Raw genomic sequence first — 57671 nt, forward strand, 5'->3', positions numbered from 1 at the left:
TGCTCAATGGCGTACTCGATGACAGCAAATTCAACGGTTGGGTCGACTCGATTGCGGACATTCGGCACTCGACGATCCTTGTAAAGCAGGGCCTCCACACCGCCCTCGTTAGCCGCTTCTTTGTACCGGTAGAAGGTGTCTCGCGAGACGCCCATCATCTTGCAGGCCTTGGAGACGTTACCCAGCTCCTCCGCCAAATTCAGCAATCCGACCTTGTGTTTAATGATACGTTCGTTACTATTGAGCATGAGGGTTACCTCTAATGTGTTTTGATTTCAGGTTTCGTCACCATCAATCAAAACCGGTAACCCTCCCTTTTTCAAGAGGCAGTGTCAGATTTGGTCTGAACTAATACACATCAGAGTATATTGCAATGGCATTATCCAAAGCCAAAAACTCTACGGTCATCGGCTGTCAGACCGCCGGCGCCGATGGCAATGTCACATTTCTTCCATTACCAGGCGGTATCACCATCCGCTTCACTGGTATAGAGGTGCGGTACCCTGATGGCACGCCCACCCAAAAAGTCGGTGTTGCCGTCGATGTTGAGGTTTGTGACAGCCAGAAATCTGTAGAGGCCGGAAAAGATATTATTCTTGATAGGGCGCTCGAAATGGTCGAACGCCCTCGATAGCGTCAAGCGCAAGCTTCCGACTTTTACGGCCGCTCCGGCGGTAGGCCAGTGGGTATGTGCCCCCTGGAACCACAGCGTTGGCTAATGGTCGAGCACTGACGTTCAGAAAATCAATAAAGTTGATCTATAAGATTATTATTTTTAATAGTTTATGGCTGCTGCTCTGCAGAAATAGCCCAAGATCGCATTCTGGGCTAAGCTATTGCGATAGAGCAAAAGGGGCGTCAGAGCCCATCAGGACCAGTCTGGAGGCAGCATGGCAGCAATTATCCCGAGCCTGAGTACCATTAGGAGTATGACAACGGGCGAGCGGCGTTTCGGACGTCGCCTGGAGGCGCTTCTCGAGGATGATTACACCGTATGGTATGACATACCTGTCGGCCGCCAGAGACGGTATCCGGATTTCATTATTCTCCACCCATCCCGTGGGCTGCTGTTTCTGGAAGTCAAAGATTGGAAGTTGGCGACCCTGAAGAAAATCAGCAAAGATCGGGTAACGCTGCAGACTCACAACGGTCTGGATGTTGTCAGTAACCCCCTGGAGCAGGCCAGGCAGTATGCCCAGACGACCGTTAATGTACTGAAGGCTGACCCTCAGCTCCGACAGTCAGAGGGCCGCTATCAGGGCCGACTTTGCTGCCCTTATGGTTATGGCGTGGTGCTCACCAATATCACGCGACAGCAATGGAACAAGGCGCTTCCGGAGGATCATCAGGACCTGGTCTTGCCTTCCCACAGAGTGATCTGTAAAGACGAAATGACGGAGTCCGTTGAGGCGGAAGCGTTTCAAAGTCGCCTCTGGGGAATGTTTGAGTACAGCTTTGGCGAGAAGCTCTCCCTGCCTCAGATCGATCGTGTTCGCTGGCACCTGTTCCCCGAAGTTCGTATCAACGCGCCGCAACAGGATTTGTTCGGAGAGCGTGAAGACGATAGGGATGACTCGCAGGATAATGCGTCGAACGTGAATCAGGCTCTCGTTCCGGAAATTGTCCGGGTGATGGACATTCAGCAGGAGCAGTTGGCGAAAAGCCTCGGGGACGGGCATCGCGTTATCCATGGCGTGGCGGGTTCAGGGAAAACCCTCATTCTTGGCTATCGCTGTCTGCATCTCTCCCAGGCGACCCGCAAGCCCATTCTTGTGCTCTGCTTTAATATCGCGCTGGCAGCCCGGCTAAGAGCTTTTATGGTGGAGCGGGGCGTTGATGAGCAGGTTCAGGTGTATCATTTTCATGAGTGGTGTAGTCTTCAACTAAAAACGTACCACGTGGATATCGAAGAAGGTGACAGGCCTCATTGGGAGCGGCAGGTAACCAGCGTGATTTCCGGGGTGGAGAGGGGAGACATTCCGCGTGCGCAGTACGGTGCCCTGATGATTGACGAAGGTCATGACTTTGAACCGGAGTGGTTAAAGCTTGTGGTTCAAATGATAGACCCGGATACCAATTCATTGCTCCTGCTGTACGACGACGCGCAGTCTATTTACAGCCGTCAACAGTTGGGGTTTCCTCTCTCCAGCGCGGGCATCCAGGCGCGTGGTCGAACCACCATTCTCAAGCTCAACTACCGTAATACGCGCGAGATACTGACCTTTGCCTATGACTTTGCCAAAGAGCATCTGCAGGCCCAGGACGCTGATGACGATCATGTCCCCCTGATACAACCGGAGATTGCGGGGGCCAGTGGACCCATGCCGGTGTATCGACCTTTCGCGAATGCCAAAGACGAATATCACTACATCGTCCGATGTATCGAGAAATGGCGTAGCGGAGGGAAACCACTGAACAGTATTGCCATTATCTATGCGCATCACTACCAGGGTGAGCAGTTAAAGGCAGCGCTGGAACGGGCCGAGATTCCCGCCGCCTGGTTAAAATCATCCGCCCATAAGAAAGCCTACAATCCGACCGAAGAAACGGTGACCTTGCTGACGCGTCAGAGTAGCAAAGGACTAGAGTTCGATACGGTCGTTTTGAGCGGAATAGGCGGCTTAAAAGACGGCGAAGAGGATAGGGCCAGAGAGACCCGTCTTCTATATGTGGGGATGACTCGCGCCAAACATCAGCTTTTGGTAACCAGTGGAGGAGCCAATCAGTTCACTGAGCGGTTTACGCAACTGACTCGGGATGCCGCGTGATAGAGAATATTTCTGAGGCGCCAGATGGGTTTCTCGAGGGGTACCAGAGCACCCTTTTGTGAATGGGTGCAAGCGATGTCAAAAGGGCAGACGATGATGGTAATAGGCTCTTTGTCTTTCCACCAGCTGTATCGAGCGCTTCGCCCACTACGTTTCACCAGCCCCGGTATTCGGCTGGCAAGTAATAATTTATCCCGCGCGGAGATGACGGCCGAAGGGAGTATACGTTATTGACCAATCGGTAGCACTACGCCTTCTTTCTCTATGATGTCCCGGAAGGTGTCATTGACGAGAGACCAGTCGACAAGGTCAACCTTCCAGGGGAGATCGGACTCGGAAAAGGCTTCCGCCAACTGGGCCACGGAGTCGATTGAAAGCGGTTGGTCGGTGATGATCGCCAGATCGAGATCCGAGTAGGGCTTTGCGGTTCCCCTCACGCGGGAGCCGAATGCTTTTACCTGTTTGTCCGGCATGAAGGTTTTGAGAATGCGCTCAATGATGAGCCATTGAGCGTGGGTGATGTCTAGATTGGGCGGGACGCGACTCATGAATTGCGCTTTTGTAGCTCATTGTGTAGGTGCTCGGCTTCCCGCAAGAAATCGGGAATCTCTGCCACCACCAAAACTGCCACGTCTTCGCTATAGGTGTGGCTGGTTTTGGCTCTGAGTTCACGATAACGGCGCCACACAGGCCAATCGCTGCGCAGAAGACCGGTTTCGTTTCCCGAGCGGATCAAGTCTTGAAACGGCATCGCGTCAAATTGCTCTGGTGTGGCGGAAGTCATTTCCAGGTACCGTTTCAGCATTTTGTGACTGATCTCGTAGGTGAATTCGAAGCGCTGAATCAATCCATCCCGAATCTGCGTGTCTGTAGTGTCCCGCTGATAGCGGGCAAGCCCCTCCTTAAGCCGGGCTACGGCGTTGGTTAACGTCGTGAGGTCAAGTTGCTGCTCCAGTGTCATTCCGTCACCGTGCTTATGTTGTCAGGTCATTGCCCAACCTGAGTTGGGCTGTCAGTGATCAATAAAGTTTGAGACTAAACGCGTAGGCATTCCGCGACTTCCAAAGAACCGATAATACAATAAAGTTTGAGACAAGTCTTTATTGTACGAAAGATTCCAATAATTGAAAACAATAGAGTTTGAGACTGATTCGTGATTTTGCGTTTTAGCAGATTTCTGGCGTGATATTTAGCTAATATCAACCCATTTTAAAGCGGTCGGATAGATTCCGATTAGTTGGACGATATTTAGCCAGTTGGCTGGATGGTGGGGTGTTCAGGGGAAGGAATCAGGTCATGTAGACTGGGACTTCGACCTGCGGAGCTGTCGCGGAATTTCCGCTGGGATTAAGGAATACAGAAAATGGGAATTGTTCTTATATAGCCAAAGATAGGCAGATCCGAGCGCTGTTCTAATGTCATTCCTGCTGCAATTCGGATGCTCTTTCATGTAATCGATAATCATTTTCTTGTGGTGGCATAGTTTCTTGTAGAATCTGATCTTCTTCCTCAGTGGAATCAAATATTGATGAGCCGTGAGCTCTTGTTCTACGAGACCAAGAGATACACTGCAAGAAGTGGATATAGCATCAGTGCTTTCTCCGATGTGTAACTTTCTCCAGATCGCTCTTCGCTTATCTTCAAACAGCAGTTGAGGTCGAAGTTTTACGTTAACCCCCATACCAGTTGCCAATGCCTTCGTTTTCACGAAGGACAAACCTGAAAGCTTTGATGCTTTTCGAATGCTATTCCCTTTCTTAAGTAAGGGGATAGCCTTATCGATAACCGACTGTTCGTCATCGTCTGTGTGTTGATTGTCGGGATTTGAACCAAGTTGGTCTGCTCTACAACCATCAGCTCTAAAGTTTATGTAAGAAACCATAAAGTCGCTCCACTCGTTAAATAGGAAACCTATAATGAGAAGGTGTTTTATTGGAAGGTAGTGAGATGGTCGACGGTAGAATATTGAAGACGGATAAGAAAGATCATTGCTTGAGTTTATCATTCTCTCTACGGTTCCATATACGGTAAGGCTTTCCCAGAATCTAAGGAGTTTTGATTTTAGCTCTCTCTGTCGTACTTGGCCGCACTTCGTAATCAGATCTTTTCTGATAAGCTTTGATCTGTAAATATCGGCGGCAATAGCTGCGTTAATAGAGCCCCCACATTGGAGTCTCATCATATCGCTGCTCAGTCGAGCTAATTGAACGTCTCTATGCGAAGCGTAACGAGCTGAATAAGAGGGGTGTCCAGTAGGTGGAATTTCCATTGCGGACCTTCTAGGAGCGATTGATTCTAGCTGAACGTGATGTAGTTCGCATGCCCAGACCCCCGGAGCCTGATGATCAACATGCCAGAACGTTGTACCATATATGTCATAATCTTCGAGTGCGCATAGAGGACAATATCGCAGTGGACGGTCAAGGGAAATGCGTGATGCGGAGATTCCGGCCATAGCATGCGGGATCCGCTTGGTCCCCAGTAACATTGATTGCTTTATCAATTGAGACCTTTCATTTGATAGCCACGGCTCATAATATGAAAACAATGTGGTGTCTATTGCTTTGTCCCTTTCCAGTCCAAAGACATCGGTGGCAGTAGAACAAACACTTGGTAGATCGGCGTGTAGTTGATGGCTTCTATCGCCTACTATTCTAGTAATGGCTTTTGCGTCAGTCGGGTATCCAAGGTAATGAGAGGCTCGTGCGACAATGCTATAAAAGGTCTCCCTAGGAAAGGGCATCATGAAAAACGAAATCAACTGTTTAATACGCATTCTTGAAGTCCTATATATCGGGCGAAGTTGGTATCGAGTCAACCCAAATGAACTCGTATTAGATCTGTTAAAAAAATATTGAAAGGAACGCCGCAGGGCGCATAGAAAATCTTTTTCCAGGACCCTGAAGAATATATATGGTGTTCCTGGTTTCGAATATGCAGTTCTCCCTGAAGTCGACAAGAGCCGTAGATCTTATGCATTCCCCTGGGTTTGCTCGATGCAGCTCGTCATGAATCACGTGATTCGAATACACTCCATGAGGTTGATTTCCTTGGCGCTCGAAGAAAATTCGGTCATTTTCTGTGACCCTAAAATCAACCCATGTCCAATCAGCGATAACGCAAATTGGCTTTCTTCGCTGTTCAGCCTTTAATCTATCTATGATTTCTTTAACTAATCCCTCGCTGGCTCCAATATCAAAGGGAGACCCAGCTCCTGCGGTAAGGTCGGAAATTTCATCGATTGGTGTAATTTTATTTACCTTTTTGTCTTCGGCCATACTGTTGTCCTCTGCTTTTGTTAGAAAAAGGTGCGATTGGCATTTCAAAGATTCGCTCTGTAATATCTTAAAGTTCACCCATCCCAGATTCGATCATTGATTGGAATATCCTGTTCTTTCATAAGAAATCGCAGTGCTGCTATGTAGCTTATTGCACTTTGACCCGATGTACTTTCAGCTATGTGAAGTAGGGAGTCCTTAGTTCGATGTTTCGAAACATAATCTTTATCTCCTTGTCGTGAGAAAATTCTATCTATCTGTGAATCGTTACTGATAAAATATCGAAACTCTTTGTTAACCTGGATTCGAGCGTTCTTATTGGAAATTTTTAAATCGGACATTCTTTGATGAACTAGATCGCTTAGTAAATTTCTCATTTTATTGATTGTCCGTTCGAGGTTGGAATTATTGTTGTTGAGAAGTGCTGAAACACTCATTATTTCTATATCCGAAACCGCTTCTGACAGTGGTGAATTTGAACTGGCATCTGACATGGGTTGGCGGCAGAATCGGCACACTCCGTCCGGCGAAGGGAGTGGTAGATCATAGATATCCCATATAGACTGATCGCAGTGAGGGCATTGCCTATTCAGTGTCCGTCTATGGTGACGGCAGTGAAGCACGCTGGGGAGTTGATGTTCTCGATGCCAGTAGGTTATCCCGTAGTGGTCGTAGTCAGAAGAGGCGCACTCTTTACACCATCTCCAACTCTTGCAGAGTTCTGAGTGATTCTGGACCGTCGAAGTCAGTGTAAAGCGCTTCTTTGCGTCTGGAGCCCACTTCATTCCGATGACGTTGGACTGAACTTCAGTGTTTAAGAATGGCCTGAAAAACGGCCACAACGTATATCGGTTGGCGAACTCTTCGACAGATAATGTGTCTTTAAATACGCTGTAGATATCAGTGTACGCGACGCGCCATGGAGTGGTTGAATCCAAGCTCCGATAATCGCGAGTTATGATGTTACGTCCGGACGAAAGGTTGCACTTCCCTGACAATCGGAGAAACCTAGTGAAAGTACTGACGATATGCTCATCAGGCAACGGTGTTGGAAAGAAGGAAGTTTTTCTGTTCATTGGCTGGTTGAATTCCTATATAGATCAGTTTTCAGAAACCGAAGGGGGGTTCTTAGGGTTGAGGAACGGCAGCTGATTTGGATCGGGTTTGGGTAACCTCGATTTCGAAGCGCGTTTAACCTTCGGTTTTGTTCCACGATGTTTAGCGTTAACCAGTTCTCTCATGGCGGGGAGGAAGGACTCGTGTGACGCCCCCTGTGACTGATGAACATGCCTCAGGAGGTCGATCGCAGGAACTGGCTTGGTAAGCGCCTGGTTGTACTCGTGAAAAAGATGCGCGACCTTGGCGATGAGCGCCGGTATCCCGGCTGTGCAATAGTGGAAAAGCTGCTTGAAATCCTGATCTATAACAAGACCATGTGTTAGCGACGTTGGAAAGAACGCCTCGAATAGTTCTAAAAACGCTTCATCGTTGATATAGTGGCCCTGAAATTTGTATTCATGATCTGATAGCATACGTCGAGCCGTGGTGAAGTCTGGAGGTTTTCTAGAATTTGTATGGCCACTGGCCTGAAATATTTCCATCCCATTGGATTCGCAGCTTAGTAGACACGGTATCCCAATCTTGTTGAACAATGCCTCGATGGTAATTAGGTTTGGGCAATTGGATTTTGTACCGTATGTTTTAATCCACTGGATTTCGTCAATGTGAACAAGCCCTATGTAGTGCACGGCGGCAACCCTCTGAACACCGCTCAAAAAATCATCGACGGATTTGTATTTTGCGTTTGACCAATGCTGGCGGTAATCTGTACCTAGAGCGTTGTCAACAGCCTCGAAAAAATTCAGTGCTAAGGACTTGAATGAGGGTGTGGATGGAAAATCCAGAGAAATCCACGTAATCTGCTTTTGAATAAACGGGGATCCTCCGTACTCTGAGTGATTTATAACCTGAGGTATCAGGTTTAAAACATTTCGAATGGTCGTGGTTTTTCCAGTGCCAGAGGGGCCATGTGCCACGCAGGAGTCTGCTGTCGTTCTCCCGGTGACTTTATTTCCGTTGAACTCGGACGGTTTTGTCCACCCCTGTTCTGCGATGTCATGTAGACGACGCTGTGCATTTGCAGTGAACGGATTTTTGTCTCTGTATCCACACAGGATTTTCTCTAGGATTTTGTAGTAGAGTGAAACGCTCAATGGATGAGGAATGTGTTGATTTCTCAACTGTTCGAGAATCGTACTTCTGAATAATCTCGGAATTTCATTGAAGTTACTGGGTACCTCCACCCGTCTCGTAAGTCGATGAGCTATTGTGTCGGGATCCATGATTACGGAGACTGCTTCGATTAGCGGATTTCCGTTCAGAGAAGTATCGGGCTTTTCATGGTATTGTGCGTCGATTACCCACGTGGATTTACTGTTCATAGTTGTTATAGGCCTCTTCAATAGAATTTATGTTCATTTCCGTTGTAGGATCCAGTGCGATACCTCCGTCAGATAACTGTTTTACTGTTTCTGCATCATTGACACGCTGATTGATCTCAGCATGCAAGGACTTTTGATCCTTGACGTCGCGTGGTATGCCTTTGGTGCGGTCAGGACTTTTCCTCATAGAGGCTTTCGCACGCCTTATAGTGTCAGCGTCTTCAGCCATGTTTTTGGCTCTGACGTTTGCTTTTTTAATTTTGTTCTCATGTATAGTTTGTTTTTCATTTTCCAGTTGGTCGATAACAATATCCCAATGTTGATTCATGTATTGCTCATCAATGTCCTGAAGTACAAAAGATAAAATCTGGCCCTCATCGGTACGATAAAATATACAATCGGTTGATGATTGAGTTACCCTCACCATAATGTCAAACCGTCCATTTCGGCTAGCCGTTGTATACCAGTTTTGTTCCTCAGCGTACGGATGGTGATAACGAAGTCCTCGAAATAGGACGCAGTTCTCTGTTACCCGAGCTCGCTCCTCCGGTAGAACGGACCAACGTACCTGCTTCATTTGTTCCTCAGTCTCAATTGGGTACCCACCATTCATCCTCCGTTCGAGCCCAAATATGAATTGGTCATTGGGATTCGAGCCAGTGCCATGTGCCGCCATGTCGAAATCCCTCGATTTTATTCGGTTTTTGGTACTGTTTGCTCCCAGCATCTCACGTATTAGAGAGCGATAGAGGTCATCGAGAGTGAACATGGCACCATTCGCAGGGTGTTCCGCTTCTTTTGCTGTATCCGGGGTCACGCTGCCAGGTAGTCTGTTGACATTTGGTGTCAGTGATCCTAGCGCCCGCTCCACGATGGATTTGCAGTCTCCTCGGTAGGCGGGTGTCCACGATCCAGTCTCAATGTTAGAACCCGCCCTCAGAACGCTCTCAGTAAACTTCGGACTGTTCTCGGTACCATTGTCCATAACTAACTGGAGAGGGCGATGATGCGCTGGCCACTGATGATCCTCAATCTCGATCCCAAATCGTGCGGCAAAAGGAACTTTTGGCATCATTGCGTTGTATAGGGCTTCGGCGAATGCCGATTGTTTCGTTCCAGTCAAAGAAATGTAGACCCCCGCATATAGCGTGGTCCATACATCGACAACGATGTAGACGGTTGGTCTTCCAATCGAAAGAAGGGTTTCGCCAGTGTACGGACTGATGACATAGACATTGATGGTTGTGGAGTCAATTTCGTATCGGTGGGTCGGCCCAACAACTCCATCTCGTGCGCTCCCAGGTTTTTGTGAGTAATCTTTCGCATAGGTAATTTCTCCGACTCGACGTCTGAGGACTGTTTCAACGCCAATAATTTTTCGAATGTGGTATTCGATCTGCCTTTCAGAAAGTCGTTCTTCCTCAGGTAATGGCTCTCTGTAAACACTGGGTTTACTGGGGTCGGATGATTGGATTTCTACCATTTGATAGCAGGCATTATAATAATCCACTAGAGAGCGAATCGTTGGCCTGCCGAAGATTCTCATATACTCGTTCAATAAGGTACTAATGCGGTCTTTGTCAAGCAGTGTTATCCCGCGACTCTTTGATAACGAGTTCTCATTGTTGTTGCCGCCCCGTCCTCGTTTGCTTACAGGGCTGTCTGTGTCCGAGAAAACTTTGTAATTATTTCCACAGTGTCGAAGTTTGAATGGGAGTAAGGCATTTCTCGTTTGTCCCATTGTGATAAAACGGTTTAGCGCACTGTAGTAAGCTGATCGGACGATTAAGGTTTTCTCGCACAGTTCTTTAATCTCTGGCGCTATTCCATATCCATAAAGGTACTTTCTTATAATCTCATCCGACGTTAGACTTGAGATAAGGTCCATTTTTTGGTCGCGCTTATCCAGCCATTTTGCGCGACCTTTCATACGCAATTGATCATCGCTCATTGTTATTTCTATTGGAAGCTCTATAGATTCATCGTGAATCATCTGCTCTCTATGGATGTGGTCCAGGAACTCTTCGATTTTCCATGCTCGTGGCTTAGATATATGAGTGGCATTAAGCGATTTTGTCATATCGGCTACAGCGCACCAGGAACCTTCCAGCCAAACATGACAGACTCGATAGACGATGGATTTGTTCTTGTTTCGGTAATGCATGCCCTTAGGTATCATATGTTCATCTCCACGGCTCTGTAGAACTCAATTCGATTGTCGAGATTGATGGGAAGTACTCTGTAAAGAATCGCGTTTTTAAAAATCGTGATGGCGCGCTTTGATGTAATTCCCATAGATTTAGAGGTCGATTCGATGATCGTTCGTAGATCCACGAATCGGTTTTCACACCATGTGGCGCTAAATGATTTCGAGAACTGGCCTAGGACATCAAGTTGAGCGTCAGGGTCATACTCAAACCGACATAAATCAAGGTTGTATGCGATGGGTTTAGTGGCGTCACGTTCCGTTATGACCCGGTACTCAACGTTACGGCGTCTCCAGAACTCTTTCTCAATATCCAGTTTTTGCCAGGTCCGCCGAACGCTCCGGTTCAACTCCAGGGGATAAATGGAGTTGTGGTATTTGAATGTATAGGCCGTTGAGATTGTCTCGCCTGTCCTGCAGTCTAGGTGGTTGACCAAGAAATCGGTGGACATAACGTGTGCGTAGCGGATACGAGATTTTCTGTCCCATCCGTTTGGGTGAATGACTCCCAATTCGTCAGAAATATCAATCGTTTCCTCGATATCGAGTGGGAATTGCTCATAGATTGCCGTTGCGTTCGATCGCCAGAGCAGCATCTGGTAGGCTCGATACTCTCCGTCGGACAGCAATGTGATGGGTCGATTTTGACGCGGGCACAGATGTAGATGGCGGCGGCCGACAAATTTTGTTTGGGATACACGCACGAACGAGCGATACTCGCCTATGGAGGCGCAGAGCGTCCTCCATTTGCCAAGCTCTTTAATGGCTTGGTCCGTGTTTAAAGCGTAGTTTTTAGTCATCGGTTAATCGGTCTCTAGTAGGTTGCTTTTTTAGAAATACCATAAATTCAGCGATTGTCGAGACCGGGTTTTATGCTGTAAGTCATTGATTTATATACTGTAATATATAAATCGTTGATCGATAGACTCGCGTAGGATGGGACCAATGAAAATGGATCAAGGATTTTTTCGAAGGTTTTCAATGACGTAGATAAAGTAGAGCGAATCATCTACAGGCATGTAGAATAGGAATATTAAAAGTAATATATACAACTTGTAGTTATTAAATTTATTGGGGTTAATCCAACATGGTCTTACCAGCGGGAAGAAATTTATATGGTGGTCCTAATAAACGGTGAGTTTACCGAGATTTAGGTTTCGAAAAGGACTTTACAGTAGCATTGACGACAAGGTTGCTGCTGGATACCTCGACCGAAGATCATGAGTTTTCATCACAGGATATCCAGCAGAGCTGGGTGTCAATGGCCATCTATTTTGACCCCAGGGACGGTGGGTTAGTTTATATGGCCATTAGCAGGCATAGGACTGGAGAGCGCAGAGTTCTGAAGAATTTATAGGCGCTGTAGTCTAGCTCCTCAATTATACATTCACGTCATCTTGGCACATTGGGCAAGTGACCGTGCTTGGTCTCCCGGAACTTATGTCCACCTCCCAGCAATGACGACATGGGCGGCAGTATGCCCAGAGAGTGGTTCTTGCCTCTGGCGGAGGGGTATTCGATGGACGGGGAAGTGGTTTGGGTTGGCGTACAGGGTGCTGTCGGTTACTTTTCATTCCGGGAGTTCGGTGCCGTTCTCGCAGCTTACGCTTCTCCCGGAGCTTACGCTCCTCCCCTAGAACCTCTGACGTCAATGCGTCCTTGAGCGCTGTTTCGATTGCCGGCGCATCCCGGTGATAGATCCAGGTACGCTTTATCTTACTGTCGTAGAGTAGCTCTCGGATGTCATTCTCCGTAGGGAGCCAGTTCTCTTTTGGCCTTGCAATCTCGGAAAAATCGATTTCGATACAGCTGACGCTCAGTCTGGCGTATGCCTGCTTGGCTTTAGGCCGTGGGAGGCCAGTCATATTGAGCTCAATGGCGAGCGGTCCGAATCCGTCGAGGGTGCAAAGCAGACTTGGTTGGGCGTCTGGAGAAAGAGTCGGGTTGTAAAGAATTTGGGTGATAGCTAGGGTGGCGCCCGCTGCGACCACTTCCTGGTGCTTTCGGCGTAAACCTACAAATCGGCCATGATGCTCTGCATGGATGGTCAACGGTGGCAGGTTGAGCTTTTTCCCGTCTGAAAGCAGTTGACCGGCCATTTTCTGCAGGGCGACGCGGTATCCCAGCGTACAGGGTGATCTCCCACCGGGCCCAGTCTGATGGCCATCATGAGCGAAGTGGTGGACCAGCACCTGGCCTTTACGTGCCACCAATGGTCCCAAGCAGCTAGGGCAAAGCGCCTCGCAAGCCCGGCCGGCCTGTACTTCATTGATTGAAACCAGACGCCCCTGAATCAGGCCAAATGGCAGTTTCATAGTGTCAGACACTCCCGGCGATCGTTAAACACATCGGTCACCTGATATTGACAACGTGCTTGGCGGTTGCCTGAACTTCTCCAGCTTTCACGATCCTGCAGATCAGCTCGTGACGCCCTCGGTATGACGTATGCTCCCAATGCATTAGATCGTTGGATGTCGCTTGGTGGCCCATGTCATTAGCCGCCTCAGCTTCGTCTCCAGAGTTTATGGCTTCCCACATCACGGTATACGGAGGAGGGGCATTCGTTTGGGCTTTAAATCGAAGATGAACTCGCTTGGGAAGAAATCGACCACTACGAACGTTCCCACTCTTAATAAAGCCACCTTTTGATCCGGCAATAGCCATGGTGAGCTCGAGGTCATAGGGGTAATGGTTTGCTTGGCTCTGGGATGCGTTGGCGCTCGCTTGCGGCGTCCAGTATGTGTGCTGAAACATGTAATGCCAAGCCTTGTTCGCCTTCCCATTGTTGCAGTTGTCATCAAATAGTACATCCAGCTTGGATAGTACTGATCCAAGGCGTCGCCTAAGGTTTTTCACCTGCTTTAAGAACTTAGGCTTATCGGTAAGCTCTTGCGAACTGTCTACGGGGTTGAAGACTCTACAGTCCAGTTTTAAGCGGGACTCAATAGCCTCTAGTGTATTGTATAGCGCAATGTCATCTCGATCATTGTGGGGTCGATAGCATTCGCAGACGAGTGCAGAGATGATGAACCCGCCGGGTAAGTTCCAGCCCTCCCGGCCCTTGGTAAAGGCTTTTATCCAGCGGACAATCCGCCGCATCTGCTTAGGGGCAACCTGGGGGGTCACAAAGAGCCCCTTTTCGGGGCTTTGAGTGGATACTTCCCCAATAAACCAGTCGGTCACGGTCTTGGGATCCCTCGGTGTCCAGTCGGCTCCGGCATGTTCAATAGTCTCTTGGCCGAGCCAGTTCTCACGTCGGCGATAGACCGCGATATCAACGTGATATCCTAGTGAATACCAGATGGTGACCGCGTTGGTCCTGGCCTCCGGGTCCCGAGAAAAGCCGTTCGCCTTTCGTTTGATGGCTTCCGCCACCCGTTTTCGAGCTTCCAGCGGTGAGGCCGGAAGGTCACCTTCCTCAAATATGACGGCGATATCAATATCGTAGTCGTTGTTGGTGGATTTGTTCGCGGTATGCATCGCAATACTCCCTTGCAGCAAACTCTTGGCGAAGGTCGGTCGACCCATTTCCTGTAGGCCGTCGGTCAACCGTTTCAGGTTTGTATCGCGGAGGAATCGTAAACGGTCGAACTCGTCTTTTAGCCGAACATGATTCTCGTAGAAGGTGTTCAGCTCACTATGCATATTGTACTGAGGCATTGTCGGCTCCTTGTGGTACGTGAGAGGAGAAGGTAGCTGACAGGGCCTCGGGGCTATTTAACGTCAACGACCAGGCGTAGCGGGGGCGGCTCTTTGCTGAGAAGTTGTAAACCATGATCTCCGGGTCGATTCTCTCGCTGATGCGCTGTCCCAGCGCGAAGCAGAGCGATACTGGTCCGGCATAAAACAGGTGGATGCGCTGGCGGTTTGGAAACCGGTTTTTCGTCTCTTCCAAGGCGCGTCGGAACTCGGTGCAGATCTTCTCGACTTGGTCCAGGTTAGTGACCACTTCCCTTTGAGGGTGGCGAGCGTTGATTTCTACTTTTGCCAGAATGTCCGGTATATCTAGCTCATCAATCTCGGCTTGATGGATGGGGTAGCTAATACCAAAAGCAATAATTATGTCCCCGCTGGCATCTGATGGCGTAATCTGGTCTAACGTAGAATCGACCTCCAGAGACTCCTTTCCCGCTGTCAGGCGGTTCCAGCGATGGGTCTGATTGCCAAGTTCATAGAGATCTACATTGAACTTGTTATCTGAAAGCAAATAACCGAGGTAAAAGGCAAGGGGAACATGGGGTAATCCGTAGTAAGCGATCAAGGAGCCGGACGCGGAGCCCAGTAGCCCTCCGAGTTCTTGGGGGACCTTATCCAGTCGTCGGATGACTGAGCGATGGTCGTTTAGGAGGCCATTGGCGTAGGAGTCGCTGTGGTCGACGTCGATTTCCCGGTAAGTTTCGAATCGTTGAGCCAGGGGTAAGTCCTTCTTGAGATCATATTTTGGGAAGGTCCCCAGAGAGTTATGACGGACGCCAATAACCTCCTTACGCTTTGGAGCCCAAAGGTGGTTGATGACGACCAAAGCTACCCCTGGGAATATAAGGAGCACACTGAGTATCGGCATAGGTTCTTGCGTCGGCAGTCGTCCTAAGTCAATTTCCTCGAGGAGTAAGTTAAGTAAATCAACATAAAATGGTGGGGATATTAGGTAGATTCCCGCGACAACAAGGATATAGCCAACCCAGCCGGTGGCGCGTCGAAAGTGGAGTCTCAAAAGCAGTTCTAGGAAATCAGTAAAAATTTTCAAAGTTTTCACCCGGTCAAGATATTAAAGATAAGGTATCATCATCAAAATGATGATGTCAATAGATCATATTGACGGATATTGGTTCAATCGGGTATCCTCTCTAACTTATTCTCATAACGAAGAAGATATATCCGTGGAAGACTTAGCCCAGGCACAGAAAGAGCGTTTGGCCCACATCGATTTCAGGCTCTACTTTCTGGGATCGGTGGGACGAAATGATTTGGTCAAGCGGTTTGGTATCAAGGAGGCCGCTGCTACTAGGGACTTGGCTCAATACCGGGAATTAAAGCCCGGCAATATCGAGTACGACACGAAGGCCAAGCTTTATAAGGTGACGGAGGGATTCCAACCGCTATTTGACTATCAGTCGGAGCGGGTGCTGTCCGCGCTGTCGAAAGGTGTGGGTGACGATACCGTGTCTGCCCAGAAGCCGTTTATACCCTGTGAGACGCCTTCTCAGCTCAGTAAACCAGACCTGGATGTCCTCTCCGTACTAACTCGAGCGATCTATAAGAAACAAGTCGCTCAAATCGAGTATCGTTCAGTATCGAGCGGCTTCACTACTCGAGAGGTTGTCCCTTTCTACTTGGTTGATAACGGGCTGCGCTGGCATATCCGAGCCTATGATCGCAGGCGCAATCGCTTTACAGACTTTGTGCTGACTCGGATTACTCGGCCAAAGCTACTCCCGGATAGCCCAATCGAAGATCACGAGCTGTCATCGGAGGACATTCAGTGGAATCGGATTGTGGAGCTGGAGATCGTTGCGCACCCGCAACTGGACCATAAAGAGACGATAGAAGCGGACTATGGGATGGAAAATGGGGTGCTGCCGCTAAAGATCCGAGCAGCGGTAGCCGGCTACTTGCTTCGGCGATGGAATGTGGACTGCACCTCCAAAGGATCGCTTAGAGGAGCAGAATACCATTTGTGGCTAAAAAATAGGCAAGCATTGTACGGTGTTGATAACCTGAAAATCGCCCCTGGCATTGAGCAAGACCCGGTGCAGTAACTGAATAAACCTGCAGATTTAACGGTATATACTATTGGGGCCGCAATTTGTCTACACGCCTATCACCAGACGCTCGTTTCAACACCCTTTCGAGTGAAGGCGTCTCACGGTGAAAAGGCCGGCGCTATTTAGTCTTCTCGCCGCAATACAGGTGTTCTGTAGCCGTTAAGCGTTTAAGTAAAAGCTTTTGTATGTAATTTGAGAGATAGCCATGCTTGTTGATTCGTCAGAAAAATTTCATTGGTATGTAACGTTGGGAATTTTTTCATCGGTAACGGCCATATTGCTTGTAGTTGGACAAATTCATGCACGAATGGAAGCCTCTTCGGTGTTTGATAGGGCTTATTTGCCAGTGTTGTCTTTTACGGAGCCGGTATTCGCACCAATGGTGGGGTTCCTTGTGATTGTTAAAACCTGTGTTTTCGCATATCAGAAAACAGGTGATGATCGCTGGATTCTTTCCAAATCTTTCTGGGGGAAACAACTAATTGTGGCTGCTACGATTTTCCTTACTTTTCTTTTTGCCATGACTTTACCAAGCGTTTTTCCTGGTTGAAAGCGTGCTTAGTTCCGAATTTTAGGGGTTAGTGAATGAACAATCTAGTTGAGATAGTACTGTTTCCCATACTAGATTTCCTTGGTTGTTTTAGGAACCTTAATTCCCCGGATTTGGATAAATCGATTAACTTTATCTAGGTTTAGGTCGAGGGGGGGGAATTGAAGATTGATTCAGCTTTTCTAGATACGGAAACCTTAATTCGTGCTGCGGAATCGGAGGACGAAGTGGGAACAGTCCTTCGTATGCATTTGGTGCTTGATAATATACTGGATGCTTTCCTTCGTGAGAAAATAACGGAGGCTATGAGACCATATATAAAAATTCCAAAGTACTTCGGACAGAAGATTCCCTTGGTTACGGCATTTGGTATGCCTATCCCCTTTGTCAGAGCGTTGCGGGTAGTCAATACCATTCGAAATGAATTGGCACATAACACCAAGGTTCTCTCGATGGACCACCTGAGCAAACTTGCGCAGCAGGTTAACCTACTAAGTGAGATCGATCCGTCGGTCAAGCCACTTAATAAACGATATATAGAGCTACCCGTTGCTCGGCCTGGTGAACGTATAACGTATGGCTGCGGAGATTTAAGGCTCGATTTCGTAATCGCAGCCATGGCTATTATTCATGCAATGGTACCGTGGTTAGCCAAGCAGTAATAAGGCGCGCACTCATAGTGAGTGTGTGAGGATCCTTAACTAAGAATAAAAAATCTCTGTTTATTCAAAAATGTGATAATTCTAATGTTGTGACGTGGTTCACATTCTCGGGTCGACATGATTAAATCTCCAGCGGAGCAGCTGGGAGACATCGATCGTATGGTGAGTGTTCGCATTACACCCTTCTCTTGAGTTAGTCCTAGCCGTTATTCCCCTGAATCTCGGGGTGTTTAAATAGTAGTATCTACCTCATACGTCTTAATTCTGCGAGGATAGTGTTTTATGGCTCGTTATTATGTGAATCGGAACGCTCAAGCGAACGGTGATCACGAGGTGCATGTCACCGGATGTAATTGGATGCCTGATCCGGGTAATCGTAGCTACCTGGGTGAGTTCAGTAGCTGTGCGCCTGCCGTCAGAGAAGCAAAGAAAACCTATGCTCGATCAAACGGCTGTTTCTACTGCTGTAAACCCTGTCACACGTCTTAAGTTAGTTTGTTTCCAGATATCCTTTTTTAAATTTTGATTTTAATCTCTTTTAGGATTATTGAAATGATCGGAAAAGATCAACACGTCATCCCACATGAAGCTGGTTGGTCCGTCAAGGGTGCAGGCAATGATCGAGTGACATCAGTGCACAACACACAAAGCAAGCAATAGATGTCGCGCGAGAGATTGCGCGTAACCAGCAGTCGGAGCTTGTTATTCATCGAGCTAATTGTCCGATCCGCGACAAGGACAGTCATGGAAACAATTTCTTCCCGTCAAAGAGGTGAGCTATGAGTTATTGGGAGCCGGGCTAATTTTCTATCTGGGAGTAGAAATTATGGATTGGAGTGTGATGTTGTCCTTAGCGGAATTCTTTAAGGGTACCCCGCTGCAAACCGCTGTATATGCTTCTATGGCAGCGCTGTTTTTTCTCTTGTCGGCCAGGCGAGCCTTGTTTCTTATCAGACCGCTTGCCAGGCTTTTAGAATCTGTAGTCATGCAAGTTCAGGAAAGTGTTCGAGAACTGCTATCGTTGCCTGCTGATGTTGCACGGAGGCTGGCTTCTATTGAACCGTACTTTGCCATCGTTTCTTCTGTGGCGATGATGGTAGCCGGTGTTTCTATCGGGGGTATTGCAGTTTTGGCTTTGAGAACCTCTGGCGAAACGGTTTCAGAAATGACTCAGCTGTTGGCCCTGGGTACATTGCCGTTTTCTGCCCTTTATTGTCGAATCAGCTTCTGCGAGCTTTGCAGGGCGGTGGGCAGGGTTCGTTATTGAAGTCAGGGGATTGAGGTTTAACAATTGCTTTTAAAGGTGGCAATGGCCATCTATTTAGACCCACTTGAGGGTGCGGCAATTAATCTTGACCCACCGTACGTCGTTTAGTTAGTTGCCCTATGTGTCAACCTGAGTCCATACGCTGGCTCGATGAGCTAAACTCCTTTCGGGAATTCGAGATCCAAAAGCATTAGCACGCCCAAGCCAGCTCGAGCTGCCCGAAAGCCAAGTGACTTTTATGCCTAGCCTGGAAAGATACAACCGGGCGATAGTTCAACACCGAGTATAAGCCGAAATTTTCGGCTTAAGCCGATGAGTCCTTTCCCTGAGCGGCTCTTCATCAGCCGCTAGCAGGTGATCGCCCAGCACATACAATAAGCGCTTGATGCGCAGTTCTCTGCATATCCCGAGTGCTGTGTAAGATGAGCACGGCGGAAAACTCACCTTACCCTCGCCGAAGCACACAGCCATTGAATCGACATTAGCTGATTAATTCACTGTCCAAGTCAGGTTGCGTTCGCGATCAGTAAGCCCACAACTCCCCCGTAATGGCGAGAAATGGCCTCGCTGCAACCCGGTCATTTTGGCCGTCCGGGGTGATTCGTTCTAATCTAAATTGATTGTCTCCGATGGATTATATCTCGGGATATGCCCTAATTCAGACGGGTAGCCGAGTTGATTGCTAACCAACCTAGTAACCCCATTTCTGATATCCTTACTGCAATGGTTGTGGCCATAGATCCACAGCGCGGGTTGGTATTCATTAATGATATAATCGACGTTCGCCTGAAAATACGCGGCCATATTGTCGAGAGGGTATTTTTTATTATGGGTCTTAAGGCCCGGAGGGAAATGCGTTATCACAACCGCCTGTTCTGGCTCGCTATTTGACAGCTCCTTTTTTAGGTATGCTGTGCTCTCTTTGAACTTCTCCGCTGCGTCCTCCGGCGTAAAGCGGTCATCCTTTCTGGTTCTGATCAAGCGGAAGTCATTGATCCCTCTGTTGGCTACATACATCGCCCGATCGCTCTCACCCAGGACCGAAAAATCTGTCCACAGCGTGCAGCCCACGAACTTTACAGAGTCGATCACGATTGAGTCATTTTCCAGAAAATGTACCCGCTTGTTCCCCTCACAGGCGGATCGGTACTCTTCAATTTGGTGGTCTATATTGTGGTTATAAAACTCGTGGTTTCCCGCAATCCATACGATGTGAGATGAAGGAAACTGAACCGATAAGTCTAAGGCGATTTGCACGGACTGTTTGCCCACTCCTATGTCTCCGGCGAGTACAATTACGTCCGTATCGGTGGGAAATGCCAAAGCGTTGGACCGGTTGGCTTGGGAAAACTCTAGATGTAGATCTGATGCTGCAGCCAGTTTCATAAGGGGTTCCAGTTGCTAAAAATTCGATTCTTCTAATCCGTTGATGCCTGAGCTAATAACGTTGTTGTATAGACTGCATTCACTGTTGGTTAGGATTTCATAGAAACCTTGTCCGGCGCCTCGCAACGCCAATCTATGACCCGTCGTGCTTTTGTACGTATCCGGTGTGCTCATGCCCCGGGATAAAAAATTTGGCCCACTCATCGGGGGAAAATTCTGCTTGAGTCCAGTGAATCCAACACCCCATCGCTGTAGGCTGGTTTCGTCCCCCAGGTGAGTCTGGCGGCGTTCTGCCAACATCGTAGTCTGGATTAATTTCCCCTGAGAAGACGATCGCTCCGTTTTTATCGCGAATCTCCACCCAGTCCTATTTTTCAAGTATTACGAGCCCCTCCAAAGAATCGTCATCTGTCGGTTTGAGTGCCCATACCAACTCCTCAAGGCCGGTTTCGAACCAACCAAAAAATGTTCCATGGTGAATGCCGGTTTGCTCGGTATCGGATGCCATTTATATTCCCCCTAATACGATTTCTGGAAAGGCTACCGTCCATCTTCACGATTTACCTCTCATAACTTAGCTTCGGGACTGATGAAGATCCGCTTCCCAGACTTACGTATGGATTCGTCGAATTCGGCGGGTGAAACACTATTCCGGTGGCAGGCTCAATTTAGGTCGAACGCAATCTCTTTGCAAGCGCTAAATTCCGTAACCTATTGATTTTACAGTATATTTATGTTCGCGGATAATATGTCCGGCAAACGACAAGTGGTTGAACTCAAAGGATATTTCAGAAGAGGAATTCTGATGTACATTTCACGGGTGTGAGTTCTTATAGTAAGTGTGTCTTTCTGGAGCCTATTTAATAATAAAATGATCTATAACTGGGGGCTCTAGTACAGCATTGGTGAAGGAGCATCTGATGACAGACTCACCCTGATCTGGTGCATCGGTGTTGAGCACACTAAGGCAAATTGCCGAGAGTCCTATACCAAATGTAACTGGTTGTATATACAACACCCAGTGGTTATGATCGCTGCTTTCCACCTTTCTGGAGGGTTCATTATGTGCGGTCGAATGGATGTAGGCGCCGATATGATAAACCGTTGGGTTCCAGAAACCTTGGGGTTAGCGTTCAGGGCTGTGGCGAACCATGACCTGCGGCCAACCCAGTCTGTTGCCACTGTGGCGGCAGTCGGTAGTTGGTTAGGCCAGCTAGATACGACTTGGGGGATAAAGCCTGAATGGGCGACCTCACAACTCGTTAACGCCAAGTGCGAGACCGTTCGGACCAAGCAAGCGCTCGTGGAGGCTTATGTTGAACGCCGGTGCCTGGTCCCATGCAGCGGTTTTTACGAGTGGCGAGCGGAGCTGAATGGGAAAAAGAAGCACCGGTTCTCAGCGATCAATCAGCGGCCCCTCTATATGGCGGCGTTCTGGTACCCAGGAGAGACACCGCAGATTGTTACCCTTACACGAGACGCGCCTTCGTTGGGGACTAGAGCTATTCATACCCGGTCTCCGGTATTCATCAGGGCTCAGGATGCTGAGCAATACGTTCTGGGGTCTGCTGATGAGGCAGACGAGGTCTTGGGTGCTGTGGGAGATTCAGGAATTGAAGTGACGCCGGCGCAACCCGACTAAGGCGAGCGCATCGATAATCAGAAATGCTCTCGGCTAAAATGAGATAGCTCGGTGGGGTGATCAGCGCGACAAGCTGATCATCAATACTCGCTATACACGATTAAGGGCGGGGCTTACCCTGCTGAGCCGCAAGAATCGATGCGGGATGGTCCTCAGGCAGGTGAAGGCCTAGCCGCTTCCTCATCCGAGAGACCGGATGCTCGGCGAGCTGTCGGGAGAGGGAAAAACTCCCCTCAGCCTGCTGCCTGAGGATATCTGCTCGTTCTTCTGCCGGAGACATGTGCTGTTTTGGTTCTTTCATGGGTTGTTGCTCGGTCAGGATTCGAAAGGAACGCATACTTCGGATCATACCAACTGGTTAAAATTTAGTCATCCAGTTGGTGCCCAATAAGAAGCGCGTGTATTCCGCCTCGGCCCTTTCCCTATTCGTGTGGCATCATTGGTCCATTAATCTTCCGCCATAGGCGGCTGATTATATCCGATGGCTATTGCCGTCGTAGTTGTAATGGTAAAAGACTATATTACAGTCAGATTGACTTAAGGATCGTTCGGATGAGGCCTTCCAACGCCTTACATCAGCATCGCGAAGCCGTTCTGCAAATTGTCGAGCTTCACCGTGCAACAAACCCTCGCGTTTTCGGCTCGGTTCTTCACGGTCTCGATACTGACCACAGTGACCTAGATATCCAGGTGGCGGTCACCACCCAGACAACAATGCTAGATATCGGGGCAATTCGTGCAGAGCTTACGGACCTGCTTGGAGTGGAGGTTGAAGTATTGACAGAGGAGGCTCTACCGGACGAATGGAAGGACAAGATCTTGAGGGAGGCTCGGCCGATATAGCTATATGGGACTATTCAGCGCTCAATGGTCAGCTCAGACAGAGGCTTTGATCTACACTGGGGAAAGCTTGTTGGGGGTATATCCAATTGTGTTTCCCTGGAGAACGGCTTGTGAAATAAGCCCCTGGCCGTGTTCTTACCGATAAGCCAAGAGATCCCATCATGTGCGGCTGGTATTGCGGACGACTCCAATTCCAACTTGGGAAAACAGTCATTGGTTTCAGTCACGTTGTCGTTCGCTTGTCACCGGCATTAGCTGTACTCCTGCTAGCTCAATGTCCGAATTAAATCGACCACTACAGATTAATAGAGTGAGGCTCTTTTCTTCATAGGGAACTAGACCTGCCTTACCCTTTTAAGGAGAGCGTGAGATCGTCTTCGCCCTCTGCACGAACTCACCCTGATCATTCACCAAGCTGAACTAAACGAATCAAATTGCCATTCCACTGCCAGGTTGCACTGCCGGCGCTCTGAATCCTGACGGTGTGGGTGCCAGCGGTGAGCGTTACGGGGGTGTCGAGGCTGAACGTTTCGTACGTCTCCCAGCCTCCTGTTGTGGTGATGGCGATTTGCCCGACGTCGGTTTCGTCGATCATGACATTGGCTGCCAGACCGGATTGAGTGGGGGAGGCCACATTGACCTCTACCCGGTAATCGCCATCCTCCGGTACGGTAAGGCTGTAGTCGCCCCAATCACCCAAGGTGTTGTAGTTGATCTTGCCATCGGCGGCGGGGTTGAATCCCTCGACGCTGTCGTCGGCGACGGGTTCACCGTCTTTGCCCGTGGCGAAGAAGGCGTCGAAGTCGGTGGTGACCGTTGCGCCCGTGTTCGAGGCGGTGTCGTCGTCGCTGGCGTCGGGGGTCATGGACGCTGGCTTGTAAACCCGAATCCAGTCTACATAGAACCGGTTTTTATCGGGGTCCGACAGCTCTTCATCGGTGGCCATGATGCCGTTGTCGGAGCGCCAGTCCTGATCCTCTGCGTCAACGATGATCTGCATCTGCTTGCTAAGACCTGTGCCGTTTGTGTAGCCCTCCGGGTCGATGATTTCCTCGCCGGAGACGGTGCGAACCAGCTCGCCGTCGATGTAGTACTCCAGGTGCCATGGGTCGCGCCAGTAAACGCCGACTCGGCTAAATTGTTCGCGCCACAGGCGACCATCCGTGTACCAGGAGCCCTCATCTTTGGGCTGATAGTCCTGAAACGGGTCGCGAATAAAGACGTGGTGCGACAGGTGCATGCGCTCTGCGAACCAGGTCTGATCCGGGCGGCTGCTACCGTAGGCTTCCACAATGTCAATTTCTTCGGTGGAGTCGGCGCTCAGCATCCAGACGGCGTTGGCGAGGACCTGGTCCATGATTTTAACACGGGCTTCGACGTAGACCGGGTATTGAACGCTGGTTTTGGAATGAATGGCGCCGGTGTATACCTCGTCGGTGTCGGGTTTGCGGGTGGCTTCGATAACAAGGTTCCCCTCGGTCACAGAGGAGTTCGGGTCGTGGTAATCCGTGAGCCCCGGCCCCTGCCAGCTATTGATAAACCCTTCGGACCAACGCTCGTAAAACGCCTGGCCTTTGTCGTCGCCGGGGGCGGAGTAGTTGAAGTCATCGGACACGGCGTCGACCAGCTCCCAGGTATTGCCGGCGCCGGGGTCGGCGGGTACCACCAGGCCGTCCCAGTCGGCGGCTGTGGAAGCGCCCTCGCTACTGCTGGAGGACGAATTGGAAGAGGAGGTCACCGCTTGGTTGCTAGAAGCTGCGGCGCCTTCGCTACTGGAGGAGACGGCGCTTTCGCTGCTGGAGGAGGAAGCGCTGCTGATCGCCTGGCTTGATGAGAGGCTGCTCTGCTGGGATTGGGCGCTTGAGGAGGTGCCGTTCTCCGAAGTGTCATCCGAATCGTCGGAGCTGCTTCCCCCACAGCCATGGAGGCCCGTGCTTAGAAGGGCGACGAGGAGTAGTGAGAGCGGCTGCCGCAGGGAGCGTTGCGGGGCATAGAGCATTCTGTGACCTCTTGAGTCGTTATCGTTAGAGTGTTGGGAGTCGAGGGCGCTTCTGGCCTTCAATCACGTCAGAGGCCTATATTTTATTAAAAATAGTCAATTGTCAACAATATGATGCGTCTTCGCTGTTATCGCCGCTCGCGGAGGTGAAGCGACTATTGTCGCTTCACCAGGATTACCCAATCGTTCTCTGTGTCTCTGGGTGGTTTTCCCAAGTCGACCGTTGCCATATCGCCCCAATAGGTGGTCACTTCCTTATCGACCCTGAGCTCTGTAATAGAGCCGGTTTGCAGCTCGCCGCCGTTGCGCGGGTCGAACCACTGTACGCTGTAGTCGGATTTGCCTGGCAGTAAACGAAGCGTTAGAGCTTTTGAGGCGTCTTTCGCATAAATGATATAAAACTCGCCGACTTCCGCTAACGCCCAGGCGTTGCTGATCACTTCGTCTCGGCTAACCGCTTGTGAAAGCTCCACATCGGCCAACGCGAAAAATTCTACAGCGTGGCGAGCTTGATCCCAGAAGAGGTCTCGGGTGCGCCAATCCTGAGCGGTCAGGTCCGAGTGTTCATGTTGGTAGCCGAAATACCATTCCGTTCCCCAAGCGCCGGCGGTCAAGGCCCCCCAGAGCCCGTCCATGCGGGCAAGGTTGTGCTCGGGGTCTTCCGAATCGGGCACAAGGGAATGTTGTGCGTCGCCCGGCTCGTCGACGGCGACGGCCAGTGGTCGCCCGTTTCTTCAAAGCGTAGATAGGGCTCGTTCACATAGTTCAGGCGACCACGCTGACGAAAATCTGGCCACGTTTTATTGGTGTCGTGAATGGTTAGGGTACCGTTTTCGTCATCCATAAAGCCTGCGCTTATGCCGCTGATTGGCTCGCTGGACACGGCGACAAAGGGCCCTTGTCTAAAAGACGCTTCCCATTGCCACGGCCCGACCTGATCCGGTGCGAAGTGGACTCGCTATTTATTCTCCTCAGTTGCGCCGGTATTGGCGGCATCTCAATCCGCTGCGAAATAACCGGGAACAATATTGTCATTGTTGAGCCTGGTGGGGTAGCAAGCCCTCTTCCGTGAGGGCTGATAATTTCTATTTGATTTTCTGAAAGCAATGATTGCGATGGTTAGTCGGCGACTTTCACAAACCGGATGACATCACCATTCCACTGCCAGTTGGTATTCCCAGCGCTTTTAATCCGAACGGTGTGGGTGCCTGCGCCGATAAAAAAGTCGCTGTCGAGGCTGAAGGTCTGGTAGGACTCCCAGCCGCCGGTGGCCGAAATATTGATTTGGCCAACGTATACGCCGTCGATAGTGACCTCAGCTGCCAGCGTGCCGCTGGAGGGAGAGGCGACATTGACCTCTACCCGATACCGACCGTCTTCTGGCAGAGTGATGCTGTAGTCGCCCCAGTCACCCAAGGTGTTGTAGTTGATATTGCCCTGGCCTGAGGGGTTGAACCCTTCGACGTTGTCGCCCGCAACCGGACTGCCGTCTTTCCCCGTGGCAAAGAAAGCGCCGAAATCGGTCGATACGCTCACATCGCTGCCCGAGCCGCCGCTGTTACCACCATTAGTCTGGGTGACGGGTTTGTACACCCGAATCCAGTCGACGTACATCCGGTTCTTGCTGGGGTCGGAGAGCTCTGCGTCTGTGGCCATGATGCCGTTGTCGGAGCGCCAGTCCTGGTCTTCCGCATCGACGATGATCTGCATGGGCTTGCTCAGGCCCGTGCCGTTTGTGTAGTCGTAGGGGTCAATGATGTCGGGCCCGGAGACGGTGCGAACCAGCTGACCGTCAATGTAATACTCCAGGTGCCAGGGGTCTCGCCAGTAAACGCCGACCCGACTGAACTGATCGCGCCAGATACGGCCATCGGTGTACCAGGAACCCGAGTCTTTGGGCTGGTAGTCCTGGAAAGGGTCACGAATGAACACGTGATGCGACAGGTGCATCCTTTCCGAAAACCACGTCTGGTCTGGGCGGCTGCTGCTGTAGGACTCCACGATATCGATCTCCTCGGTGGAGTCTGAGCTCAACATCCAGACGGCGTTGGCCAGCACCTGATCCATGACTTTAACGCGGGTTTCAATGTACACCGGGTATTGAATGCTGTCATTGGAGTGAATGGCGCCGGTATATACCTGATTGGTGTTGGGTTTGCGGGTGGCTTTGATGACCAGGTTTCCGCCAGTCACTTCCGAGTTGGGATTGTGGTAATCCGTCAGGCCGGGGCCTTGCCAGCTGTTGATGAACCCTTCGGACCACTGGTTGTAGAAGGTCGGGCTTTTGCCGTTGGCTGGGGCGGAGTAGTTGAAATCGTCGGAAACCGAGTCAACCAACTGCCAGGAGTTGCCTGCGCCGGGATCGGCAGGCACCGGTATGCCATCCCAGTCGGCGGCGTGAACCATGGAGCCGTAGGCAGTGACGGCGGCGATACACAAGAGTTTTTTCATAAATCCTCCATCGCGTTTATATCATTATCGCTGTGGGGTGTTGTGTGACCTGGGGCGCGGAACCCAACAGGCGGGCCGCGCGAGTCGGGGCACGCGAGCCAAGTCACGCTAGATAGGAACAAGAGGAAAAGCGCTCTTGAACCCCTCAAAGACTATAGATAGATGACTGTATAAAGTAAACAATATTGCTGGTTAGTTTCTGAAATCGTGATGTAGAACTCAAGGTTGAAAGCGGCGCCCAAGGGGGAGTTAAAGGGCTGAGCGGGAAAGGGAAGAGGAAAAACCGCCCTGGCCGGATTAGGTCCGGGCAGGGCGGTCAGAGGCGGTTGTTGTCCTAGAAAGCCGTTTTTGGACGCAACAGGGCGGTTGTAGACGCGCCGTAACGAATCGCGAGTGAGCTCACGTAGCCACCGCTGTCGGGAAACTTAATGCGAACGGTGTTGTTGACGTCGATAAGCTCTACGGGGAGCGGAACCTCGATCACCCCAAAGAAACTCTCGCGGCCTTTTCCGTCCAGGTACTGGTCTCCACCACGCCAGTCGGTCGGTACCGTGACCGGCTCACCATTGACAGTGATTTCCGGTTGAAGCGACAGGCCGTGCTCCCGTCCCAGGCCCACGCGTAGAATGGCAAACCCTTCGGCTGACGTGTTGATGTCATCCACTTCGAAGGTGATCGGCCGTGCGCTTTCAATCGGTTGCTTGTAGGTGTTGGCGTAATAATTAGTCTCTTGCAGCTCACCCAGCGGTGCGTTGCCGGTGTTGCTGTAGCGGATGACCATGGTGGCTTCCGACTCCAGAGTCAGCGTTTGAGGCAGCTCGCTATAGGTCTGGTTCTCAATCATCGGCGTCCTGTCATGCAGGGGCAGCTCTTGGTCACCCAGGAACAGCTGTTTGGTTTGTATCTTGGCCGGGGCCGCGCCATCTCGGAAGTTTAGGGCGAACTCTTGAGTCTCAAAATCAAGGTTGTTGACGATGATAAAGGTTTCAGTATCACTCCGGTAAGCGTCGACTCGCAGATCCGGGTCGTCGGTGGCGGTATCCAAACGGGTGCCTCCAACGTCTTTCCATAGCTCGTACAACTTCACCAGTTCGGTGTATACCCATTGCTCACCGGATTCGCCTTCGGCTTCAAACTGTTGCCGCATTAAGCGGAAGTTATAGGGGACCGTTGGGCTTATTCTGCCCCATTCTGCCTTGACCGTAATGAACGGGAGTGCTTTTTCCACCTGGTGAGGGCGCTCCATAAAGGCCATCATCATAGAATTGATGGAATTGATCGTCAGCCAATCCCGATAGGGGAACCAGGGTTCATTTCTCAGCCGATGTACTTGGGCTCCGTACTCGGAAATGATCAGAGGCATCTCCTTGCCGAAAGAGAGATCGGTGTAATGGTTCAACATGTCCAGCGTCGCTTCCATGTTGGCGCCTTTGCGGTATCGCTTGACCGGTACACCATTGTCGGTAAAGTCCGGGAAGTCGTACAAGTGCAGGGATATGAAATCCATATTACTGCCAGCGACGTCCAAGAAATGCTTGTCGCGCTCCTCCCAGCGGTTGAAGTTGTCTTTTTCGAAGTCGGGGAAGGCGACGGTGTACCCGCCCAGAAGCACATCTGGGTTAAGGGCCCGAACCTCTTTCGCCACCGTGTTATGAAATTCAAAAATGGTGGTCAGGTCGACCGGGTCCTCGGCCACTGTTACCAGCTCCCACAGCGGCTCATTCATCACTTCGACGTATAAAGGTTTGGGCTGGCCTGGCTCGCCTTCGCTTTGCCGGAAGAAATGCTTGAGGAACTGACTCATGTACTGCCCGGTCGCTGTTCCCAGTGGCTCCTCGGGGGTATCGGTTTGGGAAAAGGTCCACCCCTGTCCGGTGGGCGTGCCGTTCGGCCAGTAGGGGTGTTGCTGTGCCGCAACAATCATTTGCTGGTTGCGATGTTCCTGGGCGCGTTGAATGGGTCCGCGCACGTCTTGGCGGGCGCTATACCAACCGGTGGCGTCGTTGCCTCGGCTCTCAATCGCTTCATCATCAGCGTACCCGGGCTTCTCCGGGTCCTCGGGTACCTGTGACAGTTGCCATGCCATACCCCCGGTGTCGCGGCCGAAATACACATCATATTCAGTCACAAATTCGGCCATCAGGTTGTCGCCGCCGACTGAGTCAGCATTCTCTCCCAGCCACCAGTCCTGCTCGGTATGGGAGGCATGTAGGGTAATAAAGGCTTCCCGGTGGAAGGTGTCGGCATCGCCCACGGCTCGAGTGACGTCGGAATCAACATAAACCTGAGTGGCGCCTTCTGACGCAGCGGCGCTGGAGCTGCTTATGGAGGTGGTACTCATACTGCTGCTGGACGAGGTGCTCGTCTGGCTGCTTGAGCTGGCGCTTTGCTGCGAGCTCGAGGCGCTTGAAGGGCTTTCCGAGTCGCCATAGCTCCCTCCGCAGCCCTGAAGGCCGGCGGTCAGTAGCACGGTGAGTGCGAATGCTGATCGGTTGCGGGACAAAAGATGCGTGCGATTGAGCATGCTTATACCTCTTTATCGTGTCAGGCATCGGGCTGGAGAAACCGCCCTGTTCTGCCTGCCTGGGTTTTTATGTCGCTATAGCGTGCCCGGCTGAACCAGGCCAGACCGAGCACGCTGGGTGCGATACCTTTACTACGGTCTTCACTATATAGTATATTGTCGACAATATATATGTGTCGATAGCTGCATTGCGCCGCAATGCCAGATAACGGTAGGATGCATTAAATATTGTAATATTGTTGACAATATGCAAATTCAGGCCTACAGTCGTTGTAAAGACCGTTTTATCAATAAGAGAGATCGATAATGAGCAAGCTTGACGTCGTTCCGGGGTGTGAGTCGCGCGCCGCATCTGAAATCGTTGATGTAAGAATCGAGTACTACCGGGTACCGTTGGAAGAGGTGCTCGCTGATGCAAAGCATGGGAATCATACCCATTTCGAGCTGGTTCTTTGTCGTATTGCTTGTGGTGATGGCCGTGAGGGTGTCGGCTACACGTATACTGGCGGCACCGGTGGTCGAGCCATTTATTCTTTGTTGAAGGATGAGTTGGCGCCCGGACTAATAGGGCTCGACTCTTCTGAGATTCTGTCGATTTGGGAAAAAGTGCAGTGGAAACTGCACTATGTGGGGCGCGGTGGCCTCGTCAGCTTCGCCCAGTCCGCTATTGACATTGCTTTGTGGGATCTGAGGTGCAAACGGCTGGGGCTGCCTTTGTGGAAAGTGGCCGGCGGAGTAAATAACACTACCCGTTGTTATGCGGGCGGAATTGATCTTAATTTCTCCAAGGACCGGTTGCTGGAAAACGTCAAGGGTTATCTGGATCGGGGGTTTGATGCGGTCAAGATAAAAGTTGGCAAAGCGGACTCCCGCGAAGATGTTGATCGGGTTAGGGCTGTCCGAAAATTGATCGGCCCCAGTCGCGGATTCATGGTCGATGCCAACTATTCCATGACGGTCGAGGGAGCAGTGCGCTTCTCTAACTCCATTGTCGATCAAGATATTACCTGGTTTGAAGAGCCCACTATCCCTGACGATTACGACGGATATGCTCGTATCGCTCAATCAACGTCTATTGCTTTGGCCATGGGTGAAAACCTTCACACTATTCACGAATTTACCTACGCGGTCTCTCAGGCCAGGCTTGGTTTTCTTCAGCCTGACGCCTCCAATATCGGTGGTATCACAGGTTGGCTGAAGGTGGCGGATCTGGCACAGGCGTTCAACCTCCCTGTCTGTAGCCACGGAATGCATGAGCTGCACGTTTCTCTCATGGCGTCACAGCCCAATGCGGGCTACCTGGAAGTTCACTCCTTCCCGATCGACGCCTACACCACTCACCCCTTGAAACTTGAGAACGGTCGTGCCGTGGCGCCGGACATTCCCGGCACCGGTGTAGAGTTTGATCACGACCTTCTGCGCAAGCATCTCATTCAAGCTTATTAAATAGAGGTATCCCATGAAAGCTTCTCAATACGCAGGCAACAAAAAATTCACCATCGTTGAGGGCGAAAGAGTCGCACCCGGTGCCGGTGAAGTGTGCTTGAAAGTCGGTTTTACCGGTATCTGCGGAACCGATATGCACATCTATCACGGCGTAATGGATAAGCGAGTGTCCATTCCCCAGACGACCGGCCACGAAGTGTCCGGCGTTGTGGATGAAGTCGGTGAGGGCGTCACCGACTACAAGCCGGGCGACCGGGTTGTAGTGCGCCCGCTGGATTATTGTGGAAGTTGCCCGGCATGTGATGCCGGGCATTCACACATTTGCCACAACCTGAAATTTATGGGCATTGATACGCCAGGGTCCTTCCAGAACTACTGGACAGTGAAGGCCAGAACGCTTCACCGCCTTCCTGAGAACGTCTCCTTGCAGCAAGGCGCCCTGGTGGAGCCGCTGTCGGTTGCTTGCCACGACGTGGCTCGCGCGAAACTGAAAGCCGGTGAAAAGGCCGTGGTTCTCGGTGGTGGCCCGATCGGTCAGCTGGTGGCAGCGGTCGCCAAGGGTATTGGTGCCGAAGTGATGGTATCGGAACTCAATCCGGCACGCCTGAAGTTCTCTGAAGATCTGGGCTTTGAGACGGTAAACCCCAAAGAGGAGGACATAGAAGAGAAAGTCAAAGCTTGGACGAACGGCAAAGGTGCGGATGTCGTCTTTGAGGTAAGCGGTGTTCAGGCCGCCGTAGAAACCATGACCCAGATCGCGTCGGTACGTGGCCGTATCTGCATGGTGGCGATTCACGCGGAAAAGCCTCTTGTCAACCTCTTCCACTTCTTCTGGAAAGAGCTGGAGCTGGTTGGCGCTCGCGTCTATGAGGCCGAGGATTTCGACCAGGCTATCGATATGATTGCCTCCGGAAAGATCGATATTGACCGGTTTATTACCTCAGTCTCTCCGTTGGATGAGATCGACGAGGCGTTCGCCAATATCGATGCAAACCCCGAAGGTATGAAATCTCTGATCAACTGTGGAGGCGTTCAATGAACGACATGTTTAACCTGGAAGGAAGAGTTGCTCTGGTAACCGGCTGTAAACGGGGTATTGGCAAGGCCATGGCTGTAGCCTTGGCTGAAGCGGGCGCTGATATTATTGGTGTGTCCGCGACTCTGGAATCCTCCGGCTCCGAGGTGGAGAAGGAGGTTACCGATAAAGGCAGAAAGTTCTCGGCCTATCAGTGCGATTTCTCCAATCGCGAGAACCTGTACGCTTTCATCAAGTCGGTCAAGAGCGATCATCCGAAAATTGACATTCTCGTGAACAACGCGGGAACGATCCGCCGGGAGCCCGCGACCGATCACGGCGATGACATCTGGGACGAGGTGATCGAAGTGAACCTCAACGCCCAGTTCATTCTGAGCCGGGAGATTGGCAAAGAAATGGTCGGTAATGGCTACGGCAAGATTATCTTCACCGCCTCGCTGTTGACCTTCCAGGGCGGGATTACCGTTCCGGGGTATGCGGCCAGCAAGGGGGCGATTGCCCAGGTGGCCAAAGCGCTTTCAAACGAATGGGGCCCCAAAGGGGTCAACATCAACGCCATTGCACCGGGCTATATTGCCACGGACAACACCCAGGCGCTGCGTGACAACAAAGAGCGGGCCGACGCCATTCTGGCGCGCATCCCTCAGGGTCGATGGGGTGAGCCGGAAGACTTCAAGGGACCGGTGGTGTTCCTGGCTTCCAAAGCATCCGATTATATGAATGGCAGCGTCGTTCTCGTTGACGGCGGTTGGATGGGAAGGTGATCTCATGATTAAGAACAACCTCAACTTCATTGGTGGCAAGTACGTAGCGTCCAACTCGGACTCGACCATCAAAGTCTATAACCCAACCACGGGTGACGTAGTCGGTGAGGTTCCGGGAGGAACCAAAGAGGACGCTCAGAGCGCGCTTGATTCTGCCAGCCAGGGTCAAAAACAGTGGGCCAAGCTGACCGCTCGTGAGCGTGCGTCAATCCTTCGTGCGTTTGCGCAAGGCATTCGAGGCAAAAAGCAGGGCCTGGCGGAGCTTCTGGTAGCGGAGCAGGGCAAACTGCTCTCCGTAGCAGAAGCCGAAGTTGAGGCGACCTGTACCTTCATAGAATATGCCTGCGACAACGCGCTGACGATCGAGGGGGATATCCTGCCCTCTGATCGTCCGGGTGAGAAAATTTATATTCACAAAGTGCCGCGTGGCGTGGTTGTCGCGATTACCGCCTGGAACTTCCCCCTGGCGCTTGCTGGCCGGAAAATCGGCCCGGCGTTGGTGACCGGGAACTCCATTGTGGTGAAACCGACCCAGGAGACGCCTTTGGCAACATTGGCGCTGGGTGACATTGCGAACGAGGCGGGCATTCCTGCCGGCGTTCTGAACATTGTCAACGGTCATGGCTCTGTTGTGGGACAGCATTTGTGCGAAAGCCCCTTGACCAAGCTGATTACCATGACCGGCAGCACCCGGGCGGGGCAGATCATTTCCCGCACCAGTGCGGACCTCCTCACGCCGGTTATGCTGGAACTGGGTGGTAAGGCGCCTTTGATCATTATGGAGGATGCCGATCTTGATAAGGCAGTAGAAGAAACCTTCACAACGCGTTTCAGTAACTGTGGTCAGGTATGCACCTGTGCTGAGCGGGTGTATGTGCATGAGAGCCTGTACGACCGGTTTATCGAAAAGCTGGTTCCAATGGTGGAGTCGATCAAACTGGGCGACCCGATGGACCCGGAAACGACCATGGGTCCCAAGGTGAATGCCCGGGAAATTGAAAACATCGACAAGCTGGTGAAAGAAGGCGTAGAGCAGGGCGCCAAGGTGCTAACCGGTGGAGGCGTTGCAGAAGTGAAAGCGTTTCCCAATGGCCATTGGTATCAGCCGACGGTGCTGGGCGATGTGAAGCAGGATAACGTTCTGGTTCACGAAGAAACCTTCGGCCCGATTCTTCCGGTGGTAAAAATCTCCAGCATTGATGAGGCGATTGAGTACTCCAACGACAGCATCTACGGTCTCTCCACGTACCTCTTTACCAATAACTTGAACTATATCCATCGGTACATTGATGAAGTCGAAAGCGGTGAGGTCTATGTCAACCGCGGGATCGGCGAACAGCATCAAGGATTCCACAACGGCTGGAAACTCAGTGGTGCCGGTGGTGAGGACGGTCGCTATGGCCTTGAACAGTACCTCGAAAAGAAAACGGTTTACTTTCAGGAGTAAATTGGTTCGACTTCTTCCCGCTCGGAACGATAAGCGGGAAGAAGTGGTTCGCACCAAAGCAGCCGTTTTGAGTAAAGCGGACTTTATTACAATAAGCTGTATTTGACGCCAGTTACGGCACCGTAACTGGCTTTTTGTGTAACTAGAATAAAGTGGTTTACGATGAGACTCCTTACGATTAATAAAAGTATCTCAATTCTGATCTGTTCCCTGGCGCTCGCGGCCTGCGATTCCGACACGAAAGAACGTGAAAGCGACCCTAAGCCCCAAGCGCAACTTCTGGAAGTGTTGTATGACTTTGAAGAGGGAGTCAAAAGCAGCGTAAAACCCAGTAGTGCCAATCTTTCGCTGCAGCCCGGTCCCGAAGAAGGCAATGTGCTTTCGGTGGAGTTCAAAGCCACTGAAAGCAGCTATTCCGGCGTGACCTTTAAGCCGGAAGCCCCTTGGGATTGGAGCCAATATGAGAGCTTCAACCTTCGGATGGACATGAAAAGTATCGGTGAACACTCGACGCAGATTTACCTGAACGTGGAAGACGCGGATGGCAATGTGTTCACCCGAAGTGTGAATGTTCCGGTGGGTGATTTCAAAACCTACTACGCCAAGATGTCCGGCCACGACATCGAAGGCACCTATGACGGTGACGATACCGAGCTTAACTTCTCCTCCGGTCTGAGGTCCAACCCACCCACTTGGGATTCAGAGGATGAGATGTTCGTCTGGATGTGGGGCACTCAACAGCTCAACACCGCCAAGATTACTAAAATCAGCCTGAGCGTTCAGGGCGCCTTGTTCGATAAAAAAGTATTGATAGATGACATTCGGCTCGAGTCCAACCCCCCCATGAAGAAGGACTTCCTGGTGGGGATCGTGGACCGGTTTGGTCAGAATGCCAAAGTTGACTATCCGGGAAAAGTCCAATCCGAGGACGAGCTGATTCAGCGCCGAAAGGAAGAAACCGCTTCTCTCAAAGAAGGAATGATGGCGGATCGCTCCAAGTTTGGAGGCTGGAAAAATGGCCCACAGCTGGAGGCAACCGGGTACTTTCGTACCGAAAAGTACAACGGCAAGTGGTCCCTGGTGGACCCGGAAGGCTACCTGTACTTCGCCACCGGCCTGGATATTATCCGACTTTCAAACACCACTACCATGACCGGCTATGATTACGATCAGGACTTGATCAAGAAGCGGGATAAAGACGAGCTGACCCCGGAAGACTCGATTGGTATGATTTCTGTCAGTGACGAAGCAAAGGCATCACGGTTTGTAGCGTCAGAAACACGGGCGAATATGTTCAAGTGGTTGCCAGGTTTCGATCATGAGCTGGCCAATCATTACAGCTACCGCCGGGATGCCCACTCGGGCCCACTCGATCATGGTGAAACCTTCAGCTTTTACCAGGCCAACCTGGAGCGTAAATACGGTGAAGAGACACCGAGCTCCTTCCTCAAGGACTGGGAGCGGGTCACTATTGCGCGCATGCTGAATTGGGGGTTCACGTCATTGGGCAACTGGACCGACCCACAGTTCTACGACAACGAGACAATCCCGTACTTTGCCAACGGCTGGATCATCGGTGATTTCAAAACCGTATCCAGTGGCAATGACTTCTGGGGGCCCCTTCCGGATGTCTTTGATCCAAAATTCACTGAGCGTGCCAATGCCACTGCAGCGAAAGTCGCGCGCGAAGTGCAGGGCAGCCCATGGGCTGTTGGGGTCTTTATCGATAACGAAATGAGTTTCGGTCGTCCCGAATCCGATCAGCTGCGCTATGGCATTGTGATTAACACTCTGGGTCGAGATGCTAAGAGTGTGCCCACCAAGCGTGAATTTACCCGTGCGATGCGTGAGCGGTACGAGAGCATCGAAGCGCTGAATGCCGCCTGGGATATTGATCTGGCGAGTTGGGAAGCATTCGCCGAAGGCTTTGACCCCAAAGCGATTACCCCAGCGCAGCGCGAGGATTACTCCTCAATGCTGGAGCTTTATGCGTCCGAATACTATCGGATAGTCGACCAAGCGCTGGAGAAGCACATGCCGAACCATTTGTATTTGGGCTCTCGACTACCGGATTGGGGGATGCCGATTGAGGTAGTGCGCTCTGCCGCCAAGTATGTTGATGTCGTAAGTTACAACGCTTACAAAGAAGGGTTGACCAAAATCAAATGGGACTTTCTGAAAGATATTGATATGCCGAGCATTATCGGCGAATGGCACATTGGCGCTACTGATCGCGGACTGTTTCACCCGGGGTTGATTCACGCCTCCAGTCAGCAGGATCGGGCCCGGATGTACAAGGACTATATGAAGTCTCTGATCGATAACCCGTACTTTGTGGGGGGGCATTGGTTCCAGTATATGGACTCGCCCATTACCGGACGCGCTTACGACGGGGAAAACTACAACGTCGGCTTTGTGGATGTGACCGATACCCCCTATCCCGAAATGGTGGAAGCGGCGAAGGAGATTGGTGAATCTCTCTACCAGCGACGTTTTGACGCGAAGTAATTTTCAGAGAAGGCCAACACTATGAAAAGACGAGACTTTATTAAAGCCGCTTCGGTCAGTCTGGGGGCGGCCATGGCCGTCCCAAGTGCTGCGGCACTCGCGGCGGCTAAACGCGAAAGGCTGACATCTGTGCGACCGCTGGCAGCGTCAATTCCCGTTCAACAACAGACGTGGCTCGGGGCTGATTTCTGGGGCAACCGTCTGCAGGATTGGCAAGCGCGAGACGGGCGCATCGAGTGTCTTCGGGGCGATCAAAACTTTGAGTGCCGCACAGTTTCCCTGCTTACGCGTTCGCTCAATAATCGTCACGAACCCGCCAGAATTCGAGTCACGGTGGGCACTTTGGACCCCGGCGCCGGTGGATTTTGTGGTCTGTTGTTAGGCGTCGGCGGCGGTAAATTGGATTATCGCTCGGCCTCCTTGGCTCAACGGTTTTCCGGAGTCGGCGGTGGCTTTATGGCTACCCTGGATACCAACGGAGGCTTGGGGTTCCGGGACTTCAGTGATCACGCCCATCCTCTGGCGTATGAAGCCATTGTTCGAGAGCGAGCGATTCAGGGCGCACCCGTGGGTGAACGGGAGATCGTATTGGATTGCCATATCGATCCGGTTCCCGGTGGACGTTTCGACGTGCGACTGGTCGCGTTTGATGCTGAAAGTGAGCAGGAACTGGGCTTTGTGGTCCGTACAGGAGTCTTGCCCCACGAGCTGGAAGGCGGCGTTATGCTGGTGTCCTCTCCTTCGGCAGAGGAGGGCGCAGGGGCCCGTTGGTGGTTCAAGGATGTGCAAACCGGTGGCAAGAAAGTGACCGAAGCGGATGGAAATGCGTTGGGGCCAGTCATGGGGTGCATGTACTCTCTGAATGGCAAGACCCTGAAGTTGACGGCGCAATTCATGCCGCTCTCGACCGACGCTCACCCGGCCGCTTGCCTTGAAGTGAAGCGTAAAAAAGGTGACGTCTGGCAGCGAATCGACACCGCTCGGATCGAAGACGGCTATATCGCCCGGTTTCGCCGCGATGACTGGACCTCGTCGGAGGCTTACGACTACCGAATCACTTTCGCCGAGTCCCAACCATCCCCGCTGTTTGAAGGGAGCATAGCGGCTGATTCCGGCGGCGAACATCCCCTGAATATTGCGCTGTTCTCCTGTATTTTGCCAACCGCGAAAAGTCTGGATGATGGTTTTTACAAACCGGCCATTCCACAGGAGCGAACGTTGGGGCGTTACACGCTGGACAACATTCTGTTTCCGCACCGGGAGCTGGTGTCGAACTGCCAGACACACGACCCGGACCTGTTTGTGTTTTGTGGTGACCAATACTACGAGACGTATCCCACTCGGGTTGGCCGTAATACCCCGGATGCGAAGCTCGATACCTTATATCGCTGGTACCTGTGGTACTGGACCTTCCGCGACTCGATACGGCACAAACCCTCCATTGTGTTGGTGGATGACCACGATATTCTCCAGGGTAACCTCTGGGGGCAGGGCGGTGTTTCCGGTGGCGACGCCGAGGAAGATGGCGGTTTCAAACACGAAATTGACCTGGTGCGGATGGTCTATCGGGTTCAGTGTGGCCACAACCCGGATGGCTATGACCCTACCCCGATCAAGGGCGGAATTCCCGTCAGCTATGGCTCGTTTATCTATGGCGGTGTGAACTTTGCTTTCGTGGAAGATCGAAAGTTTAAATCTCCACCCGACTACGATGCTGATCCGTTGACCGTGAAAGGCGAACTCCTGGGCGAACGTCAGGAACGTTTTCTCGCTGAGTGGGCAGAAACCTACCCGGAACTACCCAAGATGGTGTTGACCGCCTCGATTTGGGGTTCCCCTCAAACAGACGAACACGGGAAGCCGCTGCTGGACTACGATGCCAATGGCTACCCACCCGATGGGCGTCGGCGGGCACTGCAGTTGATTCAGAAAGCCGGTGCGATTGTGCTCTCTGGTGACCAGCACCTGGGAATGATGTGCGTTCAGGGCGTAGATGATTACGAGGACGGCCCTCTGTTTTTCTCTGGGCCCGCAGCGGCCGCGTTTTGGCAGCGCTGGTTTGAGGGCTATGGAAAGTTGGAAAACCCGAGAAATGACGACCCCAATACCGGCCATTTTGTCGATACCTTCGGCAACAAGATGCGGGTGTTGGCCGTGGCCAACCCGAGAGTGTCCCACGCGACCTTCGAGGAGGGTAATGACAGCTGGGGCAAATTCTTATTTGACCATCGTTTAAAAAGCGAGGGCTATGGCTTGGTTCGGGTCAATACTCGGAAGCAGAAGGTCGTGTTTGAGTGTTGGCCCTGGCAGGCCGATCCTAAGAAGGACGATCAGTTTGAAGGGTGGCCGTTGGAGGTGTCGCTGTAACCTAGTCTTACACGGCCCTGTTGCGACACTTCCTGCTGGAGATCTGGTTTATGATGCGCCAATACCGCGCTGCTCTGATTCTGTGCACGACAGTCGCGGTGACTCTGCTACTGATTATTCTCTGGCGTGTCGAGGGCACGCGGACGCTGCGTTGGGCACATGTTTATGAAATCAGTTCGCCGTTTCATCAACAGACGCTTATAGCGGCCAGGGAGTTCGAAGAGCGGACCAATGGCCGTTATCGTGTGCGTGTCTATCCGGCCTCGGCACTGGGAAAGGAAAGCGCCATCAACGAGTCACTGGCGCTGGGTGCCATTGACATTATCTATACTGGCGCTTCACTCGTCGCGAACGAGTATCCGCCGATTGCACTGTCTGATTTTCCGTATGCCATCGATAATTTTGAACATTGGCAGGCATACCGCGACTCGTCGTTGTTTGAGGAAATGGCGACAGCGTTCGGCCGGGCAACGGACACGGAAGTCATAGGGCTGACCTATTACGGTTTCCGGCATGTCACTGCAAACAAGCCGATTTTGCACCCGGATGACATGCGGGGCCTGAAAATTCGCGTACCGAATGCGCCAATGTATCTGATCTTACCTAGAGCGACGCGTGCCAACGCAGCTCCGATGCCATTTTCGGAGGTTTATCTCGCATTGCAGCAGGGCGTGATCGACGCTCAGGAAAACCCGCTGACAACCATCCGGTTAAAGCGCTTTTACGAAGTACAGTCGCACATCAATCTGACAGGGCATATAGCTCCCTCACTGCTGACTCTCGTGTCGCACCGGACTCTCGATGAGCTAGGCGAAGAGGATGCAGCGTTGCTCAAGGACGTAGCGGACAGAGCGGCGCGGCGGGCCTCTGAGGAGATTGCGGCCGACGAGGTTGAGCTGGTCGAGTGGTTTGTAGATAAGGGCCTGACTGTCACTGAGGTGGATCGAGACGCGTTTCGAAAGGCTGTCGACGCCTATTTTGAGGACCATGCCTATCCATTCGATGCGTCTTACCTGACGCGACTGAGGGAGCTTGCGAAACCATGAATAGTAGGTCGGCTGCCCGAATCCACTGGATCGACTGGCCTGCATTAGCGTTATTTGTGGCACTCGCCGCCATTGTGCTATTGCAGTTCCTGTCGAGGTACGTCCTCAATGACAGCGTCGCCTGGACAGAGGAAATTGCCCGGTACCTGTTAATAGGTGTGGCCTACGCCGGTTCGACGACCGCGCTTCGGAAAGGCGAACACATTTTTCTTGAGGTCATCTACCGTCGCGTGTCCCTGGCCAGTATAAAACCGCTGGCGATTATGGTCGATCTCGTCAGCGTTGTGTTTCATGCGGTGCTGACGCTGCTTGCCGTCTGGCTCTCGATTGAAGCAGATCGGCGTATGATTTCGGTCGATCTGCCAAAGAGTATCGTCTACTGGTTTGTTGCGGCAGCGCTGTTTTCCACCACAGTCGTTGCGGTATGGCGTCTCATCCAGAGAGCGGGTCTCAGTAGCCGTGAGATCCTGAGCGAAATCGATAGAAGTGCCGGGGACGAGGACGCCGTATGATGATATTGCTACTTGTACTGGTGCTTCTGTTTGCGCTGATTCTTTCCGGGGCGCCGGTTTATGTCGCACTGGGTCTGTCATCGCTCGCGTATTTTCTCAGCGAGGGCATCGCTGGGGTTGCTGCCGCTCATACCATGATCGGCGGACTCGACAGCTTTACGCTGAGTGCCATTCCGTTTTTCATTCTTGCTGGGCACCTGATGAATGCCGCCGGCTTTACAGAGCGCATATTCGCTTTTGCGCGCGCGCTCGTCGGCTGGGCTCCGGGCGGCCTGGGGCATGTCAACATCGGTGCCAGCGTCGTGTTCGCCGGAATGTCAGGTGCTGCCGTTGCCGATGCTGGCGGTCTCGGCGCCGTCGAGATCAAAGCCATGCGCGATGCCGGCTATGAGCGTGGCTTTTCCGTGGGTGTTACGGCGGCCTCATCGACGATCGGACCGATCATCCCCCCTTCGTTACCACTGATTGTTTACGGCGTGGTCGCCGAAGTGTCGATCGGGAGGTTGTTTGCAGCGGGTTTGCTGCCCGGGCTGATCATGGCGATCGCGCTGATGGTAATGGTGCATGTTACGGCGGTCCGCCGCGGCTTTCGGCGCGAGGCGGCGTTTTCGGTGCGATTCGCGCTGCGTGCTGCCAAATCCGCGATTTTGCCACTATTAACGCCGATCATCATTGTCGGCGGTATCGTATGTGGGGTTTTTACGCCGACCGAAGCGGCCATTGCCGCGGTGGCATTCACGATGCTAGTGGGTTGTGTCTTGTTCAGGACGCTACGTTGGCGGGCGATCCTTGACGCCATGGTGGCAACGGTTGAGACAACAGCGTCCGTACTCATGATTGTTGCTTCGGCGGCGTTGTTCGCCTGGGTACTCACGGCGAATCAAGTCGCGGATGGGCTCGCCAGTGGCTTGTTGGCCATGACCAGCGACAAGACGGCCGTTCTGCTGTTGATTATGGCCATTGTCTTTGTGGTCGGTTTTTTCATGGAAACGATCGCCGCGATTACAATTCTCGCACCGCTGGTGCTACCTGTCGCGCTGTCTGTGGGCATTGACCCGGTTCATCTTGGGGTGGTGTTCGTGCTCAATCTGATGATTGGCTTACTGACGCCGCCCGTTGGCATGGTTCTCTATGTATTGGCAAAGGTATCCAGAACGCCGTTCGAAGAATGTGTGCGTGCGACGCTGCCCTTTCTCGTGCCACTGTTCGGGGTGTTGTTATTACTGGTTTTCGTGCCTGAGATAGCGCTGTATTTGCCGGGTCTTCTGTTTGAAGATTGATCGGAATTCTTTAAAGTACCTGGCCTTACACGGCCAGGTTACTGAGGGAGAGCTCTGTTGAGGGGTTGGCTAACGTTTCTTTGTTCACGGGTCGCCCCTCTTTAATCAGCTTGGTGCCGATAACGTAGGCTTTGGGTTGGTTGACGGCATCCACAGAGAGAAGTTGCTCGCCGCGGAAATACCATACCGAAAGCCGGGGCGGAGAGCTTTCGCTTTCCGTGCGGGTGACGATATTGTCATAACCGGCGGACAACCCCACAATCTGTAGCTTCACGTCGTACTGGTCGGACCAGAACCACGGAATGCTGTCGTAGTCACGTGGCGTTGCCGCAATGGCCGCTGCTGCAATTTTGCCTTGATCCACGGCATTCTGTACTGACTCCAGGCGTACCTTGCGGTCGTAGCGGGGGTTGTAGTGGAAGGTACAGTCGCCGATCGCGTAAATATCCGGATCACTGGTCCGGGCATGGGCATCGACCGCAATGCCGTTTTCAATGTCCAGGCCCGCCTCTTCAGCCAATTCAATATTGACGACGATGCCTACCCCGATAATCACCACATCGGCCTGGTATTGCGCGCCGTCCTCACACCTGACGCACGGTCTACCGTCGACGTCGCCGAGTGAAACCACATTCTTCTGCGTGTGAATGGCAACGTTATTGTCCCGGTGTAACTGCTCGAAAAAAGCGGACAACTCCGGGCTGGTCACTCGCGCCAGCACACGCTCTTCCCGCTCAACAACGGTCACAGAAACCCCCATTTTGGTGAGCGAAGCGGCCGCTTCGAGCCCGATGTAACCACCCCCGATCACCACAGCACGCTTGCCCTGGGCAGGTGCAACGGCGGCTTTGATGTGATGAACGTCGGTGGCGGTTCTGAGCGGGAATACAGCGGCCGTAGTATCAATGCCCTGAATGGGCGGGATAATGGGCGAGGCTCCAACGGCCAGAATCAGTTTTGAGTAGGCCAGCGTCTCGCCGTTATCCAGCAGCAGTGTTTTTCGGCCGCGATCAATAGAGGCCACTGTCACGCCGGGCATCAATTCAATGTTGTTGTGGTGGTAAGCGCTTTCAGGCTTGAGAAGAATGCTGTTGATACCGTCGTCCGAGGTCAAAAATGCCTTTGACAGCGGTGGCCGGTGATACGGTAAAGCGTCATCTTTGTCGACCAGTATGATGCGTCCGGTCCAACCCTCTTTTCTCAGCGCAAACGCGCTATTGACACCGCCGTGGCTTGCACCAACGATGACACAGACGGCCTCTTGTTCGGAGGAATAGGCCATGTTTAGTGAGCCACCTTGAGAATGATGCCATCCAGTGCTTCAGACACGTCCAGCTGGCAGGACAGCCGGCTGTATTCGGAGACTTCATCGTCCAGCTCAAGCATGTCTTTCTCAATGTCATTGGGACCACCGGTTTTCTCGAAGTCTTCCGGGCGGACGTGTACATGGCAGGTCGCACAGGAGCAAACGCCGCCGCAGTCCCCGTCAATACCCTGCACGCCGTTGTCGACGGCCAGCTCCATAACCGTGCCTGTGGTGGCTTCTGCGGTGATGGTGTCGTTGTCTTGGGTAATAAAGGTAATTTTGGCCATAAAAGTCACCTGATACAGTCATGATCGGTTTGTCGGTTTGTCGGTTATCGTGTTTATGACGTCAGAGCATCAAACGCGAGTTGAATGTTGTTGTAGCCCACTTTTCGGTCGAACGGGCCCCAGTGTTCAATGTTCTCTTCCTGGTCCTTGATCTGGATGCGCCCGACGTTTTCACACAGCTCTTCAATCAAAATTTTGAGGATGGTGCGGGCGTGAGTGGCTCCCAGGCAGTTGTGGTGCCCAAAACCAAAGCTGATATGCGGGTTCACCTTGCGGTCGAGCACCACTTCGTTGGGTCTTTCAAAGACGGTGTCGTCCCGGTTGGCCGATGCCCAGCATAAGGAAATTCTCGAATCTTTTTTCACCGCGTGCTCGCATACGCTGCTCTCTTCGGTCGCCACACGGCCCATATGGGTCAGGGGCGAGAAGTAACGAATCAGTTCCTCGATGGCACGCCGGTGGATCTCCGGCTCGCTTCTTAATCGCTCCAGCGCTTCCGGGTGGTCCGCCAGGTAGGCCAGGGTATTGGTGACCATGTTAATGACCGTGTCCCGGCCACCCGCAAAGGTCAGCACGATTGCGCCCATCACTTCTTCCCGAGTGACGGGACGGTCCTCGACGGTGGACGCAAGCAGCACGGAGAACAGATCGTCCCCGGGGTTGGCCTCGGCCTCGTCCATTTTCCGGTCGATATAGTCGTACAACACCTGGGCCTTTCCGGCATCGAGGGGGTTGTCCTCACTGCGGAACACGTGGGTACCCCAACTGATGTAGGTGTCCGCCTCCTCAAAGGGCACATTGAGCAACAGGGTCAGGGCGCGGGATTGAAGCGGCAGGGAAAAGTCGTGAACGGCCTCGACGGCGTCACTGTTATTGGCCGCTTGAATCAGTGTGCGAATCTGCTCTCTCAATGCGTTCTGGTAGCCCTCTTCCAGGGGGCGTTTGAACCAGGGGTCCATAATCTGGCGAAACTCACCGTGGAGTGGGGGGTCCAGCTCGAACGGCACCTGGCGAATATCGCGAATGTTCACTTCTGAGGGAACTACAATACGACCCGCTCTGGCTTGAGAGGAGTAGGTTTCCCAGTTTCGAGCGCACTTGCGAACATCCTTCAGGCGCAACACCATGGCGACCGGGTCACTCTGATCATCAATTTCCTGAACGCCGGTGTTCGTGCGAGCCTCTTTGAACGGATCGGGATGATCTGACTGACTCATAAGTGGGCCTCCAACGTCGATAGCATCGTTTTAAGCCAGGAATTCCTTTACCGGGTTCCTGGCTGCTATCTGTCATATTATGGTTCTCTGTGGCGCAGTTATAGGGTGAAACCACCAAAAAACATCATAAATATGCTCTCTGGGGGCGTCGGCTTCAGACTACTGGCTATGCGTTCGCTTGAGCCAGTGAGCGAGCTTTTCGATATGGGTGCGGGCGTTCAAGAGGGCGTAACAGGTGCGTAAGGCGCCACTGTCATGAAGCGACTTGAGCGGCTCCGGTTCGAGCGCGGCCAACGCGGCTTCATCGATCTGATAAAACCCGGTGAGGCTGACTTTTTCGCCCGTCGGGTTTTCGTAATCAATGGTAACGGGTTCGAGCAGTTGGTGGTGCTGTATCTCGGTTAAGAAGCGCTGGGTCGCCTCGGTACCCTGCATCAGCGTTGCAAAGCATTGTTGTATGCGCGTGAGCATGGGGCTGGGCTCTCCCGAGGGGGTGAATAGTGCGGTGCCGCCCTCATTGCTGAACGCCGGATGGTTGGGGTCCAGGGTAATGAGCCCACGGTCGCTACTGTCCGCTTCCGGGAGGTAGAGCCGGAAAGGGTAGGTTGTGCATTCCATCGGCAGAAAAAACGCTTGCCACTGGCCGTTCTCAATAAACAGGTTTTGACGTTTATCCAACCCCAGGAGGGCAACCAATTGGAATTGGCCCGTGGTGGGGTTTTTGGTAATGAATAGCGGGTACTCATTGGCGAGCGGGATCACCTCCTCAAGCACAATAAACGCTGTGTCTTTTTGTGTCAGCGCCTGCAGGCGGGGCGCCGTATTGAGGGTTAAGTGGCGATGTTTCTTTTCATCGAGAGGGACGTATTGGGGTGAGGTCATACAATGCTCCAGTGCCGCTAGATGCTAGCGAGGCCGTATTTATGAATTTTCTCAAGGAGGTCGCGATGGGCGGGCAATGTTTCGGTCAGCCCATGAATCATTTTCTGGTTTCTGGCCATCACAGTGTCCGCCAGGTGAGCTTGTCTATGGCTCAACGTTCGAACCGTCGCGGTGGGGAACGCCATCCCGTACAGGATGTATTGATAGCTGATGGCTTGAAACAGCTCGCTCCGACGCTCGAAGTCGCTGTTCCTGGGGGCGCGATGGGCCCAGAGTGCCAGCAGGTCGGCGAGGCGTGTGGGGATACTGTCCGGGTGACGGTTGTCCTCCCAGAAAGGCGTTTGGCGCTTGCTGAGAACATAGTGCAACTTCAGGAACTCGACCGTGCGTTGCCAGTGGTAATCAAAGGTGTCGTTGTAGCGCTTCGCCGCGATGGGGATATCGGCGGTGACGCTCGGTAGCTGCTCGGCAATGGCTTCTGCGGCCAGCTCAATCATGACCATGGCAGAGGCTTCAAGCGGCTCGAGAAAGCCGGCGGACAGACCGACGGCGACACAGTTCTTGTGCCAAAAGCGCGCCCGCCTGCCTGCCTGAAAGCGGATGTCTCGAATGTTCTGATCCGCAACCGTTGCGCCCGACGCGGCGATATAGGCTTTGAACTGATCAACGGCTTTTTCGGTTGATAAATAGTCGTTGGCGTAGACGTGGCCAACGCCGCGGCGGTTCTGCAGACCAATGTCCCAAATCCAGCCGGCCTCTTGAGCCGTGGAGCGCGTGTAGCCAGCAATCGGTGCCTGGGGTGAGGGGTACGCCACATGGGCGGTGATCGCCGCGTCGGCCATCAGCACGTTGTTGCAGGGTTGAAACGGCACTTGCAGTTGTTCACCCAGCAGAAATGAACGAAAACCGGTGCAGTCGACAAAGAGCTCTCCCAGAATGTCACCGTGTGCTTTGGTCTGAATATGAGTGATGGCGCCATCCTCACCGAGAGGTGCGGCGACAACGTCATCCCACAAGTGTCGAACACCGAGCGTCTCGGTGCAGTGCTCCCGCAATAGCTGGGTGAAAGCGCCCGCATCCAGGTGATAGCCGTAGTTCACCGCACCTGAAAATTCGGGGTGAGTGATCTGTTTCGGTGCCAGGCCCTGCTCGCACAAGGAAACCTGAGCCGATATCAACGCCGCGAAGGATTGGGACGGTTTTTCGGTGCAATAAAAATCAGCGAGATTGACCTCGGACAGGCCTTCGGGAACCGCAAAGGGGTGGTAGTACACATCCGACGCTGTGTCCTCGTTCCAGCGGTCAAAGCGCGAGCCCTGCTTAAAGCTCGCATGGCAACGGCGCACGAATTCGGTTTCTGACAGCCCCAGTTTTTGCAGTGTCCCACGCATGGTCGGCCAGGTGCCTTCGCCGACGCCTACAGTCGGCACGGAGGGGGATTCACAAAGGGTAATCGTCAGCGCTTGTTGTTGGATGCGGCTTTGGTGTTCAGCGGCGATGAGTCCGGCGGTCAGCCAGCCAGCGGTCCCACCTCCCACCACCACGATGGATTGGACCAACGAAGCCATAGCGGAAACCTTTTGGTTCTGGCCCCGAGGCCCCGCTCTTTAGTGAGCGGCCGTCTTAATACCAAAGGGCTCAATTTGTTATCAGTGTACCCTGAGAATTCCACAATGCTGGAAAATTGTCAACAAAATACAGGTCGGGACGGAGTATAACGGGGCGGTCGAGCAGAGGAGGGCCGGCAGAGGCCGGCCGAAAATGAGGGCGGAATGACTCAGCCCTACTTAATATTGGCCAGCAAGCACTTTTTGGCCAGTTCCAGGTCGTCTGCTTTCAGCGCGTCGGCGATGGCCTGGTGCTCCTGAACACACTCTTTGGGCGTGGACAGACGCTTGTAGTTCATGCGCATGCGCAGCACGATCGGGTACCACAGGTTGACCAGCTCGGCACCGCCGGCCTTAAACACCAGATAGCGGTGAAAATCGATATCCGCCTTGGTGACTTCGGTAAAGTCTTCCTGGGTGAAGGCGGTCTGAATACGATCCAGAATGGTATCCAGGTTTTTGAAGTCCTCGTCATTGAGGGCGCTTTTCAAGTTTGACAGTGCAAAGGTTTCAATCTTCCGACGAATGTCGATCATCAACTCTTGCATACTGCTGCTGAGCGCGCTGTTGACCGAGACACCGCAATTGTTTTTTGAAACCAGCAGGCCTTCTTTGGTCAGTTGCAAGAGCACTTCCCTAATGGGGCCGCGAGAAACGCCAAAACGCTCTGAGAGCGTCTGCTCACTGAGCTTGGAGCTGGGGGCCAGCTCTCCGGAAATGATGTCGGAGCGAAGCTGGTCGGCGATTTGATCTTTGACGGAAATTACTGGGCTGTTGAACATAGGCTTATCGCGTTGGTGGTCGATTGTGTACAATTGTAAGTGACGGCAAGCCTAATGTCTATTGTGAACATATCATAGGACTAAATTATATAAATCATATATATTCAAGGTCGCTCAAAAACCGAAAAGTGCGCTCCACAGCCCTGTGCCAGTAGGGCCACTCGTGCCCCCCGGGGAGTAGTTGGAAGTCGTGCGATTTGCCGAGCTGATCCAACAACCGTGAGTACTCTACATTCCCGCCACGCAAGTCGTCATCTTCTCCGCAGTCGAGGCGGATTGGCGGGAGCTGGTGTAGATTTTCCTGCGTCCAATAGCGCAGGTCGGCCTCCTTGGGGTGCCCACACTGGTACAGGCTTAAATCCTCATCGACGAAAAGTGCCATTTCGTCCAACCGGGTAATGGCCGAATGAGCCGAGATGCCCTTGAACCGGCCCGGGTACTTGGCCCCCAGTCGCAGGGCGCCATAGCCCCCCATGGAAAGCCCGCTGATGTACACATTGGAGCGCTCGGACACACAGGGAATCGAGCGCAGAACCGCCTCCAGGCAATCCTCGACGATCCAACGCTCGGCATTCGGTCCGTGGCTCAATGGCAGGTAGCCCGAACCGGCGTAATAGCTGCCGTCCTCCGGCATGACCAGGAGCATCTCGCCAATATCGGCGCTTGCCCGCAGGCGATCGTAGACCCGGTCAACGCCCCCCAGGTTCATCCAGACCCAGTGGTTTCCGTAGACTCCGTGGAGCAGGATGACGATGGGGATATCGCGCGCGTCGCTAAACGCGTTGTAGCAGGCGATATTGCCGCGCCCTTTGAGAGCGGAAGAGTGCACCGTCAAGAGGCTCAAACCATCCTGAGTGTACTTGGGGTCGGACTGCTCGATTTGCTGAAGGCTCATGGCGGCTCCTGTGCGTGGTTTTAACGTTGGCGGTGAGTATCACAGCGCATCATCAATAACGATGACGCCCTTGGCCAGACGGCCCTTCAGCATGTCATCGAACCCCTGGGCAGCGGACTCCAGGGTATAAGTGCGCGTAATCAGCTCATCCAGCTTAAGCTTGCCAGCGGCGTAGAGGTCGAAAATTCGGGGGAAGTCCCGGGTTGGGCTGCATTGGCCGTACAGGGGGTTAATGTAAATCTTGTCCCACTCGAACAGTTCGCAATCAAAGTCAATCCGTTGCTCGATCCCGCTGGCCTGCACTGCTGTGCCAGCGCTGCGGATCAACTTCAGCGGGGCCGAACCCAGCGCGGGTACCGCCGTGCATTCGAACGCGTAATCGGCGCCGCGGCCGTCATTCAGGGCCAACACGTCCTGCAGAACGCCGTCGAAGTCAGTGTCTTTAGGGTCGGAGAGTACCGTATGGGTGGCTCCGAATTGGCGTGCCTGGGTCAGGCGTTCCTCGCTGATGTCAATGGCGATGACCCGGGCAGCCCCTGACAGCGCTGCGGCCTGGATGACATTCAGGCCGACGCCGCCACAACCGATCACACAGACGCTGGAACCCGCCCGGACGTTCGCGGCATTGACCGCGGAGCCCCAGCCGGTCATGACGCCACAGGCAATAATGGAGGCGGTGTTGAACGGCACGGCGGCGTTCAACGGGGTGACGGCCTGTTCTCGAACGACCGTGTACTCGGACATGGTGCCCAAATGGAAAGAGCGCTCGAGCGGTTTACCCTCCAGTTGGCAGGCTTCCGGGTGGGCGTGGCCGGCCAGGGAGCCGGAGCAGACCGGGGAGTGGTTCTCGCAGATGTGGGGGTTGCCCTCCCGGCACTGAAAACAGGCGCCACAGGGAATGGCCCAGTTCAGCAGAACCCGGTTCCCCACGGCACAAGTGGTCACGCCGGTGCCTACCGCCTCTACCACGCCCGCGCCCTCGTGGCCCACGATAAACGACCGGTCCCAGTTCTGGATGGAGTCCCAGTCCGTGTGACAGATGCCCGATGATTTCAGCTTTATGCGAACCTCGCCGGGGCCCGGCTCACCGACCTGAACCGTCTTGAGAGTGAATTGCCCGCGCCCGTCAGACACCAGTGCTTTACAGTCAATCATAGGCTCTCCCTTTGGGTAAAAGTGTCAATGTAACCTCATTCAGGCGCGTTGACTTTCGGTAAAAGGCTCATTAATGTCATATTTTTGCGCTCTCCGATGACGAGGGCGAGCCTTGCGTCGGCCTAAGAGGCGACTGAAATGAAGCCAAGCAATATCTACTGTGAACCTTTTTGTATTCAAAAGGGCTTTAATTTCGAAGTGCATCACGTGGTTTATAACCAGGGAGACCCATACTCCTGCTTCATGCACTTCCACGAAGTGCATGAGCTCATCGTGTTCCAGGATATCGAAGGTGCGTTTTTTTATAACCAGGGCGAGTCGACCCTGAATGATTCGGACATTGTCTTTACGCCCGCTCTGGAAACTCACGACTTTGAACTCTCGGAGCGGCCCAAGTCCTGGTACATCATTCAGTTTCTGCCGAGTCTTTTGGAAGAGCCGGATATGGCGACCGTGGGCTCGTTTTTCCAGTACGGTATGCACCTGAGGCCAAACCAAAAGGCGGTACCGGACATCAAACAGTTGGTGGCGTGGCTGCTGCAGAGCTATCAGGAAAGCCCCCAGAGTGAGAAGTCCCAATGGTTGCTGAAACTCCTTTTATACTGGGTTGCTGATGCCACTTACCCGGTCAAACCGCCGCATACGCTACCGATACAGCGAACCGTTGGCTACGAGCGGTTGATGCCCGTGATCAACCTCTTCCGTCACAGCCGCAGCGTCTCGCTGCCACTGAAAGAGGCGGCCGCCAAGTGCAACCTGTCACCCTCCTATTTTTCTCGGCTGTTCAAGAGTGTGTTCCGCTACAGTTACACGGAATACAGCATTCGTCACCGGCTCTACAGTGCTGCCAGAATGCTCAGCCAGAGCCGCCTGTCGGTCACCAATATCGCCTACGAGCTCGACTTCTCCAGCCCGTCCCACTTTATTGCGCTCTTTAAACAGCAGTTCGGTGTTACCCCCAAGAAGTATCAGGGCAAAGTGACCGATCTGGCACTGGCCGATGTGGAAGCGCAATCTCCGGCGCAGCCCTGATCGCTTGTGCTGGGCAGGCATAACGAGTATATTGTATACAATATACAAATGCGAAGGGTTGGTCGATTTATGCCTCAACAGCAGCAAGTACTTGTCACCGGTGGGGCCGGTTATATTGGGAGCCACGTGTGCGTTTCCCTGATTGAAGCCGGATTCACGCCGGTTGTGGTCGATAATTATTCCAACAGCCATGAGGTGGCGCTGGATCGGGTGGCTCAGATCACCGGTGTTCGTCCCTCGGTTTACACCGTGGATATTCGGGACGAGCAACGCCTGGGAGAGGTCTTCGCCGCCCATGACATCAAGGCAGTGATGCACTTTGCCGGTCTCAAGGCGGTGGGGGAGTCCACGACCTTGCCGCTGGAATACCACAACAATAATGTGGGTGGGTCAATCACGCTGTTTCGGGTAATGGAGCAACACAACGTTCGGAAGCTGATTTTCAGCTCCTCCGCGACCGTCTACGGTGACCCAGCCTCAGTACCGATCAAAGAAACCTTCCCCTGTCAGGTTACCAATCCCTACGGTCGGACCAAGTTGATCGTTGAAGACATCCTCAGAGATATGTCCGCCGCGCCCGACGCCCGGTGGAACACCACGCTGCTGCGTTACTTTAACCCTGTGGGCGCGCATGAGTCCGGCCTGATCGGAGAGGACCCGGCGGGTATCCCCAATAATCTGGTGCCTTTCATTGCCCAGGTAGCGGTGGGAAAACTGCACTGTTTGAAAGTCTTTGGAAGCGATTACGACACCCGCGATGGCACCGGCGTGCGAGATTACATCCACGTTATGGATTTAGCCGCTGGGCATGTCGCCGCCTTGGAGCAGTTGTTTCAAGTCGAGCCAGAGTGCCGGGTCTATAACCTCGGTACCGGCACTGGCTACTCCGTGCTGGAAGTCGTCAAGGCGTTCTCTGAGGCCAGTGGCCTTGAAATCCCTTACGAGCTGGCTCCCCGGCGCCCGGGAGATATCGCCCAGTGCTTCGCCGAGCCCGAACTTGCCTGGGAGCAGTTAGGCTGGCGCACCCGGCGGGACCTGAAACAGATGATGGAAGACACTTGGCGCTGGCAGAAGCGTAACCCTCAGGGGTACCGCACCAGCGAGTCCTAGATAAACCAGAAAGCCCAAGGGCCGGGCCACAGCGGTGGCCCGTTTACGTCAACCGATTTGCTGAGGTAGGTCATCGCCACTATGAGTTTACTGAACGACAAGAGTCACCGCCGCTTCAATCCGTTGTTGGGGGAGTGGGTTCTGGTATCGCCTCACAGGAGTAAGCGCCCCTGGCAAGGCCAGACGGAAAGCGCCGAGCGCTCGGATGCCAAGAGTTATGATGAAAAGTGCTACTTGTGCCCGGGAAACACGCGCATAACCGGCGATGTGAATGCCGCGTACACCCATACCTACGTGTTTCAGAATGACTTTCCGGCATTGATGGCGGACCCGCCGGAGGAGGCGGGCCAGCAAGGGGATCTGATTCGGTACGAGCCCGCTCGCGGCGAGTCGCGAGTGATCTGCTTCTCGCCAGACCACTCCAAAAGCCTGCCTCAGTTGGCCCCCGAAGATATCGAGCGGGTGATTGACACCTGGCGAACCCAGATGGACGAACTGTCTCGCCAGTACGCCTGGGTTCAGATTTTCGAGAACAAAGGGGCGGTCATGGGCTGCTCCAACCCCCACCCGCACGGTCAAATTTGGGCGCAGGACCAGTTGCCCACCGAAGCAGAAAAAATCGACCGGAACTTGAAAGCTTATTGGGATAAACACGGCTCCAAGCTGTTGTTGGATTACGCCGCGCTTGAGCTGGAACAAGGGCAGCGTGTCGTCGACAAAAACGATGACTGGGTCGTTGTGGTGCCGTTTTGGGCGTGTTGGCCGTTTGAGATCATGATTCTCCCGCGCTTTCCCGTGCAGGATTTCTCCGGATTGAAACAGTCCCAACAAGCGTCCCTGAGCCAAATCATGAAGCTTAGCCTGACCCGGTACGACAACCTGTTCCAGTGCAGCTTCCCGTATTCCATGGGCTGGCGAGCGAATCCTTTTAATGGTCAGGACAACCGCCACTGGCAGTTGCACGCTATCTTTCTTCCGCCACTGCTGCGAAGTAAAGACATCAAAAAGTTTATGGTCGGCTACGAAATGCTCGCCGAAGCTCAGCGAGATATTACACCCGAGCAGGCCGCAGCGCGCCTGCGCGAATGCAGTACCGTCCATTACCTGGAAACGTGACGTCGTTAAGAGGCTGACAATGATTAATCGAGTTACAGAACAGTTCCAGACGCTTTTCAAGCGGAATCCGGATTTTTCCTACTTTGCGCCGGGGCGGGTAAACCTGATTGGCGAACACACCGATTACAATGACGGGTTTGTGTTTCCCTGCGCGATTGAATATGGCACGTACATGGCCGTAGGAAAACGGTCGGACTCGGTCGTGCGCGTGGTGGCGGGAAACTTTTCCCAAGACTGCAGCGAATGGTCTCTTACAGACGACATCGTCCGCTCCGAAGACAGCCCCTGGTCAAATTACCTCCGGGGGGTTTGTGTGGCCCTTCAGGAAAAAGGGCATACCTTATCCGGTCTGGATGTGTATGTGGAGGGCAATGTACCGCGGGGTGCCGGGCTGAGTTCATCCGCGTCCCTGTCCGTGGCGTTCGCCGGTGCCTGCAGCGAGGCCAACGGTTTGCAACTGGATGTCACTACTCAGGCGCTGGTGGCGCAGCAGGCGGAGAATGATTTCGCCGGTTGCAGCTGCGGTATTATGGATCAGTTGGCCTCGGCCGGTGGTCAGGAGGGCAGGGCGCTGCTCATCGATTGCCAGTCGTTGACCTTCGATCGCTTTCCGATACCGGAAGCGTTGACGTTGATGATTATTGACAGCCGGGTCGAACGGCAACTGGTGGGCAGTGAGTACAATGATCGACGAGCGGATTGTGAGCGCGCCGCTGAGCACCTTCAGGTGAAGAGCCTTCGAGGGGCCGACATGACCCTGCTGAATCAACACAAAGGGCAGCTGGATGATCTGGCCTACCGGCGAGCACGGCACGTCATCAGCGAAAATGAGCGTACCGTAGCTGCCGCCCAAGCGTTGGCCTCAGCGGACTATCAGACGTTGAATGCGATGATGAAGGCGTCTCACGTGTCGATGCGGGATGACTTTGAAATTACCATTCCGGAAATTGACTTTATTGTCTCAACCGTTGAACAGCACTTGGAAGAAGACGGTGGTGTTCGCATGACCGGTGGTGGTTTTGGGGGATGTGTCGTCGCGCTGGTGCCCAACAACAAGGCGCATGTGATTAAAGAGCAGGTCACTCAGGCTTATGCGCAAGAGTATGGTCGGGACTGTAAAGTGTATATGTGTTATGCCGCGCAGGGTGCTCGAGTGTTGTAAGGTGGTGCTGACAGTACGCTGTGTCACCAGAGAGGAGAACGTACAAAAAGCCGGCGACCATCATCGCCGGCTTTTTTTGTCTATATGCCTGAGCCCCCGGTTTGCTGAAAGGTGCCGCTGTCGAGAACTTGCCGGCGCGCCCGGTACTGACAAATGTAATTCCAGTTCCAACTGCTGTCATATTTGTGGCACAGCCCCCAACGAATACCGCTGATTGGGTCATCGGAGTGCTCGTACCCGGGATCACGGTACAGTCCCATGGCCTCAGGGGCGCCCTTGATGTGGGACATAATGTCAAAGTTCAGGCCGTCCTCGGCCCATTGGCAGGTGTTCTTTTCCGGGCCATCGGTGGTTAGAATGCTCGCAATGCCTCCCTTGAAATGCCAGACGGCCACTTCGTGACCGCTGTTGGTCACGGGGTTGAGGGGCGATTTTATATAAGGGCCAATAATGTCATTCGCGATGGCGACGCCGTGTTTGATTTCGCGTCCCCCGAAGTTCATGCCCTCTCCCATGGTTTCCCCTTTGTAGTAAAGGTAAAACTGGTCGCGATAAAACATCAGGCAGGGATCGTGTACCTTGTGGCTGTCGAAGTCCCCTTTTTCTTTCACCAGAAAGCGGTTGTCTTCGTCTCCCAGCCATTCGCCATTCTCGGAAGGGCTCAGGATTGGAGCGTCGAATTTTGTCCAGGGGCCGAACGGCGAGTCAGCGTGAGCGATGGCAATGTGTTCCTTGCTACGGTTGACGTATGGGGCCTGGACTGTCTGGTACACCAGGTAAAAGCGCCCTTGGTGTTCGAGCACCTCGGGGGTAAAAACCGCACGATCATCGTAGCGGCCGTCAGCGCCGGGGGTAACGGCAGGGCCTTCTTCCTTCCAGTGGTAACCGTCTTTTGAGGTGGCGTGCCAGACCTCGGTCTTGTCCCAGGGAAAGACTTTGTCGTCCGGGTTGTCGCTACCGAAGCCGACAGTCTCGCCTTCGCCTTTGGTGTACCAGACGTGGAGGGTGTCATCTACGGTAATGACGGCGCTTGGGTCCCGCCGGATAACCCCTTCCTCGTAGGCAAAGTCACCGCCTAGAGGCTCAATATCAAACTCAAACACCCACTCTGGCCCGGTTTCGTCGTAACCGCGCTCAAGGGCGCGCTGTGTCGCTCTACTTAAGGGTTTTTCAGCTTGCTTGGCTTTCATTGCGTGTTCTGACATATCGGTTACCGCTTGTCGTAGAAAATTGTTGAGATGGGGGCGATCATGGGTGCTGCCTGGGCAGAATGGCCCCCCGGTGCTGAATGACTTTACTCGCTAATGCCGAGCCTGCTTCGATGCTGGCGGTCAGCGAATCTCCCGATAGCCGGGCCGCCAGAAAAGCGGCATTGAATGAGTCCCCGGCGGCGGTAGTGTCCACCACATTGGGGCAGGGGGTGACGGCAACCTGGCCGGTCTCCTCAGAAGTCGCATACCAGATAGGTTGCGCCCCGTTTTTGATGATCGTAGTGCCAATGTCGTAGTTCTTTAGCAAGCCGAATACCTCGTCCGGTGTTTCGGTGCCATAAAGCTGGACCATGTCTTCAATGCCAGGCAGCGCAATGTCGCATAGGGAGAAAGCCCACGCGTACACTTCCAGGGTCGCCGCTGTTGAACTCCATAAAGCGGGTCGGTAATTGGGGTCGAATACGATAGTTGTTCCTCGGTCTTTGAGATACTTCAGCCAGCTTTTAAGGTTAAAGAGGCTGGGTTCGTCATAGATAGCAAGGGAAATACCCGAGATAAAGAAATAGTCTGGCGGGTTAATTTCGTAACTATCGGTGATTTTGAAGAAATCTTTTGCAGCCGATTCGCCTCGCCAGTAAGTGAAGTGCCTTTCGCCGTCGGCTTCGTTTTTTACCATGTAGAGCCCCATGTGTCGACTGGGGTGGGTTAGTATATGGGTGCTGTCTATTCTCTCCTCCCTCAGAGCTTCACGGAACTGTAGACTAATGGCGTCCTCTCCAACGGCAGTCAGTAACCGCACCCTGACTTTGGAGTTGCTGTGTCGGGCCATGTAGACAGCTACACTGTATACGTCACCAGCGAAATTTTGCTGAAAACAATTGCTCTGTCCGGTGGGGGCCATCTCTAACATGCACTCCCCAAGAATAGCGATGTCTGGCATAGGTTGCTCCTCAATATTTTTGTCTATTGTAAACAAAAAGTACCTTTTTTGAAAGTTGTTTACAAAAAACAGTTGACATAATGGCGGGGTGATGCCAGAATTAAGTTGTTGGAAGCCAGTTGCTTTTTGCAAAAAGCAACTGGTAGATTCCGCTTATTCTCCCGAGCGGAATCCAGAGGTTCCACAATCTCTGGGTATTGATTTCGAGACCATTGGGTCTAATGCATCCACGAGTGAACTCTCTCACTCTCTTTAGTCACAGCCGCCGTGCAGGTTGTGGCTTTTTTTTGCCTGCCTGAAAAGTAAAAACGGGAGGCGTCGGACGTAAAAGCAGACGATGCAGTGTTGGTGCTGGGAAATGCGGAGGGGGGGGGGCGACCTGACGGCCGCCCTTAAAAGCGCGATTCAGGGTTTGCTTAGCGAGGCTTCGATTTCCTCGATGGACTTGTTTTTGGTTTCCGGCATAAGACGGGCAATGATGATAACGCCGATGGTGATGCATATTGCGTAGAACAAAAAGATTTTGCCGGCGCCCATATTGTTCAATTGCCACAAAAACAGTTGCTGTACCATATAGTTCACAATGCTGGTAACTAGGGCAAAGCAGGGAATAGCGATACCGCGCACGTGAATGGGAAATATTTCGGAAAACAGCACCCACATGATCGGTCCGATAGACAGGTGAAAAGCGGCGATAAACCCGGTAATGGCTAATAACACCAGAGCCGCGTCGATTCGGATGGCTTGTTCTAGCAATGTGCTTTCGTTGGCCCGTACGACC

General features: G+C 52.7%; 50 protein-coding genes and 2 pseudogenes (1 of these 52 running past the window's edge). 22 read left to right on the forward strand and 30 right to left on the reverse strand.

Annotated features, from left to right (window positions below; translation table 11 throughout):
- Positions 1-248 (reverse strand): helix-turn-helix domain-containing protein (locus tag G547_RS0112480; RefSeq protein WP_027330237.1); only part of this gene is annotated, 248 nt, incomplete at its 3' end.
- Positions 249-367: 119 nt separating this feature from the next.
- On the opposite strand from G547_RS0112480, the gene G547_RS0112485 reads away from it, so the two are divergent.
- Positions 368-634 carry a S41 family peptidase gene (locus tag G547_RS0112485; protein WP_281167773.1) on the forward strand — a complete coding sequence of 89 codons (267 nt, stop codon included), beginning with the start codon at positions 368-370 and terminating at the stop codon, positions 632-634.
- 256 nt (positions 635-890) lie between these two features.
- Positions 891-2768, forward strand: coding sequence for a DEAD/DEAH box helicase (locus tag G547_RS0112490; protein ID WP_027330150.1), 1878 nt, complete (start codon positions 891-893; stop codon positions 2766-2768).
- Positions 2769-2995: 227 nt separating this feature from the next.
- On the opposite strand, the gene G547_RS0112495 is transcribed toward G547_RS0112490, so the two are convergent.
- The 12 genes and pseudogenes from G547_RS0112495 to G547_RS0112540 all read right to left on the reverse strand — a co-directional run bounded on the left by G547_RS0112495 (position 2996) and on the right by G547_RS0112540 (position 15440).
- A complete protein-coding gene (locus G547_RS0112495; protein ID WP_027330151.1) occupies positions 2996-3316 on the reverse strand; it encodes a nucleotidyltransferase family protein in 321 nt (106 codons plus the stop codon).
- Entirely contained in the window at positions 3313-3729 is a 417-nt protein-coding gene (locus G547_RS0112500) for an HI0074 family nucleotidyltransferase substrate-binding subunit (RefSeq protein WP_027330152.1), read from the reverse strand. Before G547_RS0112500 ends, G547_RS0112495 begins: the two co-directional genes overlap by 4 nt.
- 333 nt (positions 3730-4062) lie before the next feature.
- Positions 4063-4950, reverse strand: coding sequence for a TnsD family Tn7-like transposition protein (locus G547_RS23845; RefSeq protein ID WP_027330153.1), 888 nt, complete (start codon positions 4948-4950; stop codon positions 4063-4065).
- Between the two features lie 126 nt (positions 4951-5076).
- Positions 5077-5544 (reverse strand): annotated as a pseudogene (locus G547_RS24065) (TniQ family protein); the annotation flags it as partial.
- Between the two features lie 67 nt (positions 5545-5611).
- A complete protein-coding gene (locus G547_RS22750; protein WP_157209864.1) occupies positions 5612-6046 on the reverse strand; it encodes a DUF6957 family protein in 435 nt (144 codons plus the stop codon).
- Between the two features lie 74 nt (positions 6047-6120).
- The gene (locus G547_RS24070; RefSeq protein WP_157209865.1) at positions 6121-7122 is read right to left on the reverse strand and encodes a TniQ family protein; all 1002 of its coding nucleotides are present in this window, start codon (positions 7120-7122) and stop codon (positions 6121-6123) included.
- A 24-nt stretch (positions 7123-7146) separates the two neighbouring features.
- Positions 7147-8487: an ATP-binding protein gene (locus G547_RS0112515; protein ID WP_027330154.1), complete on the reverse strand. Its 1341-nt coding sequence runs from the start codon at positions 8485-8487 to the stop codon at positions 7147-7149.
- Positions 8477-10651, reverse strand: a complete 2175-nt coding sequence (locus G547_RS0112520) for a hypothetical protein (RefSeq protein ID WP_157209866.1) — start codon at positions 10649-10651, stop codon at positions 8477-8479. Before G547_RS0112520 ends, G547_RS0112515 begins: the two co-directional genes overlap by 11 nt.
- An 11-nt stretch (positions 10652-10662) precedes the next feature.
- Positions 10663-11493 carry a TnsA endonuclease N-terminal domain-containing protein gene (locus G547_RS0112525; protein ID WP_027330156.1) on the reverse strand — a complete coding sequence of 277 codons (831 nt, stop codon included), beginning with the start codon at positions 11491-11493 and terminating at the stop codon, positions 10663-10665.
- Positions 11494-12072: 579 nt separating this feature from the next.
- Complete coding sequence (locus tag G547_RS24100) at positions 12073-13008, reverse strand: competence protein CoiA family protein (protein ID WP_027330157.1); 936 nt, start codon at positions 13006-13008, stop codon at positions 12073-12075.
- Between the two features lie 37 nt (positions 13009-13045).
- Positions 13046-14353 carry a nucleotide-binding domain-containing protein gene (locus G547_RS0112535; RefSeq protein WP_051235395.1) on the reverse strand — a complete coding sequence of 436 codons (1308 nt, stop codon included), beginning with the start codon at positions 14351-14353 and terminating at the stop codon, positions 13046-13048.
- The gene (locus G547_RS0112540) at positions 14331-15440 is read right to left on the reverse strand and encodes an SAVED domain-containing protein (RefSeq protein WP_027330159.1); all 1110 of its coding nucleotides are present in this window, start codon (positions 15438-15440) and stop codon (positions 14331-14333) included. Before G547_RS0112540 ends, G547_RS0112535 begins: the two co-directional genes overlap by 23 nt.
- Before the next feature lie 133 nt (positions 15441-15573).
- On the opposite strand from G547_RS0112540, the gene G547_RS0112545 reads away from it, so the two are divergent.
- From G547_RS0112545 to G547_RS0112555, 5 genes and pseudogenes are all read left to right on the forward strand, one after another.
- On the forward strand, positions 15574-16452 hold the full coding sequence (locus G547_RS0112545; protein ID WP_027330160.1) for a BrxR family transcriptional regulator: 879 nt from the start codon (positions 15574-15576) through the stop codon (positions 16450-16452).
- Positions 16453-16663: 211 nt separating this feature from the next.
- A complete protein-coding gene (locus G547_RS23425; RefSeq protein ID WP_157209867.1) occupies positions 16664-17008 on the forward strand; it encodes a hypothetical protein in 345 nt (114 codons plus the stop codon).
- A gap of 161 nt (positions 17009-17169) precedes the next feature.
- Positions 17170-17670, forward strand: coding sequence for a hypothetical protein (locus tag G547_RS21325; protein ID WP_157209868.1), 501 nt, complete (start codon positions 17170-17172; stop codon positions 17668-17670).
- Between the two features lie 552 nt (positions 17671-18222).
- A pseudogene (locus G547_RS23125) lies at positions 18223-18446 on the forward strand (DUF2188 domain-containing protein).
- The gene (locus G547_RS0112555) at positions 18389-18937 is read left to right on the forward strand and encodes a hypothetical protein (RefSeq protein ID WP_169449450.1); all 549 of its coding nucleotides are present in this window, start codon (positions 18389-18391) and stop codon (positions 18935-18937) included. Before G547_RS23125 ends, G547_RS0112555 begins: the two are co-directional and overlap by 58 nt.
- Positions 18938-19543: 606 nt before the next feature.
- On the opposite strand, the gene G547_RS0112560 is transcribed toward G547_RS0112555, so the two are convergent.
- Positions 19544-20323, reverse strand: coding sequence for a metallophosphoesterase (locus tag G547_RS0112560; protein ID WP_027330162.1), 780 nt, complete (start codon positions 20321-20323; stop codon positions 19544-19546).
- 367 nt (positions 20324-20690) lie between these two features.
- The gene (locus G547_RS23430) at positions 20691-20831 is read right to left on the reverse strand and encodes a hypothetical protein (protein WP_157209870.1); all 141 of its coding nucleotides are present in this window, start codon (positions 20829-20831) and stop codon (positions 20691-20693) included.
- Positions 20832-21398: 567 nt separating this feature from the next.
- Here G547_RS23430 and G547_RS24075 point away from each other — a divergent pair.
- Both G547_RS24075 and G547_RS24000 read left to right on the forward strand, forming a co-directional pair.
- Positions 21399-21965 (forward strand): SOS response-associated peptidase family protein, encoded by a 567-nt coding sequence (locus G547_RS24075; protein WP_425411500.1) that lies wholly within the window; start codon positions 21399-21401, stop codon positions 21963-21965.
- Between the two features lie 552 nt (positions 21966-22517).
- Positions 22518-22808 (forward strand): nucleotidyltransferase domain-containing protein, encoded by a 291-nt coding sequence (locus G547_RS24000; protein ID WP_027330164.1) that lies wholly within the window; start codon positions 22518-22520, stop codon positions 22806-22808.
- 403 nt (positions 22809-23211) lie between these two features.
- On the opposite strand, the gene G547_RS23130 is transcribed toward G547_RS24000, so the two are convergent.
- The 4 genes from G547_RS23130 to G547_RS0112600 form a co-directional block, all read right to left on the reverse strand.
- Positions 23212-24807, reverse strand: a complete 1596-nt coding sequence (locus tag G547_RS23130; protein ID WP_084645984.1) for a carbohydrate-binding protein — start codon at positions 24805-24807, stop codon at positions 23212-23214.
- Positions 24808-24962: 155 nt separating this feature from the next.
- Entirely contained in the window at positions 24963-25481 is a 519-nt protein-coding gene (locus G547_RS0112590) for a hypothetical protein (RefSeq protein ID WP_027330165.1), read from the reverse strand.
- Positions 25482-25926: 445 nt separating this feature from the next.
- Positions 25927-27258, reverse strand: a complete 1332-nt coding sequence (locus G547_RS21340; RefSeq protein WP_036188483.1) for a carbohydrate-binding protein — start codon at positions 27256-27258, stop codon at positions 25927-25929.
- A 334-nt stretch (positions 27259-27592) separates the two neighbouring features.
- Positions 27593-29782: an agarase gene (locus G547_RS0112600; protein WP_245573477.1), complete on the reverse strand. Its 2190-nt coding sequence runs from the start codon at positions 29780-29782 to the stop codon at positions 27593-27595.
- A gap of 306 nt (positions 29783-30088) precedes the next feature.
- Between G547_RS0112600 and G547_RS0112605 the strand changes: the two genes are divergently transcribed.
- The 9 genes from G547_RS0112605 (at position 30089) to G547_RS0112645 (ending at position 42188) form a co-directional block, all read left to right on the forward strand.
- Complete coding sequence (locus G547_RS0112605; RefSeq protein WP_027330167.1) at positions 30089-31228, forward strand: mandelate racemase/muconate lactonizing enzyme family protein; 1140 nt, start codon at positions 30089-30091, stop codon at positions 31226-31228.
- 13 nt (positions 31229-31241) lie between these two features.
- Positions 31242-32267 carry a (R,R)-butanediol dehydrogenase gene (locus G547_RS0112610; RefSeq protein WP_027330168.1) on the forward strand — a complete coding sequence of 342 codons (1026 nt, stop codon included), beginning with the start codon at positions 31242-31244 and terminating at the stop codon, positions 32265-32267.
- Positions 32264-33028: an SDR family oxidoreductase gene (locus tag G547_RS0112615; RefSeq protein WP_027330169.1), complete on the forward strand. Its 765-nt coding sequence runs from the start codon at positions 32264-32266 to the stop codon at positions 33026-33028. The genes G547_RS0112610 and G547_RS0112615 overlap by 4 nt, the downstream gene beginning before the upstream one ends.
- A 4-nt stretch (positions 33029-33032) precedes the next feature.
- Positions 33033-34475: an aldehyde dehydrogenase gene (gene aldA / locus G547_RS0112620; RefSeq protein ID WP_027330170.1), complete on the forward strand. Its 1443-nt coding sequence runs from the start codon at positions 33033-33035 to the stop codon at positions 34473-34475.
- Positions 34476-34637: 162 nt separating this feature from the next.
- A complete protein-coding gene (locus G547_RS0112625) occupies positions 34638-36983 on the forward strand; it encodes a beta-galactosidase (protein ID WP_027330171.1) in 2346 nt (781 codons plus the stop codon).
- Between the two features lie 21 nt (positions 36984-37004).
- Positions 37005-39350 carry an alkaline phosphatase D family protein gene (locus G547_RS0112630; protein ID WP_027330172.1) on the forward strand — a complete coding sequence of 782 codons (2346 nt, stop codon included), beginning with the start codon at positions 37005-37007 and terminating at the stop codon, positions 39348-39350.
- A 50-nt stretch (positions 39351-39400) separates the two neighbouring features.
- On the forward strand, positions 39401-40396 hold the full coding sequence (locus G547_RS21345; RefSeq protein ID WP_051235404.1) for a sialic acid TRAP transporter substrate-binding protein SiaP: 996 nt from the start codon (positions 39401-39403) through the stop codon (positions 40394-40396).
- On the forward strand, positions 40393-40908 hold the full coding sequence (locus G547_RS21350) for a TRAP transporter small permease (RefSeq protein ID WP_051235406.1): 516 nt from the start codon (positions 40393-40395) through the stop codon (positions 40906-40908). The genes G547_RS21345 and G547_RS21350 overlap by 4 nt, the downstream gene beginning before the upstream one ends.
- Positions 40905-42188, forward strand: a complete 1284-nt coding sequence (locus tag G547_RS0112645) for a TRAP transporter large permease (protein ID WP_211224558.1) — start codon at positions 40905-40907, stop codon at positions 42186-42188. The genes G547_RS21350 and G547_RS0112645 overlap by 4 nt, the downstream gene beginning before the upstream one ends.
- A gap of 25 nt (positions 42189-42213) precedes the next feature.
- Here the strand turns inward: G547_RS0112645 and G547_RS0112650 are convergent, their stop codons facing one another.
- The 8 genes from G547_RS0112650 to G547_RS0112685 form a co-directional block, all read right to left on the reverse strand.
- Positions 42214-43470 (reverse strand): NAD(P)/FAD-dependent oxidoreductase, encoded by a 1257-nt coding sequence (locus G547_RS0112650; protein WP_027330174.1) that lies wholly within the window; start codon positions 43468-43470, stop codon positions 42214-42216.
- Between the two features lie 2 nt (positions 43471-43472).
- The gene (locus G547_RS0112655) at positions 43473-43781 is read right to left on the reverse strand and encodes a 2Fe-2S iron-sulfur cluster-binding protein (RefSeq protein ID WP_027330175.1); all 309 of its coding nucleotides are present in this window, start codon (positions 43779-43781) and stop codon (positions 43473-43475) included.
- 53 nt (positions 43782-43834) lie between these two features.
- Complete coding sequence (locus G547_RS0112660) at positions 43835-44998, reverse strand: cytochrome P450 (protein WP_027330176.1); 1164 nt, start codon at positions 44996-44998, stop codon at positions 43835-43837.
- Between the two features lie 159 nt (positions 44999-45157).
- On the reverse strand, positions 45158-45880 hold the full coding sequence (locus tag G547_RS0112665; RefSeq protein ID WP_027330177.1) for a SapC family protein: 723 nt from the start codon (positions 45878-45880) through the stop codon (positions 45158-45160).
- Between the two features lie 17 nt (positions 45881-45897).
- On the reverse strand, positions 45898-47448 hold the full coding sequence (locus G547_RS0112670) for a tryptophan halogenase family protein (protein ID WP_027330178.1): 1551 nt from the start codon (positions 47446-47448) through the stop codon (positions 45898-45900).
- A 215-nt stretch (positions 47449-47663) separates the two neighbouring features.
- Entirely contained in the window at positions 47664-48269 is a 606-nt protein-coding gene (locus G547_RS0112675; protein WP_027330179.1) for a GntR family transcriptional regulator, read from the reverse strand.
- Between the two features lie 94 nt (positions 48270-48363).
- Positions 48364-49164, reverse strand: coding sequence for an alpha/beta hydrolase (locus G547_RS0112680; protein WP_027330180.1), 801 nt, complete (start codon positions 49162-49164; stop codon positions 48364-48366).
- A gap of 39 nt (positions 49165-49203) precedes the next feature.
- Positions 49204-50319 (reverse strand): Zn-dependent alcohol dehydrogenase, encoded by a 1116-nt coding sequence (locus G547_RS0112685; RefSeq protein ID WP_027330181.1) that lies wholly within the window; start codon positions 50317-50319, stop codon positions 49204-49206.
- A 138-nt stretch (positions 50320-50457) separates the two neighbouring features.
- Between G547_RS0112685 and G547_RS0112690 the strand changes: the two genes are divergently transcribed.
- The 4 genes from G547_RS0112690 to galK all read left to right on the forward strand — a co-directional run bounded on the left by G547_RS0112690 (position 50458) and on the right by galK (position 54739).
- The gene (locus G547_RS0112690; RefSeq protein WP_027330182.1) at positions 50458-51351 is read left to right on the forward strand and encodes an AraC family transcriptional regulator; all 894 of its coding nucleotides are present in this window, start codon (positions 50458-50460) and stop codon (positions 51349-51351) included.
- A 69-nt stretch (positions 51352-51420) separates the two neighbouring features.
- Positions 51421-52461 carry a UDP-glucose 4-epimerase GalE gene (gene galE, locus G547_RS0112695; protein WP_027330183.1) on the forward strand — a complete coding sequence of 347 codons (1041 nt, stop codon included), beginning with the start codon at positions 51421-51423 and terminating at the stop codon, positions 52459-52461.
- Positions 52462-52542: 81 nt separating this feature from the next.
- Entirely contained in the window at positions 52543-53577 is a 1035-nt protein-coding gene (locus G547_RS0112700) for a UDP-glucose--hexose-1-phosphate uridylyltransferase (protein WP_027330184.1), read from the forward strand.
- Positions 53578-53596: 19 nt separating this feature from the next.
- Complete coding sequence (galK, locus tag G547_RS0112705; RefSeq protein WP_027330185.1) at positions 53597-54739, forward strand: galactokinase; 1143 nt, start codon at positions 53597-53599, stop codon at positions 54737-54739.
- 80 nt (positions 54740-54819) lie between these two features.
- Here the strand turns inward: galK and G547_RS0112710 are convergent, their stop codons facing one another.
- The 3 genes from G547_RS0112710 to G547_RS0112720 all read right to left on the reverse strand — a co-directional run.
- Entirely contained in the window at positions 54820-55929 is a 1110-nt protein-coding gene (locus G547_RS0112710; RefSeq protein WP_027330186.1) for a glycoside hydrolase family 117 protein, read from the reverse strand.
- Between the two features lie 58 nt (positions 55930-55987).
- Entirely contained in the window at positions 55988-56890 is a 903-nt protein-coding gene (locus G547_RS0112715) for a sugar kinase (RefSeq protein ID WP_027330187.1), read from the reverse strand.
- 405 nt (positions 56891-57295) lie between these two features.
- Positions 57296-57671, reverse strand: the end of a protein-coding gene (locus G547_RS0112720; RefSeq protein ID WP_027330188.1) for a sugar porter family MFS transporter. It continues 1190 nt past the right edge of the window; 376 of the gene's 1566 nt are visible here — the last part of the coding sequence; its start codon lies off the right edge, out of view — the gene reads right to left on this strand; the stop codon is at positions 57296-57298.

This window comes from Marinimicrobium agarilyticum DSM 16975 (assembly GCF_000423345.1).
Classification (GTDB): Bacteria; Pseudomonadota; Gammaproteobacteria; order Pseudomonadales; family Cellvibrionaceae; genus Marinimicrobium; species Marinimicrobium agarilyticum.

Coding starts and splice junctions, on each gene's coding strand:
- G547_RS0112490 (WP_027330150.1), top strand. CDS start 891: ATGGCAGCAATTATCCCGAGCCTGAGTACCATTAGGAGTATGACAACG.
- G547_RS0112495 (WP_027330151.1), bottom strand. CDS start 3,316: ATGAGTCGCGTCCCGCCCAATCTAGACATCACCCACGCTCAATGGCTC.
- G547_RS0112500 (WP_027330152.1), bottom strand. CDS start 3,729: ATGACACTGGAGCAGCAACTTGACCTCACGACGTTAACCAACGCCGTA.
- G547_RS23845 (WP_027330153.1), bottom strand. CDS start 4,950: ATGATGAGACTCCAATGTGGGGGCTCTATTAACGCAGCTATTGCCGCC.
- G547_RS22750 (WP_157209864.1), bottom strand. CDS start 6,046: ATGGCCGAAGACAAAAAGGTAAATAAAATTACACCAATCGATGAAATT.
- G547_RS24070 (WP_157209865.1), bottom strand. CDS start 7,122: ATGAACAGAAAAACTTCCTTCTTTCCAACACCGTTGCCTGATGAGCAT.
- G547_RS0112515 (WP_027330154.1), bottom strand. CDS start 8,487: ATGAACAGTAAATCCACGTGGGTAATCGACGCACAATACCATGAAAAG.
- G547_RS0112520 (WP_157209866.1), bottom strand. CDS start 10,651: ATGCATTACCGAAACAAGAACAAATCCATCGTCTATCGAGTCTGTCAT.
- G547_RS0112525 (WP_027330156.1), bottom strand. CDS start 11,493: ATGACTAAAAACTACGCTTTAAACACGGACCAAGCCATTAAAGAGCTT.
- G547_RS24100 (WP_027330157.1), bottom strand. CDS start 13,008: ATGAAACTGCCATTTGGCCTGATTCAGGGGCGTCTGGTTTCAATCAAT.
- G547_RS0112535 (WP_051235395.1), bottom strand. CDS start 14,353: ATGCCTCAGTACAATATGCATAGTGAGCTGAACACCTTCTACGAGAAT.
- G547_RS23425 (WP_157209867.1), top strand. CDS start 16,664: ATGCTTGTTGATTCGTCAGAAAAATTTCATTGGTATGTAACGTTGGGA.
- G547_RS0112560 (WP_027330162.1), bottom strand. CDS start 20,323: ATGAAACTGGCTGCAGCATCAGATCTACATCTAGAGTTTTCCCAAGCC.
- G547_RS23430 (WP_157209870.1), bottom strand. CDS start 20,831: ATGGCATCCGATACCGAGCAAACCGGCATTCACCATGGAACATTTTTT.
- G547_RS24075 (WP_425411500.1), top strand. CDS start 21,399: ATGGATGTAGGCGCCGATATGATAAACCGTTGGGTTCCAGAAACCTTG.
- G547_RS24000 (WP_027330164.1), top strand. CDS start 22,518: ATGAGGCCTTCCAACGCCTTACATCAGCATCGCGAAGCCGTTCTGCAA.
- G547_RS23130 (WP_084645984.1), bottom strand. CDS start 24,807: ATGCTCTATGCCCCGCAACGCTCCCTGCGGCAGCCGCTCTCACTACTC.
- G547_RS21340 (WP_036188483.1), bottom strand. CDS start 27,258: ATGAAAAAACTCTTGTGTATCGCCGCCGTCACTGCCTACGGCTCCATG.
- G547_RS0112600 (WP_245573477.1), bottom strand. CDS start 29,782: ATGCTCAATCGCACGCATCTTTTGTCCCGCAACCGATCAGCATTCGCA.
- G547_RS0112605 (WP_027330167.1), top strand. CDS start 30,089: ATGAGCAAGCTTGACGTCGTTCCGGGGTGTGAGTCGCGCGCCGCATCT.
- G547_RS0112610 (WP_027330168.1), top strand. CDS start 31,242: ATGAAAGCTTCTCAATACGCAGGCAACAAAAAATTCACCATCGTTGAG.
- G547_RS0112615 (WP_027330169.1), top strand. CDS start 32,264: ATGAACGACATGTTTAACCTGGAAGGAAGAGTTGCTCTGGTAACCGGC.
- aldA (WP_027330170.1), top strand. CDS start 33,033: ATGATTAAGAACAACCTCAACTTCATTGGTGGCAAGTACGTAGCGTCC.
- G547_RS0112625 (WP_027330171.1), top strand. CDS start 34,638: ATGAGACTCCTTACGATTAATAAAAGTATCTCAATTCTGATCTGTTCC.
- G547_RS0112630 (WP_027330172.1), top strand. CDS start 37,005: ATGAAAAGACGAGACTTTATTAAAGCCGCTTCGGTCAGTCTGGGGGCG.
- G547_RS21345 (WP_051235404.1), top strand. CDS start 39,401: ATGATGCGCCAATACCGCGCTGCTCTGATTCTGTGCACGACAGTCGCG.
- G547_RS21350 (WP_051235406.1), top strand. CDS start 40,393: ATGAATAGTAGGTCGGCTGCCCGAATCCACTGGATCGACTGGCCTGCA.
- G547_RS0112645 (WP_211224558.1), top strand. CDS start 40,905: ATGATGATATTGCTACTTGTACTGGTGCTTCTGTTTGCGCTGATTCTT.
- G547_RS0112650 (WP_027330174.1), bottom strand. CDS start 43,470: ATGGCCTATTCCTCCGAACAAGAGGCCGTCTGTGTCATCGTTGGTGCA.
- G547_RS0112655 (WP_027330175.1), bottom strand. CDS start 43,781: ATGGCCAAAATTACCTTTATTACCCAAGACAACGACACCATCACCGCA.
- G547_RS0112660 (WP_027330176.1), bottom strand. CDS start 44,998: ATGAGTCAGTCAGATCATCCCGATCCGTTCAAAGAGGCTCGCACGAAC.
- G547_RS0112665 (WP_027330177.1), bottom strand. CDS start 45,880: ATGACCTCACCCCAATACGTCCCTCTCGATGAAAAGAAACATCGCCAC.
- G547_RS0112670 (WP_027330178.1), bottom strand. CDS start 47,448: ATGGCTTCGTTGGTCCAATCCATCGTGGTGGTGGGAGGTGGGACCGCT.
- G547_RS0112675 (WP_027330179.1), bottom strand. CDS start 48,269: ATGTTCAACAGCCCAGTAATTTCCGTCAAAGATCAAATCGCCGACCAG.
- G547_RS0112680 (WP_027330180.1), bottom strand. CDS start 49,164: ATGAGCCTTCAGCAAATCGAGCAGTCCGACCCCAAGTACACTCAGGAT.
- G547_RS0112685 (WP_027330181.1), bottom strand. CDS start 50,319: ATGATTGACTGTAAAGCACTGGTGTCTGACGGGCGCGGGCAATTCACT.
- G547_RS0112690 (WP_027330182.1), top strand. CDS start 50,458: ATGAAGCCAAGCAATATCTACTGTGAACCTTTTTGTATTCAAAAGGGC.
- galE (WP_027330183.1), top strand. CDS start 51,421: ATGCCTCAACAGCAGCAAGTACTTGTCACCGGTGGGGCCGGTTATATT.
- G547_RS0112700 (WP_027330184.1), top strand. CDS start 52,543: ATGAGTTTACTGAACGACAAGAGTCACCGCCGCTTCAATCCGTTGTTG.
- galK (WP_027330185.1), top strand. CDS start 53,597: ATGATTAATCGAGTTACAGAACAGTTCCAGACGCTTTTCAAGCGGAAT.
- G547_RS0112710 (WP_027330186.1), bottom strand. CDS start 55,929: ATGAAAGCCAAGCAAGCTGAAAAACCCTTAAGTAGAGCGACACAGCGC.
- G547_RS0112715 (WP_027330187.1), bottom strand. CDS start 56,890: ATGCCAGACATCGCTATTCTTGGGGAGTGCATGTTAGAGATGGCCCCC.